Source organism: Pantoea sp. Fr+CA_20 (assembly GCF_024520835.1).
In the GTDB taxonomy this organism is placed as follows: Bacteria; Pseudomonadota; Gammaproteobacteria; order Enterobacterales; family Enterobacteriaceae; genus Pantoea; species Pantoea allii.
Window position 1 is genome coordinate 438,627 of the sequence record NZ_JALNPN010000002.1, and the last position, 57,671, is coordinate 496,297.

At 52.0% G+C, this 57,671-nt stretch carries 42 protein-coding genes and 1 riboswitch (2 of these 43 cut by a window edge); of the genes, 15 read left to right on the plus strand and 27 right to left on the minus strand.

Going from position 1 to position 57,671, the window contains the following annotated elements:
* The 22 genes from NR177_RS04485 to wbaP all read right to left on the minus strand — a co-directional run.
* Window positions 1-19 carry the start of a glycoside hydrolase family 99-like domain-containing protein gene (locus NR177_RS04485; protein WP_256852368.1) on the minus strand. Its footprint begins 1,301 nt before the window's first position, so the window shows 19 of its 1,320 coding nt (coding positions 1-19); its start codon is at window positions 17-19; the stop codon falls past the left edge of the window.
* Entirely contained in the window at window positions 16-1,053 is a 1,038-nt protein-coding gene (locus NR177_RS04490; protein ID WP_256852369.1) for a class I SAM-dependent methyltransferase, read from the minus strand. The genes NR177_RS04485 and NR177_RS04490 overlap by 4 nt, the downstream gene beginning before the upstream one ends.
* Window positions 1,050-2,381, minus strand: a complete 1,332-nt coding sequence (locus tag NR177_RS04495) for an ABC transporter ATP-binding protein (RefSeq protein WP_256852370.1) — start codon at window positions 2,379-2,381, stop codon at window positions 1,050-1,052. Before NR177_RS04495 ends, NR177_RS04490 begins: the two co-directional genes overlap by 4 nt.
* Window positions 2,371-3,168, minus strand: coding sequence for an ABC transporter permease (locus NR177_RS04500; protein WP_256852371.1), 798 nt, complete (start codon window positions 3,166-3,168; stop codon window positions 2,371-2,373). The genes NR177_RS04495 and NR177_RS04500 overlap by 11 nt, the downstream gene beginning before the upstream one ends.
* A 5-nt stretch (window positions 3,169-3,173) precedes the next feature.
* Window positions 3,174-3,716, minus strand: a complete 543-nt coding sequence (rfbC, locus tag NR177_RS04505) for a dTDP-4-dehydrorhamnose 3,5-epimerase (RefSeq protein WP_256852372.1) — start codon at window positions 3,714-3,716, stop codon at window positions 3,174-3,176.
* Window positions 3,716-4,597, minus strand: coding sequence for a glucose-1-phosphate thymidylyltransferase RfbA (gene rfbA, locus NR177_RS04510; RefSeq protein ID WP_256852373.1), 882 nt, complete (start codon window positions 4,595-4,597; stop codon window positions 3,716-3,718). Before rfbA ends, rfbC begins: the two co-directional genes overlap by 1 nt.
* A gap of 35 nt (window positions 4,598-4,632) precedes the next feature.
* On the minus strand, window positions 4,633-5,520 hold the full coding sequence (gene rfbD, locus NR177_RS04515) for a dTDP-4-dehydrorhamnose reductase (RefSeq protein WP_256852374.1): 888 nt from the start codon (window positions 5,518-5,520) through the stop codon (window positions 4,633-4,635).
* Window positions 5,520-6,599 carry a dTDP-glucose 4,6-dehydratase gene (rfbB, locus tag NR177_RS04520; protein WP_256852375.1) on the minus strand — a complete coding sequence of 360 codons (1,080 nt, stop codon included), beginning with the start codon at window positions 6,597-6,599 and terminating at the stop codon, window positions 5,520-5,522. The genes rfbD and rfbB overlap by 1 nt, the downstream gene beginning before the upstream one ends.
* A gap of 433 nt (window positions 6,600-7,032) precedes the next feature.
* Entirely contained in the window at window positions 7,033-8,046 is a 1,014-nt protein-coding gene (galE, locus tag NR177_RS04525; RefSeq protein ID WP_063880164.1) for a UDP-glucose 4-epimerase GalE, read from the minus strand.
* A gap of 45 nt (window positions 8,047-8,091) precedes the next feature.
* Window positions 8,092-8,988: a UTP--glucose-1-phosphate uridylyltransferase GalF gene (gene galF / locus NR177_RS04530; RefSeq protein ID WP_063880165.1), complete on the minus strand. Its 897-nt coding sequence runs from the start codon at window positions 8,986-8,988 to the stop codon at window positions 8,092-8,094.
* A 267-nt stretch (window positions 8,989-9,255) separates the two neighbouring features.
* The gene (locus tag NR177_RS04535) at window positions 9,256-10,596 is read right to left on the minus strand and encodes a lipopolysaccharide biosynthesis protein (RefSeq protein WP_063880166.1); all 1,341 of its coding nucleotides are present in this window, start codon (window positions 10,594-10,596) and stop codon (window positions 9,256-9,258) included.
* Window positions 10,593-11,816, minus strand: a complete 1,224-nt coding sequence (locus NR177_RS04540; RefSeq protein ID WP_109717352.1) for a glycosyltransferase — start codon at window positions 11,814-11,816, stop codon at window positions 10,593-10,595. The genes NR177_RS04535 and NR177_RS04540 overlap by 4 nt, the downstream gene beginning before the upstream one ends.
* 4 nt (window positions 11,817-11,820) lie before the next feature.
* Window positions 11,821-13,083: a colanic acid biosynthesis pyruvyl transferase WcaK gene (wcaK, locus tag NR177_RS04545; RefSeq protein ID WP_063880168.1), complete on the minus strand. Its 1,263-nt coding sequence runs from the start codon at window positions 13,081-13,083 to the stop codon at window positions 11,821-11,823.
* Window positions 13,084-13,227: 144 nt separating this feature from the next.
* Window positions 13,228-15,441, minus strand: coding sequence for a phage tailspike protein (locus NR177_RS04550; RefSeq protein ID WP_256852376.1), 2,214 nt, complete (start codon window positions 15,439-15,441; stop codon window positions 13,228-13,230).
* 87 nt (window positions 15,442-15,528) lie between these two features.
* On the minus strand, window positions 15,529-16,563 hold the full coding sequence (locus tag NR177_RS04555) for a glycosyltransferase (protein WP_096010814.1): 1,035 nt from the start codon (window positions 16,561-16,563) through the stop codon (window positions 15,529-15,531).
* Window positions 16,564-16,608: 45 nt separating this feature from the next.
* Complete coding sequence (locus tag NR177_RS04560) at window positions 16,609-17,361, minus strand: glycosyltransferase family 2 protein (RefSeq protein WP_063880171.1); 753 nt, start codon at window positions 17,359-17,361, stop codon at window positions 16,609-16,611.
* Between the two features lie 81 nt (window positions 17,362-17,442).
* A complete protein-coding gene (locus NR177_RS04565) occupies window positions 17,443-18,360 on the minus strand; it encodes a glycosyltransferase family 2 protein (protein ID WP_145394138.1) in 918 nt (305 codons plus the stop codon).
* 129 nt (window positions 18,361-18,489) lie between these two features.
* The gene (locus tag NR177_RS04570; protein ID WP_256852377.1) at window positions 18,490-19,626 is read right to left on the minus strand and encodes an EpsG family protein; all 1,137 of its coding nucleotides are present in this window, start codon (window positions 19,624-19,626) and stop codon (window positions 18,490-18,492) included.
* 255 nt (window positions 19,627-19,881) lie between these two features.
* Complete coding sequence (wzc, locus tag NR177_RS04575; protein WP_063880173.1) at window positions 19,882-22,059, minus strand: tyrosine-protein kinase Wzc; 2,178 nt, start codon at window positions 22,057-22,059, stop codon at window positions 19,882-19,884.
* A 12-nt stretch (window positions 22,060-22,071) separates the two neighbouring features.
* Window positions 22,072-22,506, minus strand: coding sequence for a protein tyrosine phosphatase (locus NR177_RS04580; protein WP_063880174.1), 435 nt, complete (start codon window positions 22,504-22,506; stop codon window positions 22,072-22,074).
* 9 nt (window positions 22,507-22,515) lie between these two features.
* Entirely contained in the window at window positions 22,516-23,655 is a 1,140-nt protein-coding gene (locus NR177_RS04585; protein ID WP_096010816.1) for a polysaccharide export protein, read from the minus strand.
* Between the two features lie 277 nt (window positions 23,656-23,932).
* A complete protein-coding gene (gene wbaP, locus NR177_RS04590; RefSeq protein ID WP_063880176.1) occupies window positions 23,933-25,366 on the minus strand; it encodes an undecaprenyl-phosphate galactose phosphotransferase WbaP in 1,434 nt (477 codons plus the stop codon).
* Between the two features lie 776 nt (window positions 25,367-26,142).
* Here wbaP and NR177_RS04595 point away from each other — a divergent pair.
* Window positions 26,143-27,708, plus strand: coding sequence for a TerC family protein (locus NR177_RS04595; protein ID WP_256852378.1), 1,566 nt, complete (start codon window positions 26,143-26,145; stop codon window positions 27,706-27,708).
* 10 nt (window positions 27,709-27,718) lie between these two features.
* On the opposite strand, the gene asmA is transcribed toward NR177_RS04595, so the two are convergent.
* From asmA to udk, 3 genes are all read right to left on the minus strand, one after another.
* On the minus strand, window positions 27,719-29,533 hold the full coding sequence (asmA, locus tag NR177_RS04600) for an outer membrane assembly protein AsmA (RefSeq protein WP_256852379.1): 1,815 nt from the start codon (window positions 29,531-29,533) through the stop codon (window positions 27,719-27,721).
* Window positions 29,534-29,547: 14 nt separating this feature from the next.
* Window positions 29,548-30,129 (minus strand): dCTP deaminase, encoded by a 582-nt coding sequence (gene dcd, locus NR177_RS04605; RefSeq protein WP_063880179.1) that lies wholly within the window; start codon window positions 30,127-30,129, stop codon window positions 29,548-29,550.
* Window positions 30,130-30,213: 84 nt separating this feature from the next.
* On the minus strand, window positions 30,214-30,855 hold the full coding sequence (gene udk, locus NR177_RS04610; protein ID WP_063880180.1) for a uridine kinase: 642 nt from the start codon (window positions 30,853-30,855) through the stop codon (window positions 30,214-30,216).
* 279 nt (window positions 30,856-31,134) lie between these two features.
* Between udk and NR177_RS04615 the strand changes: the two genes are divergently transcribed.
* From NR177_RS04615 to NR177_RS04675, 13 genes are all read left to right on the plus strand, one after another.
* Entirely contained in the window at window positions 31,135-31,749 is a 615-nt protein-coding gene (locus tag NR177_RS04615; RefSeq protein ID WP_063880181.1) for a phosphatase PAP2 family protein, read from the plus strand.
* 164 nt (window positions 31,750-31,913) lie between these two features.
* Window positions 31,914-35,249 carry a diguanylate cyclase gene (locus NR177_RS04620; RefSeq protein WP_256852380.1) on the plus strand — a complete coding sequence of 1,112 codons (3,336 nt, stop codon included), beginning with the start codon at window positions 31,914-31,916 and terminating at the stop codon, window positions 35,247-35,249.
* Window positions 35,250-35,325: 76 nt separating this feature from the next.
* On the plus strand, window positions 35,326-36,678 hold the full coding sequence (yegD, locus tag NR177_RS04625; protein ID WP_063880183.1) for a molecular chaperone: 1,353 nt from the start codon (window positions 35,326-35,328) through the stop codon (window positions 36,676-36,678).
* Between the two features lie 518 nt (window positions 36,679-37,196).
* Window positions 37,197-38,429, plus strand: a complete 1,233-nt coding sequence (locus NR177_RS04630) for an MdtA/MuxA family multidrug efflux RND transporter periplasmic adaptor subunit (protein ID WP_256852381.1) — start codon at window positions 37,197-37,199, stop codon at window positions 38,427-38,429.
* Window positions 38,429-41,551 carry an MdtB/MuxB family multidrug efflux RND transporter permease subunit gene (locus NR177_RS04635; RefSeq protein WP_256852382.1) on the plus strand — a complete coding sequence of 1,041 codons (3,123 nt, stop codon included), beginning with the start codon at window positions 38,429-38,431 and terminating at the stop codon, window positions 41,549-41,551. Before NR177_RS04630 ends, NR177_RS04635 begins: the two co-directional genes overlap by 1 nt.
* The gene (gene mdtC / locus NR177_RS04640; protein WP_256852383.1) at window positions 41,548-44,625 is read left to right on the plus strand and encodes a multidrug efflux RND transporter permease subunit MdtC; all 3,078 of its coding nucleotides are present in this window, start codon (window positions 41,548-41,550) and stop codon (window positions 44,623-44,625) included. The genes NR177_RS04635 and mdtC overlap by 4 nt, the downstream gene beginning before the upstream one ends.
* Window positions 44,626-44,637: 12 nt before the next feature.
* On the plus strand, window positions 44,638-46,038 hold the full coding sequence (gene mdtD, locus NR177_RS04645) for a multidrug transporter subunit MdtD (RefSeq protein WP_063880188.1): 1,401 nt from the start codon (window positions 44,638-44,640) through the stop codon (window positions 46,036-46,038).
* Window positions 46,035-47,423: a two-component system sensor histidine kinase BaeS gene (gene baeS, locus NR177_RS04650; RefSeq protein WP_096010823.1), complete on the plus strand. Its 1,389-nt coding sequence runs from the start codon at window positions 46,035-46,037 to the stop codon at window positions 47,421-47,423. The genes mdtD and baeS overlap by 4 nt, the downstream gene beginning before the upstream one ends.
* A 6-nt stretch (window positions 47,424-47,429) precedes the next feature.
* The gene (gene baeR, locus NR177_RS04655; protein ID WP_063880190.1) at window positions 47,430-48,137 is read left to right on the plus strand and encodes a two-component system response regulator BaeR; all 708 of its coding nucleotides are present in this window, start codon (window positions 47,430-47,432) and stop codon (window positions 48,135-48,137) included.
* 122 nt (window positions 48,138-48,259) lie between these two features.
* Window positions 48,260-49,633: a tRNA 5-hydroxyuridine modification protein YegQ gene (gene yegQ / locus NR177_RS04660; protein ID WP_256852384.1), complete on the plus strand. Its 1,374-nt coding sequence runs from the start codon at window positions 48,260-48,262 to the stop codon at window positions 49,631-49,633.
* 230 nt (window positions 49,634-49,863) lie between these two features.
* Window positions 49,864-50,766, plus strand: a complete 903-nt coding sequence (gene yegS, locus NR177_RS04665; protein WP_063880192.1) for a lipid kinase YegS — start codon at window positions 49,864-49,866, stop codon at window positions 50,764-50,766.
* A 156-nt stretch (window positions 50,767-50,922) separates the two neighbouring features.
* Entirely contained in the window at window positions 50,923-52,392 is a 1,470-nt protein-coding gene (locus NR177_RS04670; RefSeq protein ID WP_109717363.1) for a mannitol dehydrogenase family protein, read from the plus strand.
* A gap of 48 nt (window positions 52,393-52,440) precedes the next feature.
* Window positions 52,441-53,127, plus strand: coding sequence for a GntR family transcriptional regulator (locus NR177_RS04675; RefSeq protein ID WP_096010944.1), 687 nt, complete (start codon window positions 52,441-52,443; stop codon window positions 53,125-53,127).
* Between the two features lie 34 nt (window positions 53,128-53,161).
* Here the strand turns inward: NR177_RS04675 and thiD are convergent, their stop codons facing one another.
* Together thiD and thiM are read right to left on the minus strand one after the other, a co-directional pair.
* Window positions 53,162-53,962: a bifunctional hydroxymethylpyrimidine kinase/phosphomethylpyrimidine kinase gene (gene thiD / locus NR177_RS04680; RefSeq protein ID WP_172898245.1), complete on the minus strand. Its 801-nt coding sequence runs from the start codon at window positions 53,960-53,962 to the stop codon at window positions 53,162-53,164.
* Window positions 53,949-54,749 carry a hydroxyethylthiazole kinase gene (gene thiM / locus NR177_RS04685; RefSeq protein WP_244181331.1) on the minus strand — a complete coding sequence of 267 codons (801 nt, stop codon included), beginning with the start codon at window positions 54,747-54,749 and terminating at the stop codon, window positions 53,949-53,951. The genes thiD and thiM overlap by 14 nt, the downstream gene beginning before the upstream one ends.
* 31 nt (window positions 54,750-54,780) lie before the next feature.
* A riboswitch (TPP riboswitch) is annotated at window positions 54,781-54,877 on the minus strand.
* A 1,032-nt stretch (window positions 54,878-55,909) separates the two neighbouring features.
* Between thiM and NR177_RS04690 the strand changes: the two genes are divergently transcribed.
* On the plus strand, window positions 55,910-57,671 hold the 5' portion of the coding sequence (locus tag NR177_RS04690; RefSeq protein ID WP_256852385.1) for a glycoside hydrolase family 104 protein. It continues 458 nt past the right edge of the window; 1,762 of the gene's 2,220 nt are visible here — the first part of the coding sequence; its start codon is at window positions 55,910-55,912; the stop codon falls past the right edge of the window.

Sequence of the window (57,671 nt, forward strand, 5' to 3'; positions counted from 1 at the left end):
TAGGTTTAACTTTATTCATTTTTTAATTCCAAAAAAAATCTTTAATTTATTGATTAAGCGATAAGTGAACGAATTTTTAATCGATTGTATTTCGTGATTTACAGTGCTTAATTCTTTTTCTAAAGCTTGAATTTTAATTGATAAATCTGACCTTTCGTTTTCAAAAGATTGATACGATAATTTCAACTCTTCAATTTCTCGTAAATAATTATAATTCCTTCCCAATAAGTCTGGATATAGCGACTCTGGAGATCTATCAATATTTGACCAGAAATTTTCAGATTGATCTGGTGAATTGACATGCATCATCACATGATCTAGTGAGATGACTTGTTGTGTTTCTCCCGCCATTATTCGACGGCCTAACTGGTTGTTCTCTGGCAGTTTTTTAGCTATCACACAAATTGAGTTGTAGAAAGTTATGCTATGTATTTCTGCTAAAATGCTTTCATCGACGTCTATACCATAAAATTTTTCAAATTCCTGAAGGAATTGTTTTTTAGTTTTGGATGGTAACCCCCAGTGTTCGTAATTTATGCAATCCGATAATTTCTTCAAAAAAGCTAATGAAGACATAGGATCATAAAGTCCACCACCAAAGTCTTTCCAATAACTACAATGCAAATCCTCAATAATCATGAAGCGATTGTAATTTAACAGTGGGAAATAATTTAGAAAAGATAATATTATATCTTTACTGGTATGTGATCCATCATCAATAATGAGATCTATGCCAGTCGAAAAATTTTCTTTGATTACAGAAACTGTTGTTGATTCGTTCGCATCCTGTACAAGAACCTTTATTTTTTCATTTTCGTATTTTAGTTCTGCACACTTAGGATTAATATCACAACCCACTATGGAACTAATATTAGGAAAATACTTATCCCATATTTCAAGCGAGCCACCGTTCTGAATGCCTATTTCAAATATGCTTTTAACTTCATCTTTAATTGGCTCAAGAATATTGTCATAGGTATTTAAATATAACTCCCATTTATCAGAGCGTTTCTGTTTATGTTCTTGATACAAATGCCACAGAGAGTTACTCATATTGCTTCCATTGTTATTTTGCTAAACTTAACACCAACCAGTCCCCAACGGACCTGGCTGTTAAATACTTTGATGAAAAGTGCATCATGTAAATGATGATGCTGGATATTATTAACCAAATCACCATTTGCAATTGAACACATTAATGCATAATCACCATTAGGTAACATTGGCAAAAAAAACTCAAATACAGCTGAAAATTTTTGACCTGCGGTATACGTTGGCGGATTTATTCCTGTGAGCGGTAAGGTATTTTCGCCAAAAAGAAATTGTCCGAGCTTATCCTTAACCAAAAAACCAAGAATGGGCGCATCAAGTGTGCTATTAGCTATAGCGTTTAAGGTGATTCTCACCTTCTCTCCACCTCTCAAAATCTCACTATCATGCGAAAGATTTTGAAGTGAAACGCCAATAATTTCTGCTTCACCCGTTTTCCAGCCATTCGCTAATGATAAATTATCAACTACTTCTACATCAGCGCTATAGTCCACAACTGCGGGGCCAGTATCAGCCTCTACATTAGTGTCTGTTTTAGGTTCATTACCCACATTTTCTAATACAGCACTTTCACCATAAATTTGTTCTAATGTAAATTTCAGATATTCTTCAGCAATGTCTTTAGACAAGCCGTAACTTATAGTATTTCCTTTATTAAGCCAAATCGCTTTTTCGCATAAGCTCTGTACAGATGACATATCATGGCTAACAAAAAGCAATGTTCCATTCTTTTGAAAATTGCGAATAAAGCGCATACATTTTTGGGTAAAGACTGCATCACCCACAGCTAAAGCTTCATCAATGACCAGGATATCCGCGTCAACATGTGTAATGACTGCGAACGCAAGTCTTACATACATACCACTCGAATACGTTTTTACTGGTTGTTCAATAAAATCACCAATATCGGCAAAATTTACAATACTCTCGAATTTATTGTCAATCTCATCACGCGTTAATCCATAAACCGAGGCATTGAGGTATATATTTTCTCGCCCCGTGAACTCAGGATTAAAACCTGATCCTAATTCAAGTAAAGCAGCAACTTTTCCGTTAACTTTAATATTACCGATAGTTGGCTGAAGTGTTCCACAGATCATCTGTAAAAGCGTGGATTTTCCTGAACCATTACGACCAATTATTGCAACTGTTTCACCTGGTTTAATTCTTGCGGATACTTTATTTACAGCCCAAAACTCATCGTAATATTTTTTATTTTTCAAGCCAATTTTAGGAGCAATAAACTGTTTGAGTCTATTAATAGGTTTCTTGTAGACAAAAAAACATTTACTCACTTCATTGATTTCTATAGCAAATTTTTCAGAGGACATCAGCAAACCCTTTCCTCAACTTATTGAAAATTCGGTATGAAATAAAAGTAAAAATCATACTTATGGCTGTATATTCTATTAGTCCAACAAAATTAGGTAGTTCTCCAAAGATAAACACTTTCCTAAATTGTTCTATAATGAATGTGAGTGGATTTAATTCTATAATGCCTCTAAATTCAACAGGTAATGAATTAAGCGAAAAGAAAACCGGAGAGAGGAATAGTAAAAGAGATGTTAGTACACCCATGAACTGGCTTATATCTCTTATGTAAACACCGAGTGCTGACACTAACCATCCTGATCCCACTGCTAATATAAAAAGCGGGAAAACAACAATAGGACTTAAGAGCATTGTCCAATGTAACGTATCGCCAAGAATAATGTTAATCACAAATAAAACAATTACACTGATGAACATATTGAACAAGGCTGCAAAGCTTGTTATCAAGGTTAATATTTCAAGAGGAAAAACTACCTTTTTAACATAGTTTGAGTTACCTACAATGTTGCTTGAAGACAGGTTTAACACTTCACAATAGAAAGCATGAATTATCATGCCTGCAAAAAGAATAATGGCGAATTGTGATTTAGATTCCTCTGCAGTACCTGGCCATTTAGCTTTAAACACTACTGAAAAAACAAATGTATAAACTATTAGCATCAGAAGTGGGTTAATAAAAGACCACAACATGCCTAATGCTGAACCTCTATAACGACTGGTGATTTCTCGCTTCGTCATTTGATAAATTAATTGGCGATGAGCAGTAAAAAGATGATTATTTAACATTTCTCTCACTCAAAATAAACAGCATTGTCAAAGCTTGTTGCCATAGCATCTTTGGCAGATAATTTAGGTTCCATTGTGATAGGCCATTCAATTCCAATTTTTTCATCATTCCATAATAATGAGTGCTCAGCATTAGGATTATAATAATTGGTACATTTATATACGAATTCAGCACTATCAGAGGTTACATAGAAACCATGGGCAAACCCTTCTGGAACCCAGAGCTGAAGTTTATTTTCAGCAGAAAGCAGAACACCAACCCACTTTCCGAAGGTTTGTGATGATTTACGCATATCTACTGCAACATCGAAAACTTCACCGGAGACGACTCTTACTAACTTACCTTGAGTATTCTCAGTCTGATAATGTAAACCTCTAAGAATACCTTTAGCTGATTTTGAGTGGTTATCCTGTACAAAGTTTCTCTGGCAGACTAAATCCTCAAATTTTTTCTGCTGCCATGTCTCCATGAAAAATCCGCGCTCGTCTCCAAAGACTAATGGCTCAATAATTTTCACATCCGGAATTTCAGTATCAATGATTTTCATTATAATTTTCCGTTGTACAAAGCCATTAAATATTTGCCATAATCATTTTTAAGCAGCGGTTGCGCTAATTCCTTAAGCTTTTCAGCATCGATAAAACCCATTCGGTAGGAAATTTCTTCAGGACAGGCTACTTTCAAGCCCTGACGTGTTTCGATGGTCTGGATAAAATTATTGGCTTCATTCAAACTCTGATGAGTACCAGTATCTAGCCAGGCATGCCCACGCCCCATAATAGAAACTGAAAGCTCACCTTTCTCAAGATAAAGATTATTGATATCCGTGATTTCAAGTTCACCACGTGGTGAAGGTTTTAGCTTTTTCGCCATTTCGACAACGCTGTTATCATAAAAATAGAGCCCTGTCACAGCATAATTACTCTTGGGTTCTGATGGCTTCTCTACCAAAGAAATCGCCTTACCCGCACTATCAAATTCAACAACACCGTAACGTTCGGGATCGTGTACATGATAGGCAAAGACCGTTGCGCCTTGGGATTTATTCGACGCGTCTTCGAGTTGCTTATGCAAATCGTGACCATAAAAGATATTATCGCCCAATATTAATGCACAGTTATCCTCACCAATAAACTCTTCGCCAAGAATAAAAGCCTGCGCCAGCCCATCTGGGCTTTCTTGCACTATATATTGAAGGTTAATTCCCCACTGCGAGCCATCACCCAGCAGACTTTCGAATCGAGGCGTATCTTGCGGGGTACTGATGATCAAAATATCACGGATACCTGCAAGCATTAAGGTACTTAGTGGGTAATAGATCATCGGCTTATCATAGATAGGCAGTAGCTGTTTGCTCACGGCCATAGTGACCGGATAAAGGCGTGTACCTGAACCGCCAGCAAGAATGATTCCTTTTTTACTTTTCACAACGATTTCCTATAAATTTTTAAACTAAACGTAACTCAGCTATATATTTCATCCAGCATACGAAAAACGCCCTGTTTCCAGTCCGGCAGCGTGATTCCGAATGTGGTGATGAGTTTCTCAGTGTTAAGTCGGGAATTATGTGGACGTTTAGCAGGAGTTGGAAATGCCGATGTTTCAACAGTATTGATTGTTGAAACTTTTAGTGGTAGCCCTTTTTGCCGTGCGTATGCTATGACTACTTCAGCATAGGCATGCCATGTAGTTACACCCGAAGCAATTAAATGGTAAACGCCTGCTTTTTCGGGATTAGCCAGTGTTGCCTTTATTGCATGAGCTGTACTATCAGCTATAAGCTCGGCTCCGGTTGGAGTACCAAATTGGTCATTAATTACGGAGAGAGTTTCACGTTCGTGTGCCAGACGAATCATTGTTTTAGCAAAATTATTACCTTTTGCTGCATACACCCAGCTTGTGCGAAAAATAAGATAATTCGACGTATTTCTGATGATAGCTTCTTCGCCCTGAAGCTTAGTTTTACCGTAAATATTAAGGGGAGCCGTCGCATCCTCTTCTTTCCAGGGTCGTTCGCCGCTGCCATCAAAAACGTAGTCGGTGGAGTAATGAACCAGAAGCGCCTTGATTTCATTTGCTGTTCGAGCCAACGTTTCCACGCTAGCTGTGTTAATTAAACTCGCGCTTTGTATGTCACTTTCGGCTTTATCTACGGCTGTATAGGCGGCCGCATTCACAATAACATCAGGTTTGATATCCCGAACTGTTTTTGCGATACCCTCTGGATTGGTAAGATCACCGCAGTGATCTAAAGAATGTCTATCTAACGCGAACACATCACCCAAGGGTGCCAGTGCACGCTGCAATTCCCAACCCACTTGACCATTTTTACCCAATAGCAAAATTCTCATCAGCTACGTTTCTCGTAATTTTGCTCAATCCAATTTTGGTAGGTCCCACTTTTAACATGCTCAACCCACTCTTGATTATTGAGATACCATTGGACTGTTTTACGCAGGCCAGATTCGAAACTTTCCTGGGGTTTCCAGCCCAGTTCACGTTCAATTTTCGAGGCATCTATGGCATAACGACGATCGTGCCCAGGGCGGTCGGCAACATAGGTAATTTGTTGTGAGTAAGGCATATCTTTAGGTCGCAACTCATCAAGAAGCTCACAAACTTTATGTACAACCTCAAGGTTTTGTTTCTCATTATGGCCACCAATATTGTAAGTGGTGCCTGTTTTCGCCTGTGTCGCCACTAGATACAATGCACGTGCGTGATCTTCAACATACAACCAGTCACGGATTTGATCACCGTTGCCATAAATCGGCAACGCTTTGCCCTCGAGTGCATTGCTGATGATAAGGGGGATCAATTTTTCAGGGAAATGGTAGGGGCCGTAATTGTTAGAGCAATTGGTAACGATAACCGGAAGGCCATAGGTACGTCCCCATGCACGAACCAAGTGATCACTTGCGGCTTTAGTTGAGGAGTAAGGGCTGCTTGGCGAATACGGCGTCGTTTCTGTAAACAGTGGCAGCTCACCAGCCATCTCATCTGGGTGCGGCAGATCACCATACACTTCATCAGTAGAAATGTGATGAAAGCGGAAGATGTTTTTACGCGCTTCGGGCAGGTTCATCCAGTATTGGCGGCTTGCCTCCAGCAAGGAGTAAGTACCTACAACATTAGTTTGAACGAATTCGGCGGGCCCAGTGATAGAGCGATCTACATGACTCTCAGCAGCCAAATGCATAATTACATCAGGTTGATGTTCGGATAACACTTTTGAAACCGCAACTCCATCGCAAATGTCAACATGGCAGAAAGTGTAACGCGGATCGTTTTTGATCATTTCTAGTGATTCTAGATTGCCTGCATAGGTGAGTTTATCAACGTTGATCACCTCATCGCAGGTCTCTTCAATGATATGACGAACCACAGCCGAACCGATAAAACCTGCACCACCAGTAATTAAAATCTTCATGAAGTTGGGCTATTCCTGACATTGCGGTCGAGCTATCCCGACCCGTATAGAAAATGTAATAACGCACCAGCAATGAAAAACGCTACCGCCCTTGGGTTGCAGCTCCCAATATGCTGATCCGTAAAACCATCTTGTAGCATAGTGCGTTTTCCAGCAGCGGAGCACTCTACTTTTGAAACAATACAATTCCTTAAATTTATTAAAAAGAATGAATTATTTCAGCATAAGAATTTTACCACTGCGGTCTGCTGAACACGAACAAAATGGCCTATGCCATTTAATGACAGTTTAATTATTAACCAATTGTGCGAAAAGTGCATAGAAGATACTTCATTCGAGAGCTAATTGGCACAATCAGAAAGTGACGAAAAACAAGAGAGGAAGATAGAAGAGGGAAAAGGCAGACATAAAGTCCGCCTTAAAAGAGGAAAAATTAGCGAAACCCATCCGGATTCTTCGACTGCCAGTTCCACGTATCGCGCATCATCGCATCGATACCACGCGAAACCCGCCAGTCCAGTTCCTGGTTTGCCAGCGAGGCATCCGCCCAGAACGCAGGCAAATCACCATCACGGCGCGGCTTGATTTCAAACGGAATCGGTTTGCCTGAGGCTTTCTCAAACGCCTTGATCATTTCCAATACGGAGAAACCTTTCCCACCGCCGAGGTTATAGGCTTTATAACCCTCAATCTTGCCAAGATGGTCCAGCGCTTTCAGGTGGCCTTCCGCCAGGTCGACAACATGAATATAGTCACGCAGACAGGTGCCGTCTGGCGTGTCATAGTCACCGCCGAAAACGCCTAACTTGTCCAGCCGACCGATAGCGACCTGGGCAATATAGGGCAGCAGGTTATTAGGAATACCCGTTGGGTCTTCGCCAATCTCACCCGACTCATGCGCGCCGACCGGGTTAAAGTAGCGCAGTGCAATAGTTTTGAAATGAGGTTCAGCTTTGGCGAAATCACGAATGATAAATTCAACCATCAGTTTGGAGGTACCATACGGACTCGTGGTACCACCAATCGGTGTGGTTTCCACGTAAGGCACGGGCGCATTGGCACCGTAAACGGTGGCGGAAGAGCTGAAAATAAAGTTCCAGACGCCCGCATTGCGCATCTCTTCCAGCAGAACTACCGTGCCGGCGACGTTGTTTTCGTAGTATTCCAGCGGCATACGCGTTGACTCCCCTACCGCTTTTAACGCGGCAAAGTGAATCACGGCAGAGATACTGTTTGAAGCGAACAGGTCACGCAGGCAGGCGCGGTCAAGAACATCACCTTCGATAAAGGTGGCTTTCTTACCGGCAAGTTTTTCAACCCGATTGATGGCCTCACGCGAGGCGTTGCACAGATTATCCAGTACCACCACATCATCACCGCGCTCAAGCAGTGCCAGCACTGTGTGGGAGCCGATATAACCTGCTCCTCCCGTTACCAAAATAGCCATCTTTTCTCCCTTTCTGCCGCGTCAGCCGCAGCGAATAATATGTGATTACTTCGCCAGAATTTTCTTGATGGCTTCGCGGAACTCGCGACCTTGCGCATTGCTACGCAAACCATAAGAAACAAATGCCTGCATGTAACCCATTTTACGTCCGCAGTCGAAACTGTGTCCTGTCATCAGTGACACATCCACCGTTTTCTTCTTACTCAGGCTGGCAATGGCATCCGTCAGCTGAATACGGCCCCATGCACCCGGTTCGGTACGTTCCAGTTCAGCCCAGATATCCGCAGAAAGCACGTAACGACCTACTGCTGCCAGATCCGAGTTTAACTCATCCGGATGCTCTGGTTTCTCAACGTAGTTGGTAATGGTGCTGACATCGCCTGGGTTTTCCAGCGGCTGCTCCGTAGTGATAACGGAATACTCAGACAGATCGTAGTCGGTAAGGTGTTTTGCCAGGACCTGGCTGTTACCTGTCTCTTCAAAACGTGCAACCATTGCCGCGAGATTATAGCGTAAATGGTCAGCGGTGGAATCGTCTAACAGCACATCCGGCAGGACAACAACAAAAGGATTGTCGCCAATCATAGGACGTGCGCAGAGGACGGAATGGCCCAGGCCCAATGGCTGCGCCTGGCGCACGTTCATGATGGTCACGCCTGGTGGGCAAATTGACTGGACTTCACTCAGCAGTTGGCGCTTAACGCGTGCTTCGAGCAGAGCTTCAAGCTCATAGGTGGTGTCAAAGTGATTTTCTACCGCATTTTTTGACGCATGGGTGACCAGCACAATCTCTTTGATACCTGCCGCAACACACTCATCAATGATGTATTGAATCATTGGCTTGTCCACTACAGGCAGCATCTCTTTCGGAATGGCTTTAGTCGCCGGAAGCATATGCATACCGAGACCCGCAACCGGGATTACTGCTTTAAGCTTGGTCATAGTTATTCCATCTAATGAAGTGAAGACATACGTTAATTATGCCGGATGGACCGGAAAAGGAAGTATAATCTTTATCTGAAAAGGCAACACTAACTCGCTGTGAAATCTTACAAATTCGGGTTTTTACGATGCCTGAACCCCGAAAGATGCGGAGTAAACACAATTAATTAAGGCGAGTCTGAGACGTGTTATCAGAATTTACTCAGGTGTTTTTAATACCAGCCGTAAAAAGAAACGGGCGACCTCAGGTCGCCCGTTGTTATTGGCTTACAGCCACTGTTCAAACCATTCTGGCATCACGAAAAGATCGAAGTGATTGACCAGCAGCATGAGTCCCACAAACAGCACCGACACAGATACCCACTGTCGGGCGTAAGGGATAAAGCGGATACCTATCACCGGCTTGATGAAGAATGGATGCGCCAGGGCGGAAATCAGCACCTGTGAGATCGACAACGTCAGCGCGACATAGAGCACGTTTGGCCAGATGAAGGTGGTGGCAAGCACGGCCATGACCACCAGGCTGGCTACGATGTTCCAGTAGAACTCCACGTTAGTGCGGCCATTCGCCTGGGAAATCGCCCCGGTCAGTCCGCCCATTGGACGCAACATACCAAACAGCAGCATCAGCGGGATCAGGTGATAAACCTGTTCATGAGATGCACCATAGAGCACGCGTACAATGACCGGAGACAGAATACCGATAGCAAGGTACATGGCGCTGCTGAAGAGCATTATCATCAATGTGCCTTTCAGGAACAGCTTCTTTAACTGCTCCGGGTCCTGCTGCTTCTCGGCAAAACGCGGCAGTGCCAGGCGGTTGATGACCGGCGACACCAACTTCAGCGGCTGCAGCACCAGCTCTTTCGCCAGTGAATAGATGCCGAGCATCTCGGCCCCCATCACTTTACCGACCACCAGCGCATCGGCCTGGGTGCGGAGCTGGTTAATGGTCTGCGAACCCAGCTGATAGATGCCGTAACGTATCGCACTCAAGAAGGTTTGCTTGTCGAATTCCCATGTAGGACGCCAGGACTTCTCACCCAGCGCAATCATGCACAGAATGCGGGTGAAGGCGTTGATGAACAGGCCAAGGATCGCCGCAGCCACCGTCAGCGAGGTAAACTCCAGCATCGCCACGACGCACAGAAACGCAAACAGCTTGGTGCCCATTTCAATCTTCGCCAGCGACACCATCCGTTTGGTTTTAATGTAGTGCGCCTGATATTGCGAAAGATGCCCCAGTACCAGAAAGTTAAGGCTGGTCAGCATAATCAGCCCCACCAGTTCCGGCAGATGATAGAACCAGGAAACAGGCCAGGCAATCAACAGCATAACAAGGCCGGTACACAAGCTGAGCGAGACGTTCACCCAGTAGATGGTGCTCTGTTCGCGCCGGGTAATGTTCTGGCGATGGACCAGATAACTGCTCATGCCCATATCCTGCAGCACGCCTGCTACCGCCAGAATCGCGTTGATGATCGCCAACAGCCCCAGCTCATGGGTTTCGAGTTTCCGGGCGAGAATACTCAGTTGGGCGACCTGTAATACGGCTGAAAAACAGGTGCTGCCAAACAACCACATCGCCTGTGACTTTATTCCACTCAAACCATTTGCTCCAGAATCTGTGCCAGCTCGCGATACGCGATGTGCTGATTAAACTCGGTTTCAACTTTTTGTCTGGCGGCCGCGACAACCGGCGCAACGTCCACTTCGCCTTGAGATAACTTCAGCAGCGTGTCGGCCAGCGCTTCGGCATCATCTTCCTTCACCAACCAGCCCGAAACGTTATGTTCGATTAACTCTGGAATCCCGCTGTGGAAGGTGGAGACCACCGGCAGCCCCACCGCCATCGCTTCCATCAGGGCCACCGGAATCCCTTCCATATCGCCATCTGCGGCTGTTTTCGAAGGCAACAGAAAGATATCGGCTTCATTGAGTGCCTTGCGGATCTCTTCCTGAGGTTTAAAGCCCGGCATGGTGACGCAGTCGTCCATCTTTTCGTGCGCGATGAAGTCGCGCATCATCTGATCCTGGTCGCCATTACCGATGATGGTGTACTGGAACTGCCCGCCGCGCTGTTTGAGAATGGCGCTGGCTTTAACGGCCACATCCAACCCTTTCTTTTCGGTCAGGCGAGCGACGGACACAATGCGCAACGGCTTGTGAAAGGCATCACGTGGCTGGAAATTGAATTTTTCCGGTTCGATGCCCATGCGGGTAACGTGGATCTTCTCTGGCGGACAACCCATTGCAATCAGCTTGTTTTGCCACAGATGGCTGATAGGCAGCATCAGTTCGCTCTGCTGGAACAGATTACGATAATCCTGCTTGTGCTCGTCCAGGATGTGACGACGGGAGATATCCGCTCCGTGAAACACCGTTGCCTGTTTACCTTTCAGGATACCCAGTTCACGCAGCTTGTTTGCCAGCGCACCGGCGTAGCCGAAATGCACCAGAAAGACATCGGCGACGTAGGTCTGGCGCGCGTTGGCGACAATCGCAGGCAGCAGCAGTTTACTGGACTGTGCGCCATAGCGGCGCACGTTCAGCGAACGGAGTAACGAGACTTTGGTGATTTTCGGCAGAACCAGTTTCAGGCGTTGCCCCAGCTTATCGGCCAGGGAAATTTTCTCTTCTGGCAGCAGATAATGGGTTTTTGCCGCCAGGCCATATTCGTCAAACGCGCCGTGCCGGTTCACTAAGTCCCCCGGAAACACCGAGATAATCTCGACGTCGTAACCGGCATCAATAAAGTGAGTGACCTGGTTGAGAACAAAGGTTTCTGAGGCAACCGGGAAACGCATAGTGAAAAAAGTCAGTTTCATCACATTATCCTATTACGTTTAGAATCTCTTCCGTGATTCTGTTACCGACTTCCCTTTCGCGCGCCACGGCGATGTCGACGTTTTGCTTGATGGTGTCGTAGTCGGCCAGGATAGCCTGAACCTTATCAATCAGCGAACCGTCCATCAGGCTCTGCACATCGGTCGCCATTTGCGGCAGACCTAACTGATTCATGACGCCCATGGATTTGTGTTCATAGTTGATAGCGACCGCAGGTGTGCCAAAGTTCATTGAGATGATGGCTGAGTGCAGACGGGTTCCAATGGTCAAATGACACTCGCTGAGGAGCACTCCCAACTCAAGGTCGTTAAACTCATCCATGACAACGTGATAATGCTCAGGCTGCTGGACATGGTCGCGTAAAGTCAGCGCCACCATACGGTCATCTTTTGCATAGCTGTCGATGCCCGTGCAGGTTGATAACGCCACGACCTGGTAACCGCTGGCGATCATGGCATTGATCACCCGACCGAATGCGGCTTCATACTCTTGCTGCGTCACGCCCAGACGCTTATCAAACGGGGCCAGTTCGCGGACCGTAATCGCAATGGTTTTACGTTCACGGATGACGCTTTGCCAGTGCTGCAGGCTGTGGCTGGGATTGTCAACGTGGCGGGCGCGAACCAGGAATGCGGTATCCACGCCGGGCACCACTTTCGAGCTGGTCACGCCGTCGCGCTTCATCAGGTCCAGGCTGACAGACTCACGCAAAATAAGTTGATCAACCCGGTCAAACACAAAATTGGCCAGTTGGTTAGTGCGGGCGTTCTGGAAGGGGCCGACTGAGTGACCGATGAGATAAAGCGGTTTTTTCGCCAGTAGCGCGCAGAGCGCATGGTCAAACTGGGTAACACCGTAGAGATCGACGAAAAACGATCCACCAACCTGAATCACCGCATCGTACTGCGCCAGACTTTCCGTAAAAGCTTTAAGGTGCGGCGGAACGGAAAAGGATTTATACGGCCCGCCTTTGCCCAGGTGCGCCATCATGATATTCGGCATCAGTCGGTTAGCGACTTTGCGTTTCACGGAGCCAATCAGGCCTTTACCCGAGGAGTTATTGTGCAGGAAGAGCTTATCCTGCTGAATATGTTGCTGAAGCAGATAACCGGAGCTGGTTGGATAACGGCTTATAACATCAATATCTACATCGTTGCGCGCGGCCTGAATTGAATCAATCAGTCCACGTAGAATCGCGCCATCCCCACGATTCCCACAGGTATGGTTACCCACCAATAAAATCTTCATAAAAACTCCGAATAATTTTTTCTAATTCTACCAACCGCCCAGTTCCGAAACGGGCAAAATGAATACGATTAAAAACAGCAAGTTATTTCAATTCACCAACGTCCCAGATGCTGTTGGTGTTGGCTGCCATCAGGCAGCCCTCTCTCATGACGATTTGATAGCAAAATACGGTAAAGCGACCTGCTTACCGTTAATAACGACAGACACGAATCCTTCAGGTTTGCTGGTATCCACCTTGTCATCAGACAACGCGCGGGAGGCGAGCAATAAATCCCCCTGCTCATTCGCGCCCACGCCCGCTTTGCCATTGTGCAGGCTGAAACGCTGTGGGGCAGCATGGCTGCTGCTGTCCGGCGTGGCCTTCGCCATTTTGGCATCGACCCGCGCACAACGGCCGGTCACAAAACGATCTTTCGCTGTGCTCTTGATCATCACGGCGGCAGATGGCGTCCACCCGGCCAGTTTGACGAAAACCTGGGTGTCAGTATCGGTTTTGGCGACGTAACGCACATCCAGCACCGGGCTACTGCCTTCCGCTGACCAGCTGGCTTCGGCATGGTCTTTCTTACGCTGAACATGAATCACCGCCCGGCCGCCGGTGTTTTTGCCACTGATCAGGTTCATCAGCGGTTCACCATCCGTGCCGTTATTGAACTGCGACTGACCAAAGAGTTCGATTTCCCACGAATCACCGACGGTCGGGGAATAAAGATTAGCCAGTTCGAACCACACGGCCTGATTGCTGTTGTTTTCCAACAACCAGCGCGAGGTGAGGTAGTTGTATTTCAGGCTGCCATCAATGGCGACGCCATAGGATTCAACGCGGGTTGATCCCATCTCCCAGGCGCTTAACCAACGGTCGCCCTGCTCTGAATTATCAATCCAGCTGCCGGATTGCAGGTTGGTCTGACGTGTATTCAGGCGGGAATGCCAGGCGATCAGCGGATTTTTACAATCCTCAAGGCTGAGGGCGTCAATAATCCACTGACCGTTTGAGATATCACCCGGATTGTCGCAGTGCTCTATCCAGCCGTTATGAATCAGCGACTGGCTGCAGCGCGGCAGATTGAGGACTTTGCCGCCCTTACAGTGCTGAGCGTTAAAGTTAGACAGCTCGATGGCCGTGCTGTGATCCCAGTTGCCCTTCTTCTGACCGGACCAGCCCGCCTGGATCACATCACCGGTACAGGCCGAGGCGTACCACTGGTCAATCTTACAGTCCAGTGTATCCAGCAGGCTGAGCGCGGTGCCGCCGACCTGGTTGAAGCGCAGGCACGCGCCACGGAAAAACTGGCCGCCCGGACAGGTATTACGGAACAGGCCCTGTTTATTGGGACTGGAATCCGTATTGCCGTTGAAAATCAGGTTAGAGATTTCCACCCAGCGGGCGCTGACTTCGAACACAAACGGGGATTTACCATCTGAAACGATGGTGGTCGCCGGGAAATAACCGAAGTTAACCATCGCCCCGGAGATACGGAAGAAGCGGCGCTGTTCTTCGCCGAAATCACAGCCGGACACAAAGAAGGTACCGGCAGGGAACTGCACACAGATGGGCTGATCGCTCTGTTGCGACCACTGGTACATGGCTTTAATCGCGGGCGCACTGTCGGTTTTGCCGTCAGCGATAGCGCCAAAATCAAACAGCGAGAGACGGTTGAAGTCATCGACCACGCGACGCCAGTGAAATCCGTCGCCGCTGAAAATCACCCCCTGATCGTCCTGCGCCGGCTGAAAGCTGCCGACGAACTCACCGCCGCCCACTTCAAGCCCGGCGTGCCAGCTTTTCAGCTTGATTTTTGCCCCTTCAAACAGCGGTCGCGTCTTGCGCAGATCGTCTACCGAGGGGATCTCGCCAATCAGCTGGTAACCCGCAGGCTGCGCCAGGCGCTGGCTGAAGGCCGCCTGGCCCGGCTGGCTGACATCAGGAATGTTAAACACCATCTGCCCGTTGCTGTCTTCCAGCGCCATCGAGTGCGAGGGGTTGGCTATCAGCGCCGCATTATCTTTAACGAACTGGTCAAAATTGCCTTTGTTCAGGGTAATCGGCTGGCTGATTTGTGCCAGATTACCTTTTGCATCGCGCAGGAATACCGGTATCTGGTTACCCGGTTTGCTGGCATCACTGCCGGATTGACCAATCCACAGTTTTCCCTGAAAGTTTTGCCAAAACTGCGGCGGCATCGCATAGACGTTTTCAGGTGTCAGAATGGGTACATCGCCTTTGGGAATCGCGGTGGCATCAACCGACTTTAGCGCCAGGCCATTGTTTTTAGCGGCGTAACTGGAAAAGGTGCTCACGGAGAGCGCCCCTACAAGGGCGGAGGCTGCGGTTTGCAAGACTTCTCTTCTTTTCATGCAATAAATCCCGTCGTCATGAAGGCTATAAACTCAGCCATAAAAGGTGTCCCATGAGGCACATCAAAAGTGAGCTTCTCCAGCCCGTTACACCAGTGCCAGCCAGCTTTGTTTAATTTGCTTGCCGTCAAATTTCAGCGCGGTTTGTTGGGTTTTTTCGCTCATGGCGTAGAACAGCGCATCATCGCTGGCGAGCTGTTCCATCCGCGCCAGGAATTCGCTTTTCTTGTTCATTGGCACCAGGAAACCGTCTTCACCGTGGTTAATGATCTCCTGCGGGCCGGTTGGACAGTCATAGGCGACGACCGGCAGTGACCAGGATTTTGCTTCCAGCAGCACCAGCGGCAAACCTTCGTAGCGCGAGGTCATCAGCGCCATATCACTGTCGCGATAGTAATCATTGATGTTGGTGACTTTACCGACAAAATTCACGCTGGAAGTGATGCCCAGTACCGCCGCCTGATCGTGCAACTGCTGACGTAATTCTCCGTCGCCGGCAATGACCAGCGTCCAGTCAGGATGCGCTCTCGTAAAGTCGCGCCAGATATCCAGTAACAGGTCAAATCCCTTTTGATTGTCCAGACGGCCCACGGCCAGCGCCTGACGATGGCGCGTGGTGCGATGCCAGGATTTGTACACTACCGGGTTAGGAATGGCCTGACTGGGAATGTGCCAGCGCTGAAACACCTGGTGATCTTTATCCGTCAGCACGATGACGCGATCGTAGTAGCGCAGTAGCAGGAACTTGAGGAATTTAATGGGCTTACTGAAGGAGTTAATGGCGATGTGCTCGCAGGCATAAGCTTTGAAACGCTTCTTTTTCAGCGTCATCAGGTTCCAGAAGGCAAACATCACGCTCAGGCGACCCATGCTGATTAAAAATACGGTGTCGAAGCCTTCCTGCTGGATGCGGGCAACGGCACGCTTGATGGGATTGCTTTCCCCTTCAAAGCTGACGATCTGTTTGACCTTCTCAAAAGGGTAAAAGGGTTCACCGTGCCCCTCTAGCGAGTAGATGGTGACGTCGTGCTCATCGCCGAGACATTCCGACATAAAATTACAGATATTTTCGGTGCCCGCATACGAGTAAGCGTCTTTGATCACCAGGACAATTTTTTTCATGAAACGTTATCCACCTCAAATTTATACACAATCCTGCCGATCGGCTTAGCGGTGTTTCAGGCTAAACAGCACACCATTCACCATATACCAGGCGTAATAGTAATAGATTTTTAACGGATTGTTTTTATAGATAATTCTTAATAGTTCGAGGTGCCATTTGGCGGCTTTATTTTTATTGCGCGACAGGGAATCACCCAGTTCGTAATAATTCACCAGAATGCTCTGAATTATGCGGGCCTGTTTATAACGGTTAAACAGTTCGTAGAGGAAAAGGAAGTCTTCATGGCCTTTACGTTCAAACAAAATGCCACCCGGCGGACGGCGAAAACAGACGGATGAGAAGCACACCCGATACTGTTTTTTCACGAAGTTGTCCTGTTGCAGGTAAGGCTTTGCGTAGCGGATATCGTGGTCGGCTTTGCGCGTTTTGTAGTGATATTCCGTAATGACCAGATTATCGCCATCGGCAATAGCCTGCATCTGCTGACGCAGCTTGTCGCTGTGCCATTCGTCATCGCTGTCAAGAAAGGCGATGATCTCTTCTGTCGCGGCACGCAGTCCGACATTGCGGGTTTCTGCGGCGCCCATGTTGACCGCGTTATCGAGAAGGGTAATACGCGGGTCCTGACACTGTTCTCTCACCCACTCGAGTGAATCATCGGTGGATTTATCGTTGATCAGATACAGGTGCCAGTCCTGATAGGTTTGATTGATAACGGACTGCACGGCGCGTAATACCGTCTGGCGAGCATTATACATAGGCATAACAATGCCAACGGTACCAGAGTGATTATTCATTTTCATACCTGAATAAATAAAATAGACGGAGCCACCAGGAGCCTGTCCGGCAGCGTTAAAACGTCACGACATTCAATGGAATCAGGAGAGCGCCTTTTCGCCGCCTAAACGCGCTTTTAACTTGTCTTTCACGCGGTTCAGGAAGTAAGTGCGATTGTCTTTATTGGTCAGCAAGAAGTAGCGTGCAAAACTGACGCTCGCCATCAGCGAGTTGCCGTCCATTTTGTAGCGCAGGGGCAGCTTGAACGCTTTGTAGGTGTGAATATCACGTGCGGTAAGGTGCGGTTTCATCGTCTCCAGCCAAAACAGGGAGTACTTGACCGATTCACCTTTGTGTTTAGAGCCAAACTTCGTGACCAGATGATAGTTAGCCAGCGGGAAAGCGATCATTTCAAACCGGTAGCCCATGCGATCGGCACGGATGCAGAAATCATAATCCTGATGACGGATAAACCGCGCGTCGAACTGAATTTTAGCGGCATCTTCACGCTTCAGCACAATGGTGCTGGTTTGAATAAAGCCATAACAGCCAAACAGGTATTCCGCCACAGTTTCATTTTCGGCGGGCGGCTGCATGGGCATGACTTTCAGGAACTCACCGTCCTGATAGATATTCACCTGACTGAAAATAATGGTGTTCTGTTTGCCTTGTGCCTCAAGCTCAGCAATTTTCTCGCTGACCTGCTGCAGCTTGTCCGCATGCCACTCATCGTCGGCATCCAGAAAACTGACGTAGTCACCCGTTGCCAGCTCGATGCCTTTATTACGAGCACCGGCACCGTTGAGTTTCACCTCAGATAACACCAGATTGATGTCCAGATCCTGATAGCGCTCACTGCGCACCACGTCGGCCAGCGCGGCAGCATCCGCGGATTTGTCATCCACGATGATGACCTCGAAATGACGATACGTTTGTGCTTTAACGCAATCCAGCGTCGTGACAATCGATTCTGACGCGTTATAAGCCGGAATTACGATGGAGAAACGAATGTCCTTCATTGCCAGCACCTCATAAAAGTATTCAAAAATAAACAATTCAATCGACAAACGTCGAAGAAAAACCTGTGATGTTTCAGGCGACCGCCGCGCTGAGTGAAGCCGTTCACGCGGCGCGGATCGCCGGGTCCGTTACCGAATCAGCCAAAACTCCTGGGCCACTTCATACCCAACAACCGCTTGCTTGGTTGAAATGGTGTTGTAGTAGAGGTAATAGAGCAGGAAGAAAAACAGCATGCCAAACAGCGCCGGCTTCCATACTCGCCTGGCTTGATAGATCAGTGAGGTCAGGATGATGGGTTCAACCTGTTGCAGATAGTTAGAAAGACGCGAACCTGACGGGAAGTTGTACAGGAAGATACGGATCGCCCCGCCGATAGCAAAGCTTAAAATCAGCAGGTAGTTCAGGCGATACTGCGCATAGTTTTCGCGTTTCAGCTCATTGCTCAGCATGAAATAGAAGAAGATAAACACCAGCATGATGTTCTTCAGGTTCGACACTGACAGGATGCTGCCATCCATTGCATAGGAGGGATCGTTGTTATAACCCGATGCCCTTTCCCCCAGCGATCCAAGATGACCGGCAATCAGGGCAATAAAGCTTGATCCCCCCACCACCGAGAGCGGCAGGCTGAAACCGATGATAATCACCGGCCACCAGCGCCAGTCACGAATAAACAGGAATGGCACCAGCGTCACCACCATCACGGCGGTGTTGTGGCTCATAAATGACACAATAAAAAAGGCAAAGGCCCACCAGTAGCGCTTGAGGTATATCGTCCACAGTACGCCAAGGAACAGGGCGGAACTTAAGCCAAAACGTATCTGGTTAATGTCTTTGTTGATAAAGATGTGCGCCGAATAGAGCGCCAGCGCCAGTACCGGATAAGGTGACATCTTTTTGAAAAAATAAGCGTTTATCGATACCGCGATGGCGCAGAAGACAAACAGGAACACGCTGGCATTGTGCGAAACTAAGCTGGTTACCCACGCCATCGCAAAAATCAGCGGTTCGTAGCGGAAAAACGCAACGGTCTCGAAAAAGCCGTTGATCTGGATGCGCCGGATAAAGTCTTCGAAGAAACTGCGGTACTGGTAGTCATCCATGCCGGTGCCAAGCCCGCGAATACCACCAAACACGATCAGAATAATGGCCGCAAAGCACAGCAGCCACGTCAAAATATAATTTGTGCGTTCGTCTTTTTTCACCAGGATTTCAAACAGCGAAATCAGCAGCAAAAACCCTGATATATACCAATATGGAGCCATGGTGTGATTCCTTAAATCCACAAGTTCTCATGCCAACAGCGGCCTGTGCTGATTACCTTCCGGGTTGATATCTCAGCGGGTCTGCGCCGACATCGCGACAGACAAAAGCGTGTTGATGATGAATTCTGATGATTGACGTTAGATCGTCGCTTATTGTGCGTTGTATCCAGAATCACCTGTGCAAATCGTTATGTGTCGTCATCCTGAGCCTGCGATCAAAAGGGGCGGTCAAACCCGCCCCTTTTCTTTCAGCTCTTAGCTTTTCGTCGGTTTACCGTACTCGTAGTCGTAGTAGTCATAGCCATAACCGTACGAGTTAGCCGCTTTTCGTACCACGGCGTTAAGGATAATCCCTTTAATTTCGATACCGTTCTGGGCAAAGCGTTTGAAGCTGACATCCACTTCTTTCGTGGTGTTGGTTTCAAAGCGCGCCACCATCAGCGAGGTACCGGCCAGCTTACCGATAATGGAGGCATCCGTTACGGCCAGAATCGGTGGCGTATCAATCAGGACTATGTCGTAATTTTTACTTGCCCACTCCAGCAGTTCACCCATGCGGCGGTGCATCAACAGCTCCGACGGATTCGGTGGAACCTGACCGCGCGGCAGGAAGTCAAAACCGTATGGCCCTTGCTGAATCATCGCCGGCGTAAACTCAGTTTTGCCTGACAGCACGTTAGAGAGACCGGATTTATTTTCCGCGCCCAACAGTTCGTGGGTGTAACCACGGCGCATATCACCATCGATAAACAACACCTTCTGCCCTGCTTTCGCAACCAGAGTGGCGAGGTTAACGCAGATAAAGGTTTTACCAATACCCGGGCTGGCACCGGTAATCATCAGAATGTTGTTTTTCGCTTCCATCATCGCGAAGTGCAGGCTGGTACGCAGGCTACGAATCGCTTCGATGGACAGATCGGTTGGGTTACCCAGCGCTAACAACGTCTCATGCGGATCGGTTTTCACCTTGTGACCGCGACGTGCCAGTGCTTCGGTATCTTTCTTACGCTGCCACTCGGAAAGCGGGACGCTGGCATAAACGTTCATGCCCAGCTCTTCCAACTGCTCTGGGTTCTCGATACCGTGATGCAGCAGCGCCTTCAGCAGTACCACGCCCACGGACACCATCAGACCCAGAATCAGGCTGGCGGCAATAATCAGTAGCTTTTTCGGCGCAACCGGTGAATTGGCGGTCGCGGCCTGATCGATAATACGTACATCACCCACGGTACTGGCTTTACTGATGCTCAGCTCTTGCTGACGATTCAGCAGCTGCATGTAGATTTCCTGTCCTGACTGCACATCGCGGGTCAGACGCAGAATTTCCTGCTGGGTTTTAGGCATCTGCGCAATTTTCTTGTTCAGCTGCGTCTGCTCGTCTTCCAGCGTTTTACGCTTTTCCAACAGCGCCCGGTAGGTTGGGTGATCCTTGGTGAACAACTGTGAAACTTCAGCTTCACGGAAGGTCAGCTCGTTAAGCTGGCTCTGAACACTGACGGAAGAATCCAGTGCCGATTTTGCTTCGAGCGACAGGTCAACGGACTCATTCTCGCGACGGTAGGTGTTGAGTTTGTCTTCGGCCTGATCCAGTTTGCCGCGAACTTCCGGCAGTTGCTGTTTCAGGAACTCCAGGCTTTTCTCGGCCTGTTCGGATTTACGCTGCACGTTCTGTAACAGGTAGTTATTGACGATCTGGTTCAGAACTTTGCTGATCTGCTCCTGATCTTCACCCACATACTGCAGTCCCAGTACGCCGGTATCTTTCCCTTTGTCCGCAACGGTCAGGTTAGACAGGATGCTGTTAATTGCCTGCAGATCGTTGAGTTTGGTGACGGTAAACGTGGTGCCAGGCTCCGCATTGATATCGCTGACCAGCATGCTCACGTCGCCGTGTTTTTCGAACTGCCCCACTTTGCCTTTGAACAGCTCATCGCCATCTGCCGAAACGGTGTAGCTGTCTTTACCCGTAACCTCCAGTTCAACACTGCGTTTTTCAATAGTGCGCGGGATTTCAAGACGGGATACCGCGACCTGTCCGGGCTTGTTGCCCATCAGACGCGACAAGCCTTTACCGATGACCGGAAAGTAGTTCTGCGAAACCATCGCATCCAGGCCGAGGTCCTGAACGGTTTTCCCCAGCACCATACGTGATTCAAGGATCTGGATTTCGGTATCTGAGGCCGGCGTCGTGGGCATGATTGACTGCAGTTCATTCAGGACGGTGCTGCTATTCTTCTGCTCAACCTGAACCATGGCGTCGGCGCTGTAAATGGGCGTCGCAAACAGTGTGTAAAGCGTTGCCACCAGCATGAAAAAAGCGGTAACAGCGACGATGACCCAGCGGTGATCAATAAGCTGTCCCACAAGATGCGCCAAATCCCACCCATTCGATTCCTCGCGTGGCGCGGTCATGACTTTGTTTTTTATATTCATGGATAATCCCAACTATCGGCTTAGTACGCTGACCCATTTCTGAGTGGCGTGTTCCAGTAACCCGTAAACCTCTTCAAAGGCCTCACGGCTTTTTCTGTACGGATCCGCTATTTCCTTCTGATTGAGCCAGTGCCCAAGCAGCATCGTTTTGCCGCGTGCAGCCGGATCGATGCGGTTAACCTGTTCAATATGGCGTTTTTCCATCACCAGAATCAGGTCATACTCCCGGCACAGGCTGGCCGTTAACTGCTGGGCCTCATGACCGTCCAGGGATAACCCTTTTTCGGCCGCCACCTCAGTCGCGGTTTTATCCGCCGCATGACCGACCAGCGCGCCGAGTCCGGCAGATGCCACAGGAAGGTGCGGCAGCGCACGTTTGAACAGGCGCTCTCCTGTGGGAGAGCGGCAGATGTTGCCTACGCAGACGACTAACACGGACTTAATCATGGCTAAACCTTAGTTCGACCAGTTGCGGATGCGCTGTGCGGCCTGAGTCGCATCGTTAACACCGGCGATGGTTGGTATCAACTGCGATATCACACGGTTCCAACGCGTCAGCGGCGTCGAGGTTACGTAGACGATATCGTAAGGTTCAAGTTGGAATTCGGTACCCATGACCATGGACGCCGCATCTTTGGTGTTTAACTGATAGATGTTGGCAATTTTGCTGCGATCAGTGCCGCGAGTCGGTCGGATAACAAACACACCGGTCGCGTCAGAGGTGGTTTGATCCATGCCCGCCGCGTTACCCAGTGCTTCCGCCAGCGTCATGCCGCTGCGATCCATTTTCAGGGTTGCCTGCTGTTTCACTTCACCCATCACAAAGACTTTCAGATCGTCATTGCGCGGCACATACAGAATGTCACCCGGATAAAGCAGATGGTTTTGGCTCAGATCGCCGTTCTGCATCAATGCCTGCAGCGAAACGCGCTGCTCACGACCGTTGTGAGTCAGAATGACATTACGCCAGTCTGCATCCGCCGCTAAGCCACCTGCGGCGTTAATCGCATCCAGGACAGTGAGCGGGACGTTGGTAATAGGCTGCTGGCCTGAAGTGGTTACGGCGCCGGTCACGTAGGTTTTCTGTGACTTGAACGAGGCGATGCTGACATCGACCTGAGGGCTTTCGATGTACTGCGCCAGACGACGCGCGACTTCATCACGCACCTCACCAACGGTACGACCAGCTACACGGACTCTGCCAATGTAAGGATAGAAAATCGTGCCATCTGAATGTACCCAGTTACCGGTGTCGCTGGCGCTGCGGTACTGACCTGCGGGGGTGGTGAGCTCAGGGTGATCCCACACGGTGATGGTGAGCACGTCACCAATGCCGATGCGGTATTCGTAGTTCTGAATCTCGGTCTGGAGTGATGGATTAGCCTGTGCCACCAGGGGCTTGGGACGCATTCTCTCCACCAGCGTTGGTGTTAACGGGTAAACGTTAACGTATTTGTCGATGTCAAAATTGTTGTCCTGCTGCTCAATGACATCTTTTCCCGAAGTGGACAAATTTTGCCCCGGCACGACGGTACAGCCGGCCATAAACGTGGCAGATACCAGAACAGGTATCATTTTCATTTTCATTGTAATCATTTAGATCTTCGCTATCAGTTAATGTTTGATAGAGGCGAATACGCCGCTGTGTAAGCGCTCGAAAAATGTAAACTATCCTGAATCAGGCCCTGAACATGTCGTTCATTATTCTTAGCTCCTGTCTTTTACCAATAACGCGCTTTACCCGGGACGGATTAAAGCAAAGCAGAACATTTCTGTTTATCAATGCCGTACCGCTTTTTTTTAGAAAAATCTGCCAGCCGGGCACCTGAAAAAGGCTGCTATCAGAGCATGGCTGACAGAGTTTTTTCTGCGGCTAGTAAGCACCATCACGTTTAAGTACGACACCAACGGTTTTGAACAGAATCGCAATGTCGTTCCACAGAGACCAGTTTTTTACATACCATGAGTCGAAATAGACTCGCGTTTCATAATCTACATCGTTGCGCCCACTGACCTGCCACAAGCCTGTCATGCCCGGTTTGGCCATCAGGTAGTAATCGACATCGCCAGCATAGCGAGCCAGTTCATCTTCAATCACCGGACGCGGTCCGACCAGGCTCATATCGCCACGCACGACGTTCCACAACTGCGGCAGTTCATCAAGGCTGGTTTTACGAATAAAGTGCCCGACTTTAGTAATACGTGGATCGTTCTTGAGTTTGAAATCTTTGTCCCATTCAGCACGGGCAATCGGGTCCGTGCGTAAGACTTCCTCCAGCACTTCCTTCGAGTTAATCACCATCGAACGGAACTTGAGGCATTTGAACTTACGACCGTTTAAACCTACGCGCTCATGACCATAAATCGGCGGCCCACCATCGCGTCCGACCAGGAAGCCCAGCACCAGCAGAGCCGGTAGCAGCATCAGGATGATCGACAGCGCACCGAAAATATCGAAGGTGCGTTTCAGGAAACGTGAGGTACGTTTTGCCAGGTTATTCTGAACACGCAGAATCATGACTTCATGGCTGAAGATGTAGGCCATGTCGGTGCCGTAAAGCGGCACACCGCGCAGCGTCGGGATCACTGACACAGAACGGCAGTTATGCATGGCCAGGGATTTCAGCCACATGTCGCGGTGCTGACTTTGCTCGAACTCAACCGCAACAATAAACTGCGTTTCACTGTTCGTTAGATTCCACAGCGCTTGCTCATCGCGCAGCACCGGGATACCTGAAATCAACTCCTGCGGGCAGGAACCGTCCACGTCATAGAAGGCAATCACATCGAAGCCCATGACTTCTTCGCTCTGCAGCGCCTGCCAGGCTTCCTGTGCGTTTTTATTGCTACCGATGATAATGGTCTGCTTTTTCCACAAGCCGTATTTATTCAGCAGGCGTTTAGACAGCGAACGGCAGACCGGAATGATCACCAGCGTAATAAGCCAGGTCAGCAACCAGACAAAACGTGACATCTGCCATTGAGACAAGGCCGTGATCGACAGTTCAATGACGGAGAAAATGAGAATGGTACGAAAAATTTCTTTTAATTCGAACCAAAAAGGTTTGCGATAGGTGTAATGACGCAGCCTGACCCAGAACCAGAACACGCAAATTACAGACAGGCAGATGTGTGTAGCAACTTTTAAATTTAATTCCCGATCAGACATATCCGACAACAGTGAAGGAGATGTCATATTAATTAGCATCATCGCGATAAATAATGCCGCGTTGAAACATATTAAATCAGAACAAGCCAATAATAATTTGGTGATAAGACTTTTAAACGTAAATTCGTTATCGCGCATATTTAACTCTTTATTTTATTTCCTTAACCCACCACACCAGACTCTTAAGCGACCAGCATTGTCCCTTAAGCCCGAGCGTTTCTGAGGGGAGCTCCTGCGGCATTTACGCCATTGTCATTGACTATGAAACCAATAATACCGTACTCAATACCAACAGATTACTCTGACTTTATCAGCAACATGCTGATTAAATATCAAACCGAAGCGGCGACTCAGACACGCTACCGCCCTTGGCTGTCGCTGCCAATACCGCCCTGATTGCCACTGTTTTCGCTGCACCGCGTGCGATTGCGCACAAAACATCCTTGTGCAGAATGCGTTGACATTCCGCTACATACCATGACGGATTATCGCGCAAATTACAGATTCAGGCGCAGGCGTTGACTAACTCGTTGCTATACTAGTTATTACTGGCATGTTTACAAGTAGACCCCGCCATCCCTGGACTATTTTAGGAAAAAGACTACCAGTAATAAGTATTGAACCCGCCCATTTTCGGCTTTGAGGTGGAAAAAAATCAGATTTATTCCATGTTGGCACCAGGAATAATCGCATAAGAAATTCCTCTGAATGAGAAAGGCGGTGACATTAATCTGCAACCTTTTTCCGCTACTGTCGTCCCCGCATTAATCAATCTGCTGAAGAATTATCCTGTAATTAATGTATGCGGTATTCAATTAAATCGTAAAGAACCTGTAAGGTCGCTATTTGTCCCCTGGCCCTCTCTCCACTATCATCAGATAAAGCTTATTTTTAGACATTCAGGTGAATAAAGCATGTTGGAGGTAATGGCCGACCCCGCGTTATGGGCAGGTTTAGTCACGCTAATCGTTCTTGAACTGGTACTGGGCATCGATAACCTGGTATTTATTGCCATTCTGGTCGAAAAGCTTCCCGCCGCGTCGCGCGATCGGGTCCGGGTTATTGGCCTGCTGATGGCGTTGGTCTGCCGACTGCTGCTGCTGGCGTCCCTTTCCTGGCTGGTAACACTGACCCAGCCATTGATGACGCTGACTAATCACGCCTTTAGCGCCCGTGACCTGTTACTGCTGTTCGGTGGACTGTTTTTATTGTTTAAAGCGACAACAGAACTGAACGAAAGACTAGAAGGTAGCGATGACGACAACGCTCAACAAAAAGGCGGCGCTAAATTCTGGCCAGTAGTGGCACAAATTGTGGTGCTGGACGCGATATTTTCGCTGGATGCGGTGATCACGGCTGTCGGTATGGTAAACGATTTGCCCGTGATGATGGTTGCGGTTACCGTCGCCATTTTATTGATGTTGCTGGCCAGTAAGCCCCTTACCCGCTTCGTCAACAGTCACCCGTCCATCGTTATCCTGTGCCTGAGCTTTTTGCTGATGATTGGCTTTAGCCTGGTGGCGGAAGGGTTTGGCTTTGCCATTCCGAAAGGCTATCTCTATGCCGCCATTGGTTTCTCGGTGCTTATTGAAGCCCTGAACCAGCTTGCGCAGTTTAACCGTCGCAAGGTGCTGTCTGCCGGTCGTCCGTTACGGCAGCGTACCGCCGAAGCGGTTTTACGCCTGTTACGCGGCGAAGCCGAACGGGCAGAACTGGATGCAAAAACGTCGTCGATGCTTGCCGATGGCGATTCAGTCGCGCTGTTTAATCGTCAGGAGCGCGTGATGATCGCCAGAGTCATGGGGCTTGGACAGCGCCACGTAAACAGCATTATGACGACGCGCCACGATGTTCAGCATATTGACTTAAGTGACGATCCGGCCGTCATTATGGCGAATCTCGACAGTAATCAGCATACGCGCATCGTTATCACGGATAACGGCAACGAACCGCTCGGTATTGTGCATGTTAACGATTTGCTGCATCAGTCACTGCACCACCATTCACTCGATTTACGCAGCCTGATCCGCCAGCCGCTGGTGTTTCATGAACGCATCACCCTGTTACAGGCGCTGGAGCTGTTTCGTCAGGGGCACACGCACTTTGCTTTTGTCGTTGATGAGTTTGGTTCTGTGGAAGGCGTTGTCACCTTGAGCGATTTGATGGAAACCATCGCCGGGAGTCTGCCCAATGAGGCGGGTGAGACCGATGCGCGCTATGACATTCAGCCTAACGGTGCGGGCGGCTGGATTGCCAATGGCCAAATGCCGTTAGAAGACCTGGCAATGTATGTCACCTTGCCGCTGGACGACAAACGGAATTATCACACGCTTGCCGGGCTGGTGATGGATCGACTGCAGACGATCCCGCAGGAAGGCGAAGAGATCGCACTCGGCGATTACCGGTTACGCACCCTGCAGGTTGAACACCACCGGATTCAGAAGGTAGAAATCCTGCCAAACCCCGACGCGCCGCACTGAAGCCGCACCTTTATGGGCGCGGCGAATCCTGGCGGCTGTCTTTGGTCTGCTGACGATCGAGCCACTGATTCAGACGCGATTTAGCCTCGTTTTGCAACTTATCACGGAGCACGTCGTCAACCGGCAGCGTATATTGTGGATTATCCCAGCTGCCGTAGATACGAAACGGGATCGCCTGGCTGGAGAGCGCTGCAACCAGTTTTTCGTCACCCTGCCAGCCACTCAGCGTCAGGCCCAGCGTCACGTCTAACTGTTGCTGCACCATATTGACACTGCCGTCGCCCCGTAATGCCAGTTGCTTACTGGTACCGTTAAGATGGCTAAAGGTGAGTAGCCCTTTTTTCAGCGCAAGCTGGCCGCTAATGTCGTCGATGCCCTGCCCTGATGCCTGATCGTCACTACTGATACGGTCGCTGACGCGTGCGACGGCGCGACGCACCATCTGCTGCAAGTCAATTTGTGCCAGCTTGAGGTGGCTCACACGGATATCCGCTTTGCCCTGCCAGCTGCGTTTCGCATCCTCAAGGGTAAGGTTATCACCCGCCAAATCGCCATTAAGATCCACCGTTCCCTGTAACGACTGCGGCAAGGCAAGCGCCTTTAACAAGGGCTGGATATCAACCTGGTTCAGCACCGGCTTAAAGGTGACATGGGTAACGGGCTGACGAATATCAATGCTGCCGGGAACAGAGAAACTACCCTGTCCTACTGAGCCAGACAGCGTGCGCAGTGTCATCAAGCCCTGTTGGTTAACCGCATCCACAGCGAGTTTGGTGAGGCTAAGACCTCGCCACACCGCCTTATCCGCCTGCAGTTTGACATCCAGATCGATATCGTTGAGCGGCGAGTCCGCATTCGTGGGTTCACGCTGATCGGCAATCACCGGCGCAGGGGCGATCTGGCTGCTTTGCCCACTTACCTGCTGGGTCAGGGATGAGATAAACAGCAGGTTGTCCATATCGAGTGAAGTGGCATGAAGGTCCAGCGCCAGTTGTTGCGGTGGCGTGAGGTTGCCTTGTGCATTGCCGCTGAGAACGCTGTCGTTGGCGTTAAGCTTCAGGTCGGTGACGGCAAAGGTATTCCTGTCGGCATTCCAGCGTCCCTGAAAGCTCAGCGTACCTTTAATGCCCTGCGGCGGCAGGCTGGCACCAGACAGATCGTAATCCAGCTGATCGAGCTGACCGCTTAACTGATGAGGATACTGTGATTTGTCCAGCCGGCCTTTCAGATTGACTAGCGCCGTGCGCTGGTTGCGCGTCAGGCTGGTATTCAGCGTGATCGTTGCCACGCTGGACTGATCCTGCTCCATATCCAGATTCAGATTGCGGAAGGTGAACGCATCACCGCCCGGCTGTTGCCAGATAAACAGGCTGTCCGACAGCTGAAGCTTGTCGATATCGAATGACCAGCGGGCAGAAGAGGTCGGCTCGGTATTGTGCGGACCGCGCGGCGCATCCTGCGGGGCCTGTGCGGCACTGTCAGGTGTCACCCGCACCACGGCATTTTTCAGCATCACCTGGCTGACGCTCAACTGATGCGACAATAAAGGCAGGAGGTTTACATCCAGGCGCATGTTGTCTGCAGAAACGACGGGCTGCGACGCACCGGGCGCCGTCAGACTCATACGACCGGCAAGAATGCTGAGTTTTGGCCAGACATGCCAGCGCAAATCGCCGTTGATGGTAAGTTGATAACCGCTGCGCTGTTCGACCTGTTGTACCATGTAGCTACGAAAGTCGTTGGGATTGACCAGCAAAACCAGCGCGGTCAAGCCTGCTACGACCACCACCAGTAAGATGGCCAGCGTGGTTATCACTCTTCTCATCACATCCTCATGAATTAGTCTTTATCGATACGACTGGCATCAGCACCCTGCTGGCCTCGATATTTCGCGTTCTCACGGCGATTATAAGGGCGCGCGGCTGGCCCGGAAAGCGGCTCAAAGCTTAGGGCACCAATCAGCATTCCGGGGCGCAGCGCCAGGGGCAGTTTGCCCGAATTATAGAACTCCAGCACGATACGGCCCTGCCAGCCTGGATCGATACGGTGCGCGGTCACATGGACCATCAAACCCAGGCGCGCCAGCGAGGAGCGTCCGTCCAGCCAGCCTACGAGGTCGTCAGGAATGGTGACGGATTCCAGCGTTACCGCCAGAGCCAGTTCTCCTGGATGCAGGAAGAACGCCTCGCCTTCGGGGAGAACGATCTCATCGCTCATCACGCGATCGAGCGCGGCACTCACTTCGTCCTTCGGGCCACTCAGGTCGATAAAGGCAGCGGTATGTCCACTGAAAGTACGGAACTGATTGCCTAAACGGACGTCAACCGTTGCACCATTGATACGTTCTACGGGTGGCCGCGGCGTAATCGCCAGTTTTCCGCTATCAAGCCAGGCTTCAATATCGCGGTCGCATAATCTCATTGCGGTAACTCCATGAAGTAAGTGTAGCGAACAGGGCGCATCTGTGCTGTTAACCTGTTCGCGCCACGTCCTTTGAGACGTAAACTACTCGAAGAACTGGTTAATCTTGGCCTTGAGGATATCAATGGCGATACGGTTTTTACCCCCGCGCGGCACAATAATATCTGCATATTGTTTGGAGGGTTCAATGAACTGCAGAAACATAGGGCGAACCGTTTTCTGATACTGGCTCATCACGGAGTCCATTGAACGACCACGTTCATTCACATCACGCTTCATACGACGCATCAGACAAATGTCGAGCGGCGTATCCACAAAGATGGAGAAATTCAGTTCCTGACGCAGGCGCGCATCGGTCAACAGTAAAATGCCTTCAAGGATGATGACTTTTTTAGGCTTAATTTGCAGCGTTTCTTTCGTACGGGTGTGCTCGACATAGCTGTACACGGGTAACTCAATGTCCTGTCCTGCTTTTACCGCACGCAAATGCTGTAATAACAAATCATGATCCATCGCGCTGGGATGGTCATAATTGGTTTTAACCCTCTCTTCCATGGTGAGGTGACTTTGATCTTTGTAATACGCATCTTCAGGAATAACGCCGATATGTTCATCGCCCACCTGGTCGCGGATTTCACGATAGAGAGTACTGGCGATTAAACTTTTACCGGATGCGGATGCACCTGCAATGCCAACGATCACGCACTGATGAGACTTGTCAGTCATACTTTTAAAAACCTGATACTGGAGCCAGAAACTGTGCGCAAACTGCGCACCCAGTTAATGGGGCTGAACGGAGAGGGTGAGTTGGCGCTAAGTATAGGGATTTCGGCCTTTTGATGCCAGAGAAATGGCATTCTCCCTTTTCAGACTTTCCCCTTTTAACCTAACGGATTTCACCGATAAACTAGCAGCACAAAACAGAATGACGACGCACAGCACCTGTCGGGCCTGATGTGGCTGATGAATAAGGGCGTTTTGCCCGAAGAAGAATAAAGGAAGACTATGCTCTGGAAGACCCTCACCTATTTTGGTGACAGTATGTTGTTGATTCCCACGGCGGTGATTATTGCACTGATTTTGCCGTGGAAAAGCGATAACCGCCGCACCGTATGGTACTGGATCATGGCGTTTGGTTTAGCCGGGTTGGTTGTCAGCGTGTCCAAAATACTGTTTCTTGGTTTTGGTATCGGTAGCGCCCGCTTTAACTTCACCGGGTTTAGCGGTCACAGCGCCATGTCCGCTACCTTGTGGCCAGTGATGCTTTGGTTAATATCAGGGCGCTGGTCAAGCCGGTGGCGCGTCTTTGCTATTGGTGTGGGCTATGTCATTCCATTGATGGTAGGTCTGTCACGACTGGTCATTCATGCCCATTCCATTAGTGAGGTACTGACCGGGCTGTTGCTGGGCTTTACGCTCAGTACCGCGTTTTTACTGTCGCAACGGCAAACGGCGCTGAAGGGCTTTAGCTGGCCACAAATTGCCGCGGCGCTCCTGGTCCCGGTACTGCTGCTGGGGCACGGCCGGATAGCCACGACACAACAGTTTCTGGAGCAGTTTTCTGCCCGTCTGGCTGGCATGGAAAAACCTTATACAAGGGCCGATCTTTTCCGCGACTGATAAACTGAATGGCGCGTGCTGGCGCGTGCCATTCAATCCAACGAATACCGCAATTTAATGATTTCCCCCCTGTTTTTTCTACCAAATGTGCTAGCATTCTTCCAATAACAATGGCTCGCGCACCGCATTCCATTGCACTATCTTGCTTCCTGCTGGATCGATAAATGATCGTTGAGACACTGGCCTCGTCAGATAAATCACCTAACACGTGGCTACACGCCTGCTGGCTTAGCCTGGTTTCCTTCGTCCTGACATTGTTCTGTCTTGAACTTATTGTGGTCAGCGGTAAAATTTCGCCACTCTGGTTCTCAACGGCACTAATGACCATCGTGGTTTTTCGTTGCACTTCACGCCAGTTGCCCTTTTTGCTCCTTGCCTGCCTCATTGGTACGGCGGTGGCCAACGCATTGATCATCGGCCCTGCCCTTTCAAATTTAAAATTTGCGCTGCTTAATCTGTTGCAGGCCCTGATGGGCGGATTTTTATTACGCGCATTACTTAACCGGGATGCGCCGCTGGTTTCGCTAAATGACTGGATACGCTTTGTCATTGCCACCGGCATCATTTCTCCGGTTATTGGCGGCACCCTTGCCCTGTGGGTACTGCACGTGGGTGAACAGGCGTCGTTTGCCTTCTTTTATACCTGGGTGATTTCAGAAATTATCGGCATGCTCGCCCTTGGCCCGGTTTTGCTGCTGCTCTCCTGGCCACTGCCGCACGATTATCTGAAACGCGCGTCGCTGTTTGAAACGCTTATCACCCTCGTTCTGACGCTCACCGCCAGCTATTTATCGCTGCGGTTCTTACCCTGGCCGTTTACCTTTATTTTGGTCGTGCTGTTCTGGTGTGCCGTGCGGCTGCCCAAGGTCGAAGCCTTTGTGCTGTTTTTTCTTAACGCCAGCTTTATGGCGTTATTGCTCTCATTAGACTGGATTAAGGTCACGTCTACCGTCAGCGCCTATGCAGTCATCACCAGTTGGCTTCCGTTTTTGATGGTTTTAATCCCCTGTCATATCATGTCGTTAGTGATGGATGCTTTCCGCCATGAAAAGCATCACATTAGCGAGAGCGAAACCCGTTTTCGTCATGCCATGGAGTATTCAGCCATTGGCATGGCGCTGGTTTCTGTAGAAGGCCGATGGCTTCAGGTGAATAAATCCTTGTGCGATACGCTGGGTTATCCCGAGCATGAACTCACCAAACTGACCTTCCTGCAAATTACCCACCCCGACGACATCTATGACGATCAGAAGCGCCTGGAGAAGCTGCTCGAAGGCAAAATTTATTCCTACACGCTGGAAAAGCGCTATTTTCGCAAAGACGGCGAAATAGTCTGGGTACGGCTGACCATCTCCCTGGTGCGCGATAACGCGCAGCAACCGCTCTATTTTATTGCGCAGATTATCAATATCTCCGAACTGAAACAGAGCGAACTGGTGAATCAGCGTCTGATGGAGCGGATTACGCTGGCGAATGAAGCAGGCGGCATCGGCGTATGGGAATGGGACATGATCAGCGGCGAAGTGCTGTGGGATAAACGCATGTTCGAGCTGTTTGGCATGAAATCCTATGAATCGCCCAGCTACGAGCTCTGGGTGAAGATGGTCCATCCCGCCGATCGTGAGTATTGCGTGATGACGATACAAGGCGCTATTGAACAAAGCAGTGCGTTCCAGATGGAGTATCGGGTGGTGCGTGAGGATGAGCACTACTGGATTCGTACTCAGGCTAATCGCCTGCTCAGTAAAGATGGCCGTATTGAGCGCATCCTGGGGATCTCCCAAGACATCACGCCGTTACGTAATTTGAATGATGCGCTGTTTCAGGAAAAAGAGCGCATGATGATCACGCTGGACTCTATCGGTGAGGCCGTTATCAGTACCGATCAGGAGATGCGCGTGACCTTTATGAACCCTGTGGCGGAAAAAATGACGGGCTGGTCTCAGGATGCCGCGGCAGGCAAACCGGTCAGCGAACTATTGCATATCACCCATGGTCGTCATGGCCCTGAAGTCGAAAACCTGCTGCTGAACCACATCCCCTCCGAAAAAACCGCGCCCTACCTGTCTGAAGAGTGGGTATTACACACGCTGAACGGCGAACATATTGATATCCATTACAGTATTACGCCGCTCAAATCTGAATCTGGCACCGAGCGCGGTGCGGTGCTGGTTATCCAGGACGTCAGCGAGTCACGTAAAGTGATGAAACGCCTGAGTTACAGCGCCCTGCACGATACGCTGACCCGATTGCCTAACCGGGCCAGCTTTGAGCTGCAACTTAAGCGACTGCTTTCCGACGCTGTCGAGCATCAGAATCAGCACGTGCTGGTGTTTATTGACCTTGATAAATTTAAGGCGGTCAACGACAGCGCGGGACACGCTGCCGGGGACGCCCTGCTAAGCGAACTCTCGGACTTAATGCGCCACCGCCTGCGCGGCAGCGACTTCCTGGCCCGGCTCGGCGGCGACGAGTTTGCCATCCTGATGCCCGAATGCCGGGTCGATCAGGCCTGCGAAGAGGTCGAAAACATCGTTCGCGCCGTCAGTGACTACTGTTTTGAATGGCTGGGGCGCGCCTATCAGGTCGGTGCCAGCGCGGGCATTACGCAAATCTCCGCTCAAAACGCGCAGAGCAGTGATGTCCTCTCGCAGGCGGATATTGCCTGTTATAACGCCAAGCGAAGCGGCCGGGGCCGCTATATGGTGTATGAGCAGCATCCTCTCGCGTTGATGGGAAACCCTCACGCCCTGGATCTGACGATGGTGGATGCCTTGCAGGTTGAAATGCAGGTATGGGCGGTCGCGCCGCCCGGTAAGCCTCATTCTGCCAGCGTCTGGCTGGTGGAGATTCAGCTGTTCACCGAGGAAGGGTTGCTTATTGATGAGCATCTGCTGCGTAACAACCTGACCGATGAGGCGCTGAAACGCCGGCTGGAAGACAATATCGTTGCAGCCTTTTTCGGTCAGCGTATTTCAACAATGAGCCAAAAAGGCATCGCCTTGATATTGCCCCTTGATGTGAACGCGCTTTACGATCCGGCCTTTGTCGAAAACCTGTGTTTTCGCTTTGCGGAATCGGGTCTTGCCGACAGCCATAGCGGGATTGCGCTTAACGCCGCCAGCGTCCTTGCCAGCGGTGAGCGCCTGATCGGCGCGTTGACGAAACTACGCCAGGCGGGCTGTCGCATCGTATTGCAGCATTTTGGCCGTAATCTGGATGCCTTTAATCAGCTCACCGGCAAGGTCGTTGACTGCCTGATTCTGGCCCCGGAGCTGGTAGCTAACCTGCACAATAATCTGATGGATGAGATGCTGATCTCCATTATTCAGAGCCAGACCAGCCAGCGTGATATTACCCTGCTTGCAGGCCCGGTTTCGGTTCCAGCCGTTCTCACCACGCTCACCCGTCTCGACGTTGACGGCGTCTGGGGAAGCGCGGTCGCAGAACGCCAGCCACTGAGTAAACTGGCGGAAGAGTCCCTTTTCGCGATTCGCTAATTCTGCCGCTCACCGCTTGCCACGACCTTTCAGCTGCGCTAAAGTCGCCCCCTTTTTTCCTGCCTGGGGGCGAAAAATGTTCATTGGATTCGATTACGGTACGGCTAACTGTTCCATTGCGGTCAGCGAAAATGGCTCGCCACGGCTGTTAACGCTGGAGAAGGGTCAACGCCTGCTGCCGTCCATGATTTGCTCCCCTACACGTGAAGCCGTGACGGAATGGCTCTATCGCCATCATCAGGTTGCCACACCTGAACAGGAAAGTACGGCGCTGCTGCAGCGGGCGCTACGCTACAACCGCGAAGAAGATATCGATGTTTTACCCGACAGCATTCAGTTTGGCCTGACCGCGCTCCAGCATTACATGGTCGATCCTGAAGATGTCTGGTTTGTTAAATCCCCTAAATCTTTTCTGGGTGCCACGGGCCTGAAACCGCAGCAGATTGCCTTTTTTGAAGATCTGGTCTGCGCCATGATGCTGCACATTCGCCAACAGGGTGAAACGCAGACCCAGCAGCCGATCGACCAGGCGGTGATAGGCCGTCCGGTTAACTTTCAAGGATTAGGCAGCGAAGACGCGAATCAGCAGGCACAGGGCATTTTGTTACGTGCGGCGAAACGCGCGGGCTTCCGGGATGTGGAATTTCAATTTGAGCCAGTGGCGGCGGGCCTGGATTTTGAGGCAACGCTGGATAAGGAAACCCGCGTGCTGGTGGTCGATATTGGCGGGGGAACCACCGACTGCTCGATGCTGCTGATGGGCCCGCAGTGGCGCAACCTGTCAGATCGGCGTGAAAGTCTGCTGGGCCACAGCGGTTGCCGCGTGGGCGGGAACGATTTGGATATTATGCTGGCGTTCAAGGCGCTGATGCCCTTACTGGGCGCGGGCGGTAACACCCAGAAAGGCACTGCCCTGCCTGCCCTGCCCTGGTGGAACGCCGTCGCCATCAACGATGTGCCTGCGCAAAGCGATTTTTACAGCACCGCCTGCGGCAAGATGCTGCGCGATTTAGTCCGCGAGGCAGAAAATCCTGTCGCCGTCGCCCATTTACTCAAGGTATGGCAGCAGAAGCTGAGTTATCGCCTGGTCCGGACCGCCGAAGAAAGCAAGATCGCCCTGTCCGATCGCCCCGACTTTACGGCATCCCTGGATTTTATCACCGCCGGTTTACAGGCCGATATCAGCGTGACCACCCTGCAGGATGCAATCAGCCAGCCGCTGGAGAAGATTCTGGAGCAGGTACAGCTGGCGCTGGCAACCAGCAATATCAAACCCGAAGTGATTTATCTCACCGGCGGCAGCGCCCGCTCGCCTCTTTTACGCGCCGCACTGCAGCAGGCCCTGCCGGGTACGCCCATTGCTGGTGGAGACGATTTTGCCTCGGTCACCGCAGGTCTGGCGCGCTGGGCAGAGGTGATGTTTGCCTGATCCTGCCGGGTGAGACAGCTGCCTGGTGTGACAGTAAAAGGACAGCGTCAACGGCCGGTGATGTCGCCAGAGTCGGTATTACGGCTCTGCGGTCCTCGCGCCGCTGAAGCGCCCTCTCTGCATCATTCGTTCACCTGACGTCACCTCATGCCTTTTGCTCGCCTTCCTGCGGGCAAACGCTGGCGTTTTCACGCCGCTCCGCGCGGCGTATTGCCGCCCGACACCTGCCCCTTCTGGCTTTTTGCGCTTGTTGCCATTGATGAATTTAATAAATCATTTCCTGACCACAACAGCTCATCACGCGCTATTCTGTGGCACACTCATTCAAATGCGTTATGAATACGGCCCATCAATTAAACGACAATATGTCTTCAGAAAATCGACATAATTACGCAGTGCTGACAGATATCCTTAATTCCTTCAAATTTTTACCCGCAGGGACGACTACAATTCGTGGTTTGCAGGCAACCTTTTAAGCCCGCGCCCTGGAAAGACAGTGCTGGAGAGCAACAACAACAATGAACAACCGATACCCTGTTATGAAAAAAGCGTTGATTGCGCTGGTGGTGATTGCCGTGGCCGCAGGCGGCTATTACTGGTGGAAGCATCCGGCCCAGCCCGCAAGCGACGGTGACGCATCCGGCCAGCCTGCACATGGTAAAAGAGGCAGTGGCGCGCATAAGCCCTTAGCGCCGGTGCAGGCGGCCAGTGCGGTCAAAGAGAGTGTGCCGCAATACCTGAATGGGTTAGGCACCGTGACAGCCGCCAACACCGTGACGGTGCGTAGCAGGGTGGATGGGAATCTGATGGCTATCCACTTCACAGAAGGCCAGCAGGTGAAAGCCGGCGATCTGCTCGCCGAGATCGATCCCCGTCCCTATCAGGTAGCCCTCATGCAGGCACAGGGTCAGCTGGCGCGCGACCAGGCTACCCTGGCGAACGCACGCCGCGATTTAGCCCGTTACCAGAAGCTGGCGAAAACCTCGCTGGTTTCCCAGCAGGATCTGGACACACAGAGCGCTCTGGTGAATGAAACCCTGGGCACGATAAAAGCCGATGAAGGTAGCGTTGCCAGCGCCCAGCTGAATCTCACTTACAGCCGCATCACCTCGCCTATCGATGGACGTGTCGGCCTGAAGCAGGTTGATATTGGCAACTACATTACCAGCGGCGACACCAATGGCCTGGTGATGATTACTCAAACGCATCCGGTGGATGTGGTGTTCAGCGTGGCTGAGAACACTATCAGCCAGATCATGCAGGCGCAGAAAACTGGCGAACCTTTACTGGTCGAAGCCTGGGATCGCAGCAATCAGCATTTGATCACCCGCGGTAAACTGCTCAGCCTGGATAACCAGATTGATGTAACCACCGGCACGATTAAAATTAAAGCGCGCTTTGATAATCAGGATGATCTGCTCTTTCCTAACCAGTTTGTTAATGCGCGCCTGAAGGTGAATACCTTACAGGATGCCGTCGTGATTCCCACCGCAGCGCTGCAAATGGGGAATGAAGGCCACTTTGTCTGGGTGATCAACAGTGAAGACAAGGTCAGTAAGAAAAGCGTGACCGCCGGTCTGCAGGACAGCCAGAAAGTGGTAATCAGCGCCGGACTCAACGCAGGCGATCGCGTCGTCACCGACGGGCTGGACCGCCTGACAGAAGGGGCAAAAGTCGAAGTGGTTGCCGCGCAGAGTCGCGCCACAAAAGAGACCCGCACCAGCTTGCCGTCCAAAGGGGAATCTGAGTAATGCAGGTTATGCCTCCTGACCACAGCGGAGGGCCGTCACGCCAGTTTATCCTGCGTCCGGTCGCGACCACCTTACTGATGATTGCCATTTTACTGGCGGGGATTCTGGGTTACCGCTTTTTGCCGGTCTCTGCCCTGCCTGAAGTGGATTATCCGACGATTCAGGTCGTTACGCTGTACCCCGGGGCGAGCCCGGATGTGGTGACCTCCTCAATTACCGCTCCGCTTGAACGCCAGTTCGGCCAGATGTCCGGACTAAAGCAGATGGCATCGCAAAGCTCGGGTGGCGCCTCAATCGTCACGCTGCAATTTCAGTTGACGCTGCCGCTTGATGTGGCGGAGCAGGAAGTGCAGGCGGCGATTAACTCTGCCACCAACCTGCTGCCCAGTGACCTGCCGAATCCGCCGGTTTACAGCAAAGTGAATCCGGCCGATCCACCGATTATGACTCTGGCCGTGACCACCAGCAGCATGCCGTTAACCCAGGTGCAGGACATGGTGGAAACCCGTGTCGCACAGAAGATATCGCAGGTCACCGGCGTCGGTCTGGTGACGCTGACGGGCGGTCAGCGTCCGGCGGTGCGCGTGAAGATGAACAGCCAGGCGCTGGCCGCCATGGGGCTGACCAGCGAAACGGTACGCACGGCGATCACCAATGCCAATGTCAACTCCGCGAAAGGCAGCCTGGATGGCCCTACCCGCTCGGTCACGCTTTCCGCCAACGATCAGATGAAATCGGTAGAGGATTACCGCCAGTTGATCGTCAGTTATAAAAATGGTGCACCGGTGCGCCTGGCGGATGTGGCAACCATTGAACAGGGCGCAGAAAACAGCTGGCTGGGTGCCTGGTCCAACCGTGAACCAGCCATTGTGCTGAATGTGCAACGCCAGCCAGGTGCCAACATTATTGCCACCGCCGATAGCATTCGCGCCATGCTGCCGTCACTGATCGCCAGCCTGCCTAAATCAGTCGACGTGAAACTGGTCACTGACCGCACCACCAACATTCGTGCGTCCGTCAGCGACACCCAGCATGAACTGATGCTGGCAATGGGGTTGGTGGTGATGATCATCTACCTGTTTTTGCGTAACGTACCCGCCACCATTATTCCGGCCGTGGCGGTGCCTCTGTCGCTGATTGGCACCTTTGCGGCGATGTATTTTTTGGGTTTTTCCATCAACAACCTGACGCTGATGGCGCTGACCATCGCCACAGGCTTTGTCGTAGACGATGCCATCGTCGTGATTGAGAACATCTCGCGCTATATCGAGAAAGGCGAAAAACCCATGACGGCCGCCCTGAAGGGCGCGGGCGAAATTGGCTTTACCATTATTTCTCTGACGTTTTCACTGATTGCGGTGCTAATCCCGCTGCTGTTTATGGGTGATGTCATCGGCCGTCTGTTCCGCGAATTTGCGGTGACGCTGGCGGTGGCGATTTTGATTTCAGCCGTGGTCTCGCTCACCCTGACGCCGATGATGTGCGCCCGCATGTTGAGCGCAGAATCGCTGCGCAGGCAAAACCGCTTTTCCCGCGCCAGCGAAGCTATGTTTGAGCGAGTGATTGCGGTGTACGGTCGCGGGCTGAGTCGGGTGCTTAACCATCCCTGGCTGACGTTATCCGTGGCACTTGGCACGATGCTGCTTACCGTCTTGTTATGGATCGCGATTCCTAAAGGCTTTTTCCCACAGCAGGATAACGGCATCATCCAGGGCACTCTGCAAGCCCCGCAGTCGGTGTCTTACGCCAGCATGGCTGAGCGCACCCGTGACGTTGCCTCGGTGATAATGAAAGATCCCGCGGTACAAAGCCTGACTTCGTTTGTGGGCGTCGACGGCACCAATCCGTCACTCAACAGTGCCCGGTTGCAGATCAACCTTAAGCCGCTGGATACGCGCAGCGAACGTATTCCTGAGATCCAGCAGCGACTGCAACAGCAAATCAGCATGATCCCCGGCGTCACGCTGTGGCTTCAGGCGGTTCAGGACCTGACGATTGATACCCAGGCCAGCCGCACGCCCTATCAGTTTACGCTACAGTCCGGATCGCTGGACTCACTCAGCACCTGGGTTCCTGCGCTGGTGAGCGCCTTGCAAAAACTGCCCGCGCTGCGTGATGTCAGCAGCGACTGGCAGGATCAGGGCCTGGAAGCCTATATCAAAGTCGATCGTGACAGCGCCAGCCGGTTGGGTATCAGCATGGCGGATGTGGATAACGCGCTCTACGACGCCTTTGGGCAGCGGCTGATCTCCACCATCTATACTCAGGCAAACCAGTACCGTGTGGTGCTGGAGCAGGACAACAGCACCACGCAGGGCCTGCAAAGTCTGGAGGGTATTCGCCTGATCAGTACCGACGGCGGCAGCGTTCCCTTAAATGCTATCGCCAGCATTGAGCAGCGCCATGCGCCTTTGACCATCAACCACCTGAGCCAGTTTCCGTCTGCCACCTTCTCGTTTAATGTGGCGAAGGGCTATTCTCTGGAAGATGCCACAAAGGCGATAACCCAGGCCGAAGAACAGCTTGGTATGCCGTCAGAGGTGATGACGCAGTTTCAGGGCAGCACCCTGGCGTTTGAAGCGGCACTGACGAGCACGGTGTGGCTGATTGTGGCGGCTGTCGTGGCGATGTATATCGTGCTGGGCGTCCTGTACGAGAGTTTTATTCATCCCATCACCATTCTTTCAACCCTGCCAACCGCCGGTGTGGGTGCCTTGCTGGCCCTGATGATAAGCGGCAACGAGCTGGATATCGTGGCGATCATCGGCATCATTTTGCTGATTGGCATCGTGAAAAAGAACGCCATCATGATGATTGACTTCGCCCTGGCCGCGGAGCGTGAACAGGGCATGAAGCCGTATGACGCGATCTATCAGGCCTGCCTGCTGCGTTTCCGACCTATTCTGATGACCACGCTGGCCGCGCTGCTGGGGGCGTTACCGCTGATGCTGAGCACCGGCGTCGGCGCAGAATTACGCCAACCGCTGGGTATTGCTATGGTCGGCGGCCTGATCCTCAGCCAGATTTTGACCCTGTTTACCACACCGGTTATTTACCTGCTGTTTGACCGACTGGCGCATAACCTGCGTCGCCGCCTCGGTCACACGGAGGAACAGCAGTGAAATTTTTTGCGCTGTATATCCATCGCCCGGTCGCCACCACGCTGCTGACGCTGGCGATTGCGCTGGCCGGGATGCTGGGCTTTCGCCTGCTGCCCGTCGCCCCGCTGCCGCAGGTGGATTTTCCGGTAATTATGGTGTCGGCTTCTCTGCCCGGTGCCTCGCCGGAAACGATGGCCTCGTCAGTCGCCACGCCGCTGGAACGTTCCCTGGGCCGCATCGCCGGCGTCAGCGAAATGACCTCCACCAGTTCCCTGGGATCGACCCGCATCATCATGGTTTTCGATTTTGATCGTGACATTAATGGTGCGGCGCGGGATGTCCAGGCGGCGATCAACGCTGCGCAAAGCCTGCTCCCCACCGGTATGCCTTCGCGCCCGACCTATCGCAAAGCTAACCCGTCTGATGCGCCGATCATGATCATGACGCTGACCTCCGACCTGTTCAGCCCGGCTCAGCTCTACGATTACGCCTCCACACAGCTGGCGCAGAAGCTGTCGCAGATTAACGGCGTTGGCGATGTCACCGTAGGCGGCAGCTCTTTGCCCGCCGTGCGCGTTGCACTGAACCCCCAGGCCCTGTTTAACCAGGGCGTTTCCCTGGACGCGGTACGGCAGGCCATTTCTAACGCCAACCAGCGTCGTCCGCAGGGCGCGCTAGAAGATCGTCAACAGCGGTGGCAACTGCGCACCAACGATGCGCTGCAAACCGCCAGTGAATATCAGCCCCTGGTGGTGCATTACAACAATGGCGCAGCGGTGCGCCTGTCGGATGTTGCCACGGTGCAGGATTCGGTACAGGACGTGCGTAACGCCGGGATGTCACGGGGTAAACCGGCGGTGTTGCTGGTCATACGCAAAACCGCCGATGCGAACGTGATTGACACGGTGGATCGCATTCGTGCCGAACTGCCCGAACTGCACGAGATTATCCCTGCGGCCATTAACCTTGAGGTGGCGCAGGACCGCTCGCCCACCATCCGCGCCTCGCTTGAGGAAGTGGAACAGTCGCTGGTAATTGCCGTCGCGTTGGTGATTCTGGTGGTGTTTGTGTTTTTACGCTCTGGTCGCGCCACGCTGATCCCTGCCGTGGCGGTGCCGGTATCGCTGATCGGCACCTTCGCCGCGATGTATTTATGCGGCTTCAGCCTGAATAACCTGTCGCTGATGGCCCTGACGATCGCCACCGGATTTGTGGTGGATGATGCCATTGTGGTGCTGGAAAACATCGCCCGTCATGTGGAAGCCGGGATGAAACCCATGGCTGCTGCGCTAAAAGGCGTGCGTGAAGTCGGCTTCACCGTGCTGTCGATGAGCCTCTCATTAATTGCGGTATTCCTGCCGCTGCTAATGATGGGCGGATTGATTGGTCGCTTCTTCGCCGAATTTTCTATCACGCTGTCGGTCGCCATCCTGATCTCCCTGTTTGTCTCTGTCACGCTGACGCCGATGATGTGTGCTTACCTGCTCAAGCCCCATGCGCCGCGCAGTCAACCGCAACGACGGGGATTTGGACGGCTGCTGCTGGCGGTGCAGCGCGGTTATGCGCGCTCACTGACCGTGGTACTGAACCACGCGCGCTGGGTACTGTTGCTGCTGCTGGGGACGGTGGCCCTGACGGTATGGCTGTTTATCAGTATCCCCAAAACCTTCCTGCCCGAGCAGGACACTGGCCGGTTGTCGGGCTTTATCTCAGCCGACCAAAGTATTTCGTTCCAGGCGATGCGCGGTAAGCTGGAAGACTTTATGAAAATCGTCGGTGCCGATCCCGATGTGTCCAGCGTGGTAGGCTTTACCGGCGGGATGCGCACCAATATGGGCTTAATGTTTATCTCCCTGAAACCGCTGTCTGAACGGAAAGACAATGCCCAGACGGTGATTGCCCGGTTGCGTACGAAGCTGGCAAACGAACCCGGAGCCAACCTGTATCTCAATGCGGTGCAGGATATTCGGGTGGGCGGTCGCGAAGCCAATGCCAGCTATCAGTACTCGCTGCTGTCAGACGATCTTGCTGCGCTTCGCACCTGGGAACCCCAAATCCGCCAGGCCTTTACCGCCCTGCCGGAACTGGCTGACGTCAACTCCGACCAACAGGATAAGGGCAGTGAAATGGCCCTGACCTACGATCGCGCCAGCATGGCGCGGCTGGGAATCAACGTCTCAGAAGCCAACGCCCTGTTAAATGATGCATTTGGTCAGCGCCAGATCTCCACCATTTACCAGCCGCTGAACCAGTACAAGGTCGTCATGGAAGTGGACCCCCGCTATACCCAGGACATCAGCGCGCTGAATCAGATGTTTGTGATTAACAGCGAGGGCAAACCGATCCCGCTCGCCTGGTTTGCCAAATGGCAGCCGGCTAATGCCCCGCTGTCCGTCAATCATCAGGGGCTGTCTGCCGCATCGACCATTTCCTTTAACCTGCCAGAAGGTGTTTCCCTGTCACAGGCGTCGGAGGCCATCGACCGCACCATGACCGCGCTGGGCGTGCCGTCCAGCGTGCGCGGCAGCTTTGCCGGTACCGCGCAGGCTTTCCAGCAGTCGCAGAGCAGCCAGCTGTGGCTGATGCTGGCCGCCATTGCGGCAGTCTATATTGTGCTGGGCATTCTCTATGAGAGCTACGTGCATCCTTTGACCATTCTTTCAACGTTGCCCTCGGCAGGCGTCGGTGCGCTGCTGGCGCTGGAGCTGTTCGATACGCCATTCAGCCTGATTGCCCTGATCGGTATTCTGTTATTAATCGGGATCGTTAAAAAGAACGCCATCATGATGGTGGACTTCGCCCTGGAGGCAGAACGTAAGGGTAACCTGAGCGCCCGCGATGCCATTTTCCAGGCCTGCCTGCTGCGTTTCCGCCCTATTTTAATGACTACCCTGGCCGCGTTGTTTGGCGCACTTCCGCTGGTGTTGACCAGCGGAGATGGCGCGGAACTGCGCCAGCCGTTAGGGATCACCATTGCGGGCGGGCTGATCATGAGCCAGCTCCTTACCCTGTATACCACGCCAGTGGTGTACTTAATGATGGATAAACTGCGACGCAAAAAGCGCACTCAGACAATGAATGCGACGCAGCACTAAGGGGTAACTATCATGCAGAGCGTAACGGTCCGCTGGCAGTTATGGATTGTCGCCTTTGGCTTCTTTATGCAGGCGCTGGATACCACCATCGTCAATACGGCCATCCCGTCCATGGCCCACGATCTGGGCGTGAGCCCATTGCATATGCATTCGGTCATTGTCGCCTACGTGTTAACGGTGGCGGTCACCCTGCCCCTGAGCGGCTGGCTGGCCGATCGGTTTGGCGTCAGAAATATCTTCTTCAGCGCCATCGTGCTGTTCAGCCTGGGTTCGCTGATGTGCGGGTTATCCCACACGCTGGATCAGTTGCTTGTGGCACGTGTACTGCAGGGCATCGGCGGGGCCATGATGGTGCCGGTAGGCAGGCTGACGGTGATGCGCATTGTGCCGCGCGATCAATATATGTCCGCCATGACGTTCGTTACCCTGCCCGGCCAGATTGGTCCGCTACTGGGTCCGGCACTCGGCGGGGTGCTGGTGGAATATGCCAGCTGGCACTGGATTTTCCTGATTAATATCCCGGTTGGCGTGATCGGCGCTATCGCCACCTTAAAGCTGTTACCCAACTACGCCATGCCGCCACGACGCTTCGATTTTTTGGGTTTTGTTCTGCTGGCTGCGGGCATGGCAACCCTGACGCTGGCGCTTGATGGCCAGCGCAGCAGCGGCGGCTCCGCGTTGTTGCTGGCGGCGATGATCCTGACAGGCACAGGTTCCCTGCTGTTTTACCTGCTGCATGCGCGCCACAACGACGATGCGCTGTTTAGCCTGAAGCTGTTTGATAATCGGGTGTTCTCCATCGGATTACTCGGTAGCCTGGCGGGCCGCATCGGCAGCGGGATGTTACCTTTTATGACGCCGCTTTTTTTACAGATCGGAATGGGTTTCAGCCCGTTTCATGCCGGTTTAATGATGATTGCGATGGTGCTTGGCAATATGGGCATGAAACGCATCGTGGTCCGTATCGTTAACCTGTTCGGCTATCGCAACGTGCTGGTGGGATCGACGGTAGGTCTGGCGTTGGTGGTGTTGCTGTTTCCGCTGGTGGCGATGCTGGGCTGGACGGCCATGCTGCCGCTGGTGTTATTCCTGCAAGGGATGGTGAATGCGATTCGCTTCTCCTCAATGAACACGCTGACGCTGAAAGAGCTGCCGGACGATCTGGCATCCAGCGGTAACAGCCTGCTGTCGATGATCATGCAGCTTTCAATGAGTATCGGGGTAACCGTCGCGGGCCTGCTGCTGGGCGCGTTTGGTCAGTCGGCGCTGGGGCAACAGGGGTTAAGCCACCAGGCCTTTATCTATGTTTATCTCTGTATGGCCCTGATCATTATTCTGCCTGCGCTGGTGTTCTGGCGTGTCCCGAAAGAAGAGAGTAAAAGCGTCGATCTGCGACGCCGGAGAAGTGAATGAGATCGTTTCTGCGCGTTGGCATCGGTGCCAAGCTGTTTATGGCTATTTTCTCCACCTGCATGCTGGTACTGATTACCATGCACTGGGGCGTCAGGCTGAGCTTTGAGCATGGCTTCGTCGACTACATCAAACGCGGTAATGAACAGCGACTGAATTTGCTGGGCGCGGCGCTGGCCGATCAGTACGAGCAGCATGGCAACTGGGATTTTCTGCGCAACAATGACCGACTGATTTTTACCATGCTGCGCTCGCTGGAGCAGAATCCCGACAGCAACAATCAGCTTCCGCCGCACGGCTGGCGAACCCAGTTCTGGGTGCTCGATCAGCAATATAAAGTGATGGTTGGTCCGCGCTCACAGGTACCGCCAGAGGGAATACGCCACAATATCACCACCAGCAACGGCAAGGTGGTGGGCTGGATCATCAGCTCACCGCCCGAACGCCTGACGCGCAGTACCGACATTAATTTTGATCAGCAACAACGACGAACCAGCTGGTATATCGTCGGCTTGTCGACTCTGCTTGCCGCGCTGGTGACCTGGCTGATGGCGCGAGGCTTGCTGGCTCCGGTAAAAAGGCTGGTGGACGGTACTCATCATCTGGCCGAGGGGAATTTAGCCACCCGAGTAGAAGTCAGCAGCCAGGATGAACTGGGCCAGCTGGCACATGACTTTAACCTGCTGGCCAGCTCACTGGAGAAAAATGAAAGTATGCGCCGGGCGTTTATGGCCGATATTTCTCATGAGTTGCGAACGCCGCTGGCTATTTTACGCGGTGAACTGGAGGCGATGCAGGATGGCGTTCGTCAGCTGACGCCCGACGCCATTACCTCATTGCAAAGTGAAGTTGCGCTGCTGACGAAGCTGGTAGACGACCTACATCAGTTGTCTCTTTCTGACGTGGGTGCGTTGGCTTACCGCAAGCAGGCCACGGATTTGGTGCAGCTCATTGAGGTCAGCGCAGGCAATTTTACCGAACGCTACCGTGCCCATGACCTGACACTGAAACTGGCTATGCCTGAAGATGCGCCCTTCTTTGGCGATCCCGATCGCCTGATGCAGCTGTTTATCAATCTGCTGGAAAACAGCCTGCGTTATACCGATGCGGGCGGCACGGTTCAGGTTCGTCTCTGGTATGACGCACCCTACTGGCACGTCACCGTTGAGGACAGCGCACCCGGTGTGGATGGCGAGCAGCAGGCGCAAATTTTTGAACGGTTTTTCCGCACCGAAGGGTCCCGCAATCGGGCCAGCGGCGGCTCAGGTTTAGGTCTGGCAATCTGTAAAAATATTGTTGATGCGCATGGCGGAACCATAACCGCGACGCACGCTGATTTAGGTGGACTGAAAATCGCGCTACAATTGCGTTATGTTCCTCCCGTTTAGAAGACTATGAATCAGGAAAACACCTATCCGCTGATCCTTGTGGTTGAGGATGAACCCAAGCTGGCGCAACTCATGATCGATTATTTACAGGCGTCCAACTACCGTACCCACCATCTGGCGCATGGCAATGAGGTGCTGGACTACGTTCATCAGACCCCACCCGATCTGATCCTGCTGGATTTAATGCTGCCAGGTAAGGACGGCCTGACGCTGTGCCGTGAAATCCGCCGTGACTCTGAACTGCCGATTATTATGGTGACTGCGCGGACAGAAGAAATCGATCGCCTGCTGGGGCTGGAAATTGGGGCGGATGACTACGTCTGTAAACCGTTCAGCCCGCGTGAAGTGGTTGCGCGGGTGAAAACCATTTTGCGTCGGGTGAAACGTTCGCCTGAAGAAGCCCCGGTTGCGTCGCTGCTGAAAGTGCATGAAAGTCGCTTCCAGGCCAGCTGGCGCGATGAACCGCTCGACTTAACGCCTGCGGAATTTCGTTTGTTAAAAACGCTGTCCCTTGAGCCAGGGAAAGTGTTTTCACGCGAGCAGCTGTTAAACCACCTCTATGATGATTATCGGGTCGTCACTGACCGCACTATTGACAGTCATATCAAGAACCTGCGCAGAAAGCTGGAAAACCTGGACAGCGAGCAGCCTTTCATTCGCGCCGTGTATGGCATGGGCTATCGCTGGGAAGCCGATATCTGTCATTTGATTTAGATTGATTCAGATCAATTTACTTCCTTTTTCTCACTGCCTACAATTCCGCACCTTTCGCAGGGGTAACGCCCCTGCACGTGCCGCCCAAGGCGGCATACTGACCTGACATCAGTGAGTACGCCATGAAACCAGAATTACTTTCTCCAGCGGGTACGCTGAAGAATATGCGTTATGCCTTTGCCTACGGCGCAGATGCCGTGTATGCCGGCCAGCCACGCTACAGCCTGCGGGTTCGTAACAACGAATTCAGCCATGAAAACCTGGCGAAAGGCATCAACGAAGCCCATGCGTTGGGTAAAAAATTTTACGTCGTCGTCAATATCGCCCCGCATAACGCCAAGCTAAAAACCTTTATCCGCGACTTAACGCCGGTGATTGAGATGCAGCCGGACGCGCTGATTATGTCCGATCCCGGTTTGATCATGCTGGTGCGTGAGGCTTTTCCGGCCATGCCCATTCACTTATCCGTTCAGGCCAATGCCGTTAACTGGGCGACCGTGAAGTTCTGGCAGCAGATGGGCCTGAGTCGGGTGATTTTGTCACGTGAACTGTCGCTGGAAGAGATTGCCGACATTCGACAGCAGGTGCCCACCATGGAGCTGGAAGTCTTCGTGCACGGCGCGCTGTGTATGGCATATTCCGGGCGCTGTCTGCTTTCCGGCTACATGAATAAACGCGATCCGAATCAGGGAACCTGTACCAATGCCTGCCGCTGGGAATATCAGTTGCAGGAGGCCAAACAAGATGACGTCGGCAATATTGTTGAAATCCATCAGCCGGTGACGGTGCAGGACGTCACGCCAACCCTGGGCATCGGTCAGCCCAGTGATAAGGTTTTTCTGCTGGAAGAGAAGATGAAACCCGGCGAGATGATGAGTGCCTTTGAAGATGAACATGGCACCTACATCATGAATTCGAAAGATTTGCGTGCCGTGGCGCACGTTGAACGGCTGAGCCAGATGGGTGTTCACTCATTAAAAATTGAAGGCCGAACCAAATCTTATTATTACTGCGCCCGTACCGCGCAAGTCTATCGCAAAGCGATTGACGATGCCGCCGCCGGCAAACCTTTTGATCCTGCCCTGCTGGAAACCCTGGAAGGTCTGGCGCATCGCGGCTATACCGAAGGCTTCTTACGTCGCCATACACATGACAGCTATCAAAATTACCAGAACGGCTATTCTGTTTCTGAGCGCCAACAGTTTGTCGGCGAATTCAGCGGTGAGCAGCGTGATAGCTGGGCGGAGGTGGTGGTGAAGAATAAATTCGTCCTGCATGACAGCCTGGAGATCATGACGCCCTCTGGTAACCTGATTTGTACCCTGGATGCCTTGCAAAACAGCCGGGGCGAGCCGACGGACGTGGCACCGGGAGACGGCCATCGTGTCTGGATGAAGGTGCCTCCACAGGTCGATCTGCAATTTGCGTTGCTGCTGCGCAATTTTACCGATGGTCAGGACACGCGCGCGCCTCACGCCACCGGTGTGACAGGTTGACACATTTTGACAAAAGCACGAGAAGGATCACAGACGGCTTAATTTTGCTGCTCTATAGTGCTGCCTGCTACCAATGAGTAACAATTATCAGCAGCTGTAACTGGATCCACCTCATTCACCCGCCCGGCTCCCCCGTGCGGGTTTTCTTTTTTCTCCCTTTCGCCCATCATTTTTCTCTCCAGGCTGTGCTATAACCACTACCTACGCTTTAGATCTTCAAGGAACAGATAATGGACAAAGAATCGCTTACGCTGCTGATCCTTAACGGTAAAGGCGCAGGCAATGATGATCTACGTGAAGCGGTCACTAAGCTGCGCGATGAGGGCTACAACATTGCCGTGCGCGTGACATATGAAAAAGGCGACGGCGAACGCTACGTCGAAGAAGCGCTGGAATTACAGGCGGTCACCGTGGTGGCGGGCGGCGGCGATGGCACCGTCAATGAAATCGCCACCGCACTGGCGTCGGTAAATGTCGCCGATCGTCCTGTCTTAGGGATTATTCCCTTGGGCACGGCCAACGACTTTGCCACCAGCGTTGGCATCCCCGAAGAGATCGAACCGGCTTTACGGCTGGCTATTCAGGGCAAAGCGTATGACATCGATCTTGCCCGGGTGAATCAGCGTCACTACTTTATCAATATGGCGACAGGCGGTTTCGGCACGCGCATTACCACCGAGACGCCAGAAAAGCTGAAATCGGCGCTGGGTGGGGTTTCCTATTTTATTCACGGCCTGATGCGCATGGACACCCTGAAACCCGACAGCTGTGAAATCAGCGGGCCCGATTTCCACTGGCAAGGCGATGCGCTGGTCATCGGCATTGGCAATGGTCGCCAGGCGGGCGGCGGTCAGCGATTATGCCCTTCTGCGTTGATTAATGACGGCCTGCTCGACGTCAGCGTGGTCACCGCGCAGGAGTTACTGCCCACCCTGCTGCATTCCCTCACCGGCGGCGATGAAGATAATCCCAGTATTATTTCGACCCGTTTATCGTCCCTGACGATTCGCTCGCCCCACGAGATGACATTTAATCTGGATGGCGAGCCGCTGTCCGGGCAGGAATTCACGATTGATGTTATGCCGGGCGCGTTAAGCTGCCGTCTGCCACCGCAGTGCGCATTGCTGAACTGAGTGCGCCGGGAGTGAAGGCTCCCGGCTTAAATGTAAACAGTTCGTGATTACATTCACAATTTTGTTACGTCAACTTGTATGGTAGTAGTAGGACGCGTAATTTTTCATCCTTAACGCCGGAATGGCCTGTCGTCCTCTCCGCTACAAGGATGCATTATGCTGCAAACTGACCACCTTCCCGCTGATGTCCAGCGTCCAGCCTACAACCGTCGCCAGCTTAAAACCCGTATGGTGCACATCGGTTTTGGTGCGTTTCATCGCGCACATCAGGCGTTATGCAGCGATAAGCTGGCCGAACACGGCAGTGACTGGGGATACTGTGAAGTCAACCTTAACAGCGGTGCACTCATTCAGGCGCTGCGTGAACAAGACCTGCTCTACACGCTGACAGAGAAAAGTGATGATGCGGTGGAAACCCGCGTGATCGGCATTATCACCGCCGCGTTACACGGCAAAACGGACGGTATCGCAGCCGTGATTGACGCGATGTGCCAGCCTGATGTCGCCATTGTATCGATGACCGTCACCGAGAAAGGCTACTGTCACCTGCCCGCCAGCGGAAACCTTGACCTGCAGCATGTCGATATTCAGCATGACCTGGCGCATCCCGAACACCCGCAGTCTCTGCCGGGTCTGATTGTTGCGGCAATCCGCCGCCGTCGCGATCTCGGCTTAGCGCCGTTTAGCGTCATGTCCTGCGATAATATGCCGGAAAATGGCCATGTGACGCGTCACGTCGTTATGCAGTTAGCCCAGCAGCACGATCCCTTACTGGCTGAGTATATCCAACAGAACATCACCTTTCCTTCCACCATGGTGGATCGTATCGTTCCCGCCATGAATGACGCGGCGTTTGACGCGTTACGTCTGCGCATCGGTTCCCATGATCCGGTGGCCGTCGAAGCCGAACCCTTCTTTCAATGGGTCATTGAGGATAATTTCGTCAGCGGTCGACCTGACTGGGATAAAGCGGGTGCCGAACTGGTGCAGGATGTCCTGCCGTTTGAGCAGATGAAGTTGCGTATGCTCAATGGCAGCCACTCATTTTTAGCTTACCTTGGCTATCTTGCCGGTTACGAACACATCAGCGACTGTATGGCAGATGATGCGTTTCGGGCAGCGGCTCGCGCACTGATGGTTAATGAGCAGGCACCCACGCTCACTATTCAGGGCGTTGATTTACCCGCGTACGCCGATGCTTTAATTGCCCGCTTTGCCAATCGCGCGATCAAACACCGGACGTATCAGATTGCAACTGACGGCACGCAGAAACTGCCCCAGCGCTTTCTGGACAGCCTGCGCTGGCACCTGAATAACGGCACGCCTTGCCCGTTACTGTTGCTGGGCATTGCCGCCTGGATGCGTTATGTCAGTGCGGTCGATGACAAAGGCGAGCCTATTGAGATCCGCGATCCGCTGAAAGCGCAACTGGCGACATGTGTGGCCGAGAGTGGTGAGGGTGAAGCACGCGTGCGGGCCTTGCTGTGCATGAACAGGGTGTTTGGCGATGACCTTGCCAAAAACGGTGAGCTGGTTAAACAACTTACCGCCTGTTACCAGCAGCTTGCTGCACAGGGTGCACGCGCCAGCGTACAGCAGGCTACCGCCAGCCAGCCGCAGCACTGATGCTCTCGCCCAACGCCCGGACAGACTGATTTTTACATGGACAGCAATATGACACTTTCTTACACCATCACCACCAGCGAGCCGGTAAATCAGCAGGTTTACCGCTACCTGCGCCGCGATATCGTGACCTGCGTGATTCAGCCGGGCGCATCGCTTTCTGAAAAAGAGGTTTCCGCAAGGTTTAACCTCTCTCGTCAGCCGGTGCGTGAAGCCTTTATCAAGCTCGCGGAAGCGGGGCTGGTGCAGATCCTGCCGCAGCGCGGCACCTTTGTCCGCAGGATCTCGGCTAAACGAGTCGAAGATGGCCGTTTTATTCGTGAGGCTGTCGAGGTTGCCGTGATCCGCCGTGCGGCTCAGGAAATCGGTGAGCTGGGACTGATGGCACTGGAACATAATCTGCAGTTGCAGCGCATCACGGCTGTCCGTGGCGACAGTCAGATGTTCTTAAGCCTGGATGATGAGTTTCATCGTCTGATCGCTGAGAGCATTAACTGCCCGCTGGCATGGGAAACGGTAGAGAACATCAAAGCCACCATGGACCGGGTACGTTATTTAACCCTGAACGACCTTGCACCCGCCGAATCGCTGATTAAGCAGCATGACGCTATTTTTGCCGCGCTGAAAGCAAGCGATCCCGAGATGGCAGAGGCAGCACTGCGCCACCATCTGCAGGCCATGAAGTTTTCGATCACCCCCGTCATCAAGCAAAACAGCGCCTGGTTCGACGAGGATTAACGCCTTGCCGGACAGCCAGGCGCAAGCATGGCGGCTACCACCACTGATGAAAATGGTGCACCGGTCCAATCCCGTTGCCGACCTCCAGCGAATCCGCGGCGAGTAACGCCTGCTGTAGCCAGGCTTTCGCTTCGCTGATCGTCGCTTCCCAGCTGTGGTGGCGCGGCCGCAAGGCTGCGAGCGCGGCGGACAGCGTGCAGCCGGTGCCGTGCGTATGGCGCGTATTTACCCGTACGCTGCTAAAACGCTGCCGTCCTGTCCGGGTCAGCAGCCAGTCCGGGCTTTCATCGTCATCCAGATGACCGCCTTTCATCAGTACCGCCTGACAGCCCATCATCAACAAGGCTTCGCCCTGAGTGAGCATCTCATCTTCATTGACTGCCACCTGGCATCCCAGCAATGCAGCGGCTTCGGGCAGGTTAGGTGTAATCAATGACACCTGCGGCAACAGGCGCTCACGTACACAGGCAATCGCATCCGGGTTCAGCAGGGCATCACCGCTTTTTGCCACCATAACCGTATCCAGCACCACAAAGGGAATGTCCCGCCGCTGCAGGCCATGTGCCACGCGCTCCACAATGTCCGTTTCAGCGAGCATGCCAATCTTCGCACTATCGATGCGCACATCATCCAGCACTGAGTTCAGTTGGGCGGTCACAAATTCAGGCGCAATACGGTATACCGACTGCACGCCGCAGGTATTCTGCGCCACCAGCGCCGTAATCACACTGGTGCCGTACGCGCCCAGTGCAGAGAAGGTTTTTAGATCGGCCTGGATACCGGCACCGCCACTGGGATCGGTTCCTGCAATCGTCAGGGCATTAATGCGTTTCATCGCGCGCCTCCAGCGTCCAGAGGGCATCCAGAAAAGCAGGCGCAAAGCTGCCCGGTCCATCTGCTACGTGCGCGGCCTTTTCCCCGGCCAGCGCCATCACCCGGCAGGCGCAGGCGATGTTGATCAGTCGGTCACCTGGCAAACAGGCAAAAGCCGCAACCACCGCCGAAAGCGCACAGCCAGTGCCCACCACCCGCGTCATTAACGGCGAACCGCCCGGAATCGCCCAGGTCAGCGTGCCGTCAGTGGCATAATCCACTTCGCCGGTCACCACCACACAGGTATGAAAGGCTTTTGCCAGCTGTTGTGCTGCCTGCAGTGCGGCTTCGGCCGGGTGCAGGCTGTCAACACCGCGTCCGCCTGCGGCCTGCTGCGCCAGCGCCAGAATCTCTGAGGCATTGCCGCGTACCACTGCAGGCGACTGCGCGAGCAGCTGCTTGCAAAACACGGTGCGCAGCGTCAGTGCGCCCACCGCCACCGGGTCCAGCGTCCAGGGCGTGCCAGCCTGATTAGCTGCAAGCACCGCAGCCTGCATCGCCTGCTTACGATCGTGGGTTAGCGTACCGACATTAATCAGCAGCGCATCGGCGATAGCGCTAAACTGCGCCGCTTCTTCAGCGTCGATAACCATGGCCGGTGAGGCATTAAGGGCGAGTAAGACGTTAGCGGTTAGCGTTTGCACCACATCGTTGGTCATGCAGTGCACCAGCGGTGACTGACGGCGAAACTGTTGCAGGATGGGCGCGCATTGCGCATCAGAAAGGTGCTGCGGTTGATGTGTCATCATAACTCCCAACCGGCGGACAAGAAGGCGAATGCGGTCAGGCATCGGACTTCCCTACGCTGGCATTATCCAGATCAGGTAATACGGGTATTTCTCAGCCTTCACGAAGAAGGGCACCCCGAGTCAAATAAAACGAAATCAAAAACTTGCGATTAATACTCCTCATTAATCCTTGATCAGGATAGTAATGCCAGCGGAAAGTCTTGTAAACGGCAAAAGAGGCCCTTTTGGGCCATGTGTGCCAGTCTGAGTGACAGGACATTTTCTTCAGAAACATTGAGGCCGGGTTGCCCCAGCCTCAATGTTTCAGTTTGATTTTTCTCTGCTGTTCGTAATGAGAGAGTGTCGATTCCCAGCCGTAATCATTCACCCGCTGCAAAAAAGTTCTGCGTGGAACGTCGAAATATCAAGCAAAGGCTGGCATGTTCAGCCAGTTATCGGATCGGTAATCTAGGCTCATTGCCAGAAGTTAGAGCATATGCGAAGCTATTGGGTGTTATCGTTTGCACTTGTGTAGAAGTGGTAACCTAACGGTGACCGCTGAGCCTGGAGAATGTCACCTGGTAATGGCAGACCTTCAGCACGTTGTGATAACGTCGCCGTAGTAGCCCTGTCTCTTCTGATAAAGAGAAAAATGCGCTTTCATCGTGTTTGATGCACTAACAGACTTAAACGTCCGAAACCTGAAATTGCTTGGCGACTAAGAAAATTAATCCAAAATCCTTGAATAAGAGAACTATCCTCAAATCTTTACTAATACTGTTCTTCTGATGATGAAATCACTACTGATTGCCCTGCTTCACGTCAACGCTCCGAAAAGCAATACCTGACCATTTCAGTCAAATACTTATAAAAAAAGCATGTTAAATAGATCAAAAAAAGAACAGGGAAATGCCCTGTTATGTCACGTTTTTCTGTTTTGCGACTCTGTCACATCGGATGGTCAAACACGTCATTGAATCCTTACCTCTCCGATATTTGACGCAAATTCACATATTAATTAGGTCTTTAATAATTTTACTTAACAGATCAGAGAGTCCGCTGAAAAATTTCCATTTACAGCTTCATTCGGTAACAAATTTAACAACTTAAGGAATTTTTGGTTATATCCTGAGCGGTGTATGATGCACATTGTTTAACCATTTCTAGTACAAGGAATTAGTATGTCACAGTCAGAAAGCGCCCCACTGATCCCGACCATTCGATGGCCGATACCGAAAAATAACCGGGGCGCGGAGTTCAATAGCCTTGACGATATCCTGACCCATATTCAGGGGGAAACCACAGGTCATTACCTCATTGGCTCTAACACCATGTGGCACGGTGGTATTCATATTACCGATGAAACCACCCCGTGGTGTGCCCTGAGCGGAAAGTCGCCACAGGAGGCCATTGATTACCCCGTTCTCTATCAAGGTGAACAGCCGATACGTTGTATGGCAGATGGTGAGGTGATAGCTTACCGGGTTAACAGGGATTACCGCCACCTTGAATGGGAATTTGGTAAACTGGCTTACTCAGCTTCCTTTGTCCTGGTCAGGCACAACGTTCAGCCAGGGCAAACCGCCGCCAGCGCCCTGACGTGCTATACGGCGTATATCCACCTTGCGCCGTGGTCAGCCTACCCTGATGAAAGTGATATGTATAAAGTCGCAGACGGTCAGCACCTACGCGCTTATATTGATAATTCCCTGCAATGGATTGCAGCGACACTGCCACCCAATACCCGTGTAAACTGGAATAAGGCAGACCCGTCCACCCATATGAACGCCAATGGGCGGCAGTACGCGCATGTGTCGCTGATGGAGGGGATAAATAACAAAATGACCCTCAAGGCCGGAGATATGCTCTGGGTGGTGTGCGATAAGGGTAATCTGGTGCCGGACAGCGGCCCGGTACGCCCGGCGTGGTGGGATAAACTGCTACCTCCGGCAAAAGAGATCATGCAGTTTGATCAAGTTGTCTGTCCTCCCCCTTACCCAATCAAGGCCGGGGACGCTGTGGGTCATATGGGATATTTTCAGGCACCGAAAGATGGTGGTTATGATAAACGCTACCAGGTCCATATCGAATGTATGAGCACCGATAAGAATTTACCCACCTTTCTGCAAAACCCGGAGCACCTCGGCCAGGATAATCCGGTTTACGTGAAGTTTCAAAACGGAACGCCACTGTGCGTAAAAAATCTGACGACTAAAACCATCACGCCTGACGGGAGAAGTACGCGGGGTGATGCGATTATGAAACTGAACCAAGTCAGAACGGAGCAGGACGCTCGCAAGACCGAATACTGGTTCCTGCCCTATGCCAACGGCTATGTACCGAAAAGCGATACATCAGTAGAAAGGCTGTCTCAGTACGACCTTGAAAAGCGGGGGTTTGCAACAGCGGTTGATAAAACACCTGTTAGCTTTGACCATCTGGACGGTAAGACACCGCCAAAGGGACTTGTCCGCACGATTTACGATGCGCTGTTTCAGGCTTCCAGCAAAGACACGAGGATAACCCATCGCGCCGTGCCGCATAATTACCGCCGCTTGTTGAACCAGATAGACAGCAATATCAGCTATTACTCATCAACGGAATATCTAAGCGCCATTCATAACCCGTCTTATCGGGATGTGAAAGACAGGATGATTGTGAAGCACCCCAGCGAGTGGTATTTCAGCCCGAATGACCCTATCTGGCAGACTTTTCTGACGTCAATAAAAAAGGATGCGCCTGAATGGCATGATTATTCGGTGAGTTATCTGAATGGGGTGCGCTGGATGAACCAAGTCCCGGAAATGGCAGAAACCCTCTGGCATATGCACCCATTAGTGTTTCTCGATGCGATAAACTTCCTTACTTTACCTCTTGAAGAGGCAAGGGTAAGGGCATTCATGCGTATGCTCCGAGTCGGAGAAGGCACTGTTGGACAAGCTG

Excerpts from the sequence above, each read along its gene's own strand:
- NR177_RS04490 (WP_256852369.1), bottom strand. The coding sequence starts at position 1,053 with ATGAGTAACTCTCTGTGGCATTTGTATCAAGAACATAAACAGAAACGC.
- NR177_RS04495 (WP_256852370.1), bottom strand. The coding sequence starts at position 2,381 with ATGTCCTCTGAAAAATTTGCTATAGAAATCAATGAAGTGAGTAAATGT.
- NR177_RS04500 (WP_256852371.1), bottom strand. The coding sequence starts at position 3,168 with ATGTTAAATAATCATCTTTTTACTGCTCATCGCCAATTAATTTATCAA.
- rfbC (WP_256852372.1), bottom strand. The coding sequence starts at position 3,716 with ATGAAAATCATTGATACTGAAATTCCGGATGTGAAAATTATTGAGCCA.
- rfbD (WP_256852374.1), bottom strand. The coding sequence starts at position 5,520 with ATGAGAATTTTGCTATTGGGTAAAAATGGTCAAGTGGGTTGGGAATTG.
- rfbB (WP_256852375.1), bottom strand. The coding sequence starts at position 6,599 with ATGAAGATTTTAATTACTGGTGGTGCAGGTTTTATCGGTTCGGCTGTG.
- galE (WP_063880164.1), bottom strand. The coding sequence starts at position 8,046 with ATGGCTATTTTGGTAACGGGAGGAGCAGGTTATATCGGCTCCCACACA.
- galF (WP_063880165.1), bottom strand. The coding sequence starts at position 8,988 with ATGACCAAGCTTAAAGCAGTAATCCCGGTTGCGGGTCTCGGTATGCAT.
- NR177_RS04540 (WP_109717352.1), bottom strand. The coding sequence starts at position 11,816 with ATGAAACTGACTTTTTTCACTATGCGTTTCCCGGTTGCCTCAGAAACC.
- wcaK (WP_063880168.1), bottom strand. The coding sequence starts at position 13,083 with ATGAAGATTTTATTGGTGGGTAACCATACCTGTGGGAATCGTGGGGAT.
- NR177_RS04550 (WP_256852376.1), bottom strand. The coding sequence starts at position 15,441 with ATGAAAAGAAGAGAAGTCTTGCAAACCGCAGCCTCCGCCCTTGTAGGG.
- NR177_RS04555 (WP_096010814.1), bottom strand. The coding sequence starts at position 16,563 with ATGAAAAAAATTGTCCTGGTGATCAAAGACGCTTACTCGTATGCGGGC.
- NR177_RS04560 (WP_063880171.1), bottom strand. The coding sequence starts at position 17,361 with ATGAATAATCACTCTGGTACCGTTGGCATTGTTATGCCTATGTATAAT.
- NR177_RS04565 (WP_145394138.1), bottom strand. The coding sequence starts at position 18,360 with ATGAAGGACATTCGTTTCTCCATCGTAATTCCGGCTTATAACGCGTCA.
- NR177_RS04570 (WP_256852377.1), bottom strand. The coding sequence starts at position 19,626 with ATGGCTCCATATTGGTATATATCAGGGTTTTTGCTGCTGATTTCGCTG.
- wzc (WP_063880173.1), bottom strand. The coding sequence starts at position 22,059 with ATGAATATAAAAAACAAAGTCATGACCGCGCCACGCGAGGAATCGAAT.
- NR177_RS04580 (WP_063880174.1), bottom strand. The coding sequence starts at position 22,506 with ATGATTAAGTCCGTGTTAGTCGTCTGCGTAGGCAACATCTGCCGCTCT.
- NR177_RS04585 (WP_096010816.1), bottom strand. The coding sequence starts at position 23,655 with ATGATTACAATGAAAATGAAAATGATACCTGTTCTGGTATCTGCCACG.
- wbaP (WP_063880176.1), bottom strand. The coding sequence starts at position 25,366 with ATGCGCGATAACGAATTTACGTTTAAAAGTCTTATCACCAAATTATTA.
- NR177_RS04595 (WP_256852378.1), top strand. The coding sequence starts at position 26,143 with ATGTTGGAGGTAATGGCCGACCCCGCGTTATGGGCAGGTTTAGTCACG.
- asmA (WP_256852379.1), bottom strand. The coding sequence starts at position 29,533 with ATGAGAAGAGTGATAACCACGCTGGCCATCTTACTGGTGGTGGTCGTA.
- dcd (WP_063880179.1), bottom strand. The coding sequence starts at position 30,129 with ATGAGATTATGCGACCGCGATATTGAAGCCTGGCTTGATAGCGGAAAA.
- udk (WP_063880180.1), bottom strand. The coding sequence starts at position 30,855 with ATGACTGACAAGTCTCATCAGTGCGTGATCGTTGGCATTGCAGGTGCA.
- NR177_RS04615 (WP_063880181.1), top strand. The coding sequence starts at position 31,135 with ATGCTCTGGAAGACCCTCACCTATTTTGGTGACAGTATGTTGTTGATT.
- NR177_RS04620 (WP_256852380.1), top strand. The coding sequence starts at position 31,914 with ATGATCGTTGAGACACTGGCCTCGTCAGATAAATCACCTAACACGTGG.
- yegD (WP_063880183.1), top strand. The coding sequence starts at position 35,326 with ATGTTCATTGGATTCGATTACGGTACGGCTAACTGTTCCATTGCGGTC.
- NR177_RS04630 (WP_256852381.1), top strand. The coding sequence starts at position 37,197 with ATGAACAACCGATACCCTGTTATGAAAAAAGCGTTGATTGCGCTGGTG.
- NR177_RS04635 (WP_256852382.1), top strand. The coding sequence starts at position 38,429 with ATGCAGGTTATGCCTCCTGACCACAGCGGAGGGCCGTCACGCCAGTTT.
- mdtD (WP_063880188.1), top strand. The coding sequence starts at position 44,638 with ATGCAGAGCGTAACGGTCCGCTGGCAGTTATGGATTGTCGCCTTTGGC.
- baeS (WP_096010823.1), top strand. The coding sequence starts at position 46,035 with ATGAGATCGTTTCTGCGCGTTGGCATCGGTGCCAAGCTGTTTATGGCT.
- baeR (WP_063880190.1), top strand. The coding sequence starts at position 47,430 with ATGAATCAGGAAAACACCTATCCGCTGATCCTTGTGGTTGAGGATGAA.
- yegQ (WP_256852384.1), top strand. The coding sequence starts at position 48,260 with ATGAAACCAGAATTACTTTCTCCAGCGGGTACGCTGAAGAATATGCGT.
- yegS (WP_063880192.1), top strand. The coding sequence starts at position 49,864 with ATGGACAAAGAATCGCTTACGCTGCTGATCCTTAACGGTAAAGGCGCA.
- NR177_RS04670 (WP_109717363.1), top strand. The coding sequence starts at position 50,923 with ATGCTGCAAACTGACCACCTTCCCGCTGATGTCCAGCGTCCAGCCTAC.
- NR177_RS04675 (WP_096010944.1), top strand. The coding sequence starts at position 52,441 with ATGACACTTTCTTACACCATCACCACCAGCGAGCCGGTAAATCAGCAG.
- thiD (WP_172898245.1), bottom strand. The coding sequence starts at position 53,962 with ATGAAACGCATTAATGCCCTGACGATTGCAGGAACCGATCCCAGTGGC.
- thiM (WP_244181331.1), bottom strand. The coding sequence starts at position 54,749 with ATGATGACACATCAACCGCAGCACCTTTCTGATGCGCAATGCGCGCCC.